Source organism: Streptomyces sp. NPDC088246 (assembly GCF_044741025.1).
Classification (GTDB): Bacteria; Actinomycetota; Actinomycetes; order Streptomycetales; family Streptomycetaceae; genus Streptomyces.
The window spans coordinates 1-57,510 of the sequence record NZ_JBIURV010000024.1 but is presented as its reverse complement, the minus strand read 5'-3'; the positions used below and the strand labels follow the sequence as shown (position 1 = coordinate 57,510).

General features: G+C 70.6%; 47 protein-coding genes and 7 pseudogenes (1 of these 54 only partly in view). 35 read left to right on the top strand and 19 right to left on the bottom strand.

Annotation, left to right across the window (positions count from 1 at the left end; all coding sequences use genetic code 11):
- Together ACIPEK_RS29350 and asnB are read left to right on the top strand one after the other, a co-directional pair.
- Positions 1-866: the 3' end of a helix-turn-helix domain-containing protein gene (locus ACIPEK_RS29350; RefSeq protein WP_402002173.1), read on the top strand. 970 nt of this gene lie to the left of the window's left edge; 866 of the gene's 1,836 nt are visible here — the last part of the coding sequence; the start codon falls outside the window, past its left edge; it ends in the stop codon at positions 864-866.
- A gap of 333 nt (positions 867-1,199) precedes the next feature.
- Positions 1,200-3,047, top strand: a complete 1,848-nt coding sequence (gene asnB, locus ACIPEK_RS29345) for an asparagine synthase (glutamine-hydrolyzing) (protein WP_402001971.1) — start codon at positions 1,200-1,202, stop codon at positions 3,045-3,047.
- A 49-nt stretch (positions 3,048-3,096) separates the two neighbouring features.
- Here the strand turns inward: asnB and ACIPEK_RS29340 are convergent, their stop codons facing one another.
- The 3 genes from ACIPEK_RS29340 to ACIPEK_RS29330 are packed head-to-tail and all read right to left on the bottom strand — an operon-like array spanning position 3,097 to position 5,632.
- Positions 3,097-3,837: a polysaccharide deacetylase family protein gene (locus ACIPEK_RS29340; protein WP_402001968.1), complete on the bottom strand. Its 741-nt coding sequence runs from the start codon at positions 3,835-3,837 to the stop codon at positions 3,097-3,099.
- 11 nt (positions 3,838-3,848) lie between these two features.
- Positions 3,849-4,808: a DMT family transporter gene (locus ACIPEK_RS29335; protein WP_402001965.1), complete on the bottom strand. Its 960-nt coding sequence runs from the start codon at positions 4,806-4,808 to the stop codon at positions 3,849-3,851.
- Between the two features lie 8 nt (positions 4,809-4,816).
- Positions 4,817-5,632, bottom strand: coding sequence for an SDR family NAD(P)-dependent oxidoreductase (locus ACIPEK_RS29330; protein WP_402001962.1), 816 nt, complete (start codon positions 5,630-5,632; stop codon positions 4,817-4,819).
- A gap of 410 nt (positions 5,633-6,042) precedes the next feature.
- Here ACIPEK_RS29330 and ACIPEK_RS29325 point away from each other — a divergent pair, with 410 nt between their 5' ends.
- A complete protein-coding gene (locus tag ACIPEK_RS29325; RefSeq protein WP_402001960.1) occupies positions 6,043-7,137 on the top strand; it encodes a galactosyldiacylglycerol synthase in 1,095 nt (364 codons plus the stop codon).
- A 106-nt stretch (positions 7,138-7,243) separates the two neighbouring features.
- Here the strand turns inward: ACIPEK_RS29325 and ACIPEK_RS29320 are convergent, their stop codons facing one another.
- Positions 7,244-7,597, bottom strand: a complete 354-nt coding sequence (locus tag ACIPEK_RS29320; protein ID WP_383071442.1) for a DUF6204 family protein — start codon at positions 7,595-7,597, stop codon at positions 7,244-7,246.
- A 254-nt stretch (positions 7,598-7,851) separates the two neighbouring features.
- On the opposite strand from ACIPEK_RS29320, the gene ACIPEK_RS29315 reads away from it, so the two are divergent.
- Positions 7,852-9,822 (top strand): DUF5107 domain-containing protein, encoded by a 1,971-nt coding sequence (locus tag ACIPEK_RS29315; RefSeq protein WP_402001957.1) that lies wholly within the window; start codon positions 7,852-7,854, stop codon positions 9,820-9,822.
- A 58-nt stretch (positions 9,823-9,880) separates the two neighbouring features.
- Here ACIPEK_RS29315 and ACIPEK_RS29310 read toward each other — a convergent pair whose 3' ends face one another.
- Both ACIPEK_RS29310 and ACIPEK_RS29305 read right to left on the bottom strand, forming a co-directional pair.
- Positions 9,881-10,234, bottom strand: a complete 354-nt coding sequence (locus ACIPEK_RS29310) for a VOC family protein (RefSeq protein WP_402001955.1) — start codon at positions 10,232-10,234, stop codon at positions 9,881-9,883.
- Between the two features lie 24 nt (positions 10,235-10,258).
- Entirely contained in the window at positions 10,259-11,068 is an 810-nt protein-coding gene (locus ACIPEK_RS29305; protein WP_402001953.1) for a class I SAM-dependent methyltransferase, read from the bottom strand.
- Positions 11,069-11,921: 853 nt separating this feature from the next.
- On the opposite strand from ACIPEK_RS29305, the gene ACIPEK_RS29300 reads away from it, so the two are divergent.
- Positions 11,922-13,214 carry a cytochrome P450 gene (locus ACIPEK_RS29300; RefSeq protein WP_402001951.1) on the top strand — a complete coding sequence of 431 codons (1,293 nt, stop codon included), beginning with the start codon at positions 11,922-11,924 and terminating at the stop codon, positions 13,212-13,214.
- Between the two features lie 14 nt (positions 13,215-13,228).
- Here the strand turns inward: ACIPEK_RS29300 and ACIPEK_RS29295 are convergent, their stop codons facing one another.
- On the bottom strand, positions 13,229-13,474 hold the full coding sequence (locus ACIPEK_RS29295) for a DUF4158 domain-containing protein (RefSeq protein ID WP_402001948.1): 246 nt from the start codon (positions 13,472-13,474) through the stop codon (positions 13,229-13,231).
- On the opposite strand from ACIPEK_RS29295, the pseudogene ACIPEK_RS29290 reads away from it, so the two are divergent.
- The 5 genes and pseudogenes from ACIPEK_RS29290 to ACIPEK_RS29270 all read left to right on the top strand — a co-directional run.
- Positions 13,461-13,642, top strand: a pseudogene (locus tag ACIPEK_RS29290) (TIGR03086 family protein); the annotation flags it as partial. The gene ACIPEK_RS29295 and the pseudogene ACIPEK_RS29290 overlap by 14 nt on opposite strands.
- 109 nt (positions 13,643-13,751) lie before the next feature.
- Positions 13,752-14,015, top strand: a pseudogene (locus ACIPEK_RS29285) (helix-turn-helix domain-containing protein); the annotation flags it as partial.
- A 23-nt stretch (positions 14,016-14,038) separates the two neighbouring features.
- A complete protein-coding gene (locus tag ACIPEK_RS29280) occupies positions 14,039-14,890 on the top strand; it encodes an SMP-30/gluconolactonase/LRE family protein (protein WP_402001945.1) in 852 nt (283 codons plus the stop codon).
- A 145-nt stretch (positions 14,891-15,035) separates the two neighbouring features.
- Positions 15,036-16,313, top strand: coding sequence for an aminotransferase class I/II-fold pyridoxal phosphate-dependent enzyme (locus tag ACIPEK_RS29275; RefSeq protein WP_402001942.1), 1,278 nt, complete (start codon positions 15,036-15,038; stop codon positions 16,311-16,313).
- Positions 16,314-16,397: 84 nt separating this feature from the next.
- Complete coding sequence (locus tag ACIPEK_RS29270) at positions 16,398-17,453, top strand: MBL fold metallo-hydrolase (protein ID WP_402001939.1); 1,056 nt, start codon at positions 16,398-16,400, stop codon at positions 17,451-17,453.
- Here ACIPEK_RS29270 and ACIPEK_RS29265 read toward each other — a convergent pair.
- The 3 genes from ACIPEK_RS29265 to ACIPEK_RS29255 all read right to left on the bottom strand — a co-directional run bounded on the left by ACIPEK_RS29265 (position 17,443) and on the right by ACIPEK_RS29255 (position 20,406).
- The gene (locus ACIPEK_RS29265) at positions 17,443-18,063 is read right to left on the bottom strand and encodes a DedA family protein (RefSeq protein ID WP_402001936.1); all 621 of its coding nucleotides are present in this window, start codon (positions 18,061-18,063) and stop codon (positions 17,443-17,445) included. The two genes, ACIPEK_RS29270 and ACIPEK_RS29265, sit on opposite strands and share 11 nt — an antisense overlap.
- Positions 18,060-18,842: an MBL fold metallo-hydrolase gene (locus tag ACIPEK_RS29260; protein WP_402001933.1), complete on the bottom strand. Its 783-nt coding sequence runs from the start codon at positions 18,840-18,842 to the stop codon at positions 18,060-18,062. Before ACIPEK_RS29260 ends, ACIPEK_RS29265 begins: the two co-directional genes overlap by 4 nt.
- A gap of 112 nt (positions 18,843-18,954) precedes the next feature.
- Positions 18,955-20,406, bottom strand: a complete 1,452-nt coding sequence (locus tag ACIPEK_RS29255) for a PucR family transcriptional regulator (protein WP_402001930.1) — start codon at positions 20,404-20,406, stop codon at positions 18,955-18,957.
- Between the two features lie 98 nt (positions 20,407-20,504).
- On the opposite strand from ACIPEK_RS29255, the gene ACIPEK_RS29250 reads away from it, so the two are divergent.
- The 10 genes from ACIPEK_RS29250 to ACIPEK_RS29205 all read left to right on the top strand — a co-directional run bounded on the left by ACIPEK_RS29250 (position 20,505) and on the right by ACIPEK_RS29205 (position 33,730).
- Complete coding sequence (locus tag ACIPEK_RS29250) at positions 20,505-22,043, top strand: purine-cytosine permease family protein (protein WP_402001927.1); 1,539 nt, start codon at positions 20,505-20,507, stop codon at positions 22,041-22,043.
- Between the two features lie 27 nt (positions 22,044-22,070).
- Complete coding sequence (locus tag ACIPEK_RS29245; RefSeq protein WP_402001924.1) at positions 22,071-22,481, top strand: YybH family protein; 411 nt, start codon at positions 22,071-22,073, stop codon at positions 22,479-22,481.
- 95 nt (positions 22,482-22,576) lie between these two features.
- The gene (locus tag ACIPEK_RS29240; RefSeq protein WP_402001921.1) at positions 22,577-24,016 is read left to right on the top strand and encodes a gamma-aminobutyraldehyde dehydrogenase; all 1,440 of its coding nucleotides are present in this window, start codon (positions 22,577-22,579) and stop codon (positions 24,014-24,016) included.
- 155 nt (positions 24,017-24,171) lie between these two features.
- A complete protein-coding gene (locus ACIPEK_RS29235; protein WP_402001918.1) occupies positions 24,172-24,585 on the top strand; it encodes a hypothetical protein in 414 nt (137 codons plus the stop codon).
- Positions 24,586-24,685: 100 nt separating this feature from the next.
- Positions 24,686-26,785, top strand: coding sequence for a phage holin family protein (locus ACIPEK_RS29230; RefSeq protein WP_402001915.1), 2,100 nt, complete (start codon positions 24,686-24,688; stop codon positions 26,783-26,785).
- Positions 26,786-26,820: 35 nt separating this feature from the next.
- Positions 26,821-28,923, top strand: a complete 2,103-nt coding sequence (gene ligA, locus ACIPEK_RS29225; RefSeq protein WP_402001912.1) for an NAD-dependent DNA ligase LigA — start codon at positions 26,821-26,823, stop codon at positions 28,921-28,923.
- Between the two features lie 157 nt (positions 28,924-29,080).
- Complete coding sequence (locus ACIPEK_RS29220) at positions 29,081-29,905, top strand: rod shape-determining protein MreC (RefSeq protein ID WP_402001909.1); 825 nt, start codon at positions 29,081-29,083, stop codon at positions 29,903-29,905.
- Positions 29,906-29,934: 29 nt separating this feature from the next.
- Positions 29,935-30,498, top strand: coding sequence for a hypothetical protein (locus ACIPEK_RS29215; RefSeq protein ID WP_402001906.1), 564 nt, complete (start codon positions 29,935-29,937; stop codon positions 30,496-30,498).
- A 30-nt stretch (positions 30,499-30,528) separates the two neighbouring features.
- Positions 30,529-32,844, top strand: coding sequence for a protein translocase subunit SecD (secD, locus tag ACIPEK_RS29210; RefSeq protein ID WP_402001903.1), 2,316 nt, complete (start codon positions 30,529-30,531; stop codon positions 32,842-32,844).
- 142 nt (positions 32,845-32,986) lie between these two features.
- On the top strand, positions 32,987-33,730 hold the full coding sequence (locus tag ACIPEK_RS29205; RefSeq protein WP_402002170.1) for a YoaK family protein: 744 nt from the start codon (positions 32,987-32,989) through the stop codon (positions 33,728-33,730).
- Here the strand turns inward: ACIPEK_RS29205 and ACIPEK_RS29200 are convergent.
- The gene (locus ACIPEK_RS29200; RefSeq protein ID WP_402001900.1) at positions 33,720-34,583 is read right to left on the bottom strand and encodes a helix-turn-helix domain-containing protein; all 864 of its coding nucleotides are present in this window, start codon (positions 34,581-34,583) and stop codon (positions 33,720-33,722) included. The genes ACIPEK_RS29205 and ACIPEK_RS29200 overlap by 11 nt on opposite strands.
- A 63-nt stretch (positions 34,584-34,646) precedes the next feature.
- Here ACIPEK_RS29200 and ACIPEK_RS29195 point away from each other — a divergent pair, with 63 nt between their 5' ends.
- Positions 34,647-34,952, top strand: coding sequence for a 4a-hydroxytetrahydrobiopterin dehydratase (locus tag ACIPEK_RS29195; RefSeq protein ID WP_114247647.1), 306 nt, complete (start codon positions 34,647-34,649; stop codon positions 34,950-34,952).
- Between the two features lie 212 nt (positions 34,953-35,164).
- Positions 35,165-35,908: a class I SAM-dependent methyltransferase gene (locus ACIPEK_RS29190; protein ID WP_402001896.1), complete on the top strand. Its 744-nt coding sequence runs from the start codon at positions 35,165-35,167 to the stop codon at positions 35,906-35,908.
- 8 nt (positions 35,909-35,916) lie between these two features.
- On the opposite strand, the gene ACIPEK_RS29185 is transcribed toward ACIPEK_RS29190, so the two are convergent.
- Complete coding sequence (locus ACIPEK_RS29185) at positions 35,917-36,768, bottom strand: NmrA family transcriptional regulator (RefSeq protein ID WP_383071489.1); 852 nt, start codon at positions 36,766-36,768, stop codon at positions 35,917-35,919.
- A gap of 81 nt (positions 36,769-36,849) precedes the next feature.
- On the opposite strand from ACIPEK_RS29185, the gene ACIPEK_RS29180 reads away from it, so the two are divergent.
- The 6 genes and pseudogenes from ACIPEK_RS29180 (at position 36,850) to ACIPEK_RS29155 (ending at position 41,979) form a co-directional block, all read left to right on the top strand.
- Positions 36,850-37,818 (top strand): AraC family transcriptional regulator, encoded by a 969-nt coding sequence (locus ACIPEK_RS29180; protein ID WP_402001893.1) that lies wholly within the window; start codon positions 36,850-36,852, stop codon positions 37,816-37,818.
- 20 nt (positions 37,819-37,838) lie between these two features.
- Positions 37,839-38,792 (top strand): class I SAM-dependent methyltransferase, encoded by a 954-nt coding sequence (locus ACIPEK_RS29175; protein ID WP_402001890.1) that lies wholly within the window; start codon positions 37,839-37,841, stop codon positions 38,790-38,792.
- A gap of 37 nt (positions 38,793-38,829) precedes the next feature.
- Positions 38,830-39,987 carry a CaiB/BaiF CoA transferase family protein gene (locus ACIPEK_RS29170; protein ID WP_402001887.1) on the top strand — a complete coding sequence of 386 codons (1,158 nt, stop codon included), beginning with the start codon at positions 38,830-38,832 and terminating at the stop codon, positions 39,985-39,987.
- Between the two features lie 25 nt (positions 39,988-40,012).
- Positions 40,013-40,234, top strand: a pseudogene (locus ACIPEK_RS29165) (acyl-CoA dehydrogenase family protein); the annotation flags it as partial.
- Positions 40,235-40,540: 306 nt separating this feature from the next.
- Positions 40,541-40,784: pseudogene (locus ACIPEK_RS29160) on the top strand (hypothetical protein); the annotation flags it as partial.
- A 583-nt stretch (positions 40,785-41,367) separates the two neighbouring features.
- A complete protein-coding gene (locus tag ACIPEK_RS29155; protein ID WP_402001884.1) occupies positions 41,368-41,979 on the top strand; it encodes a hypothetical protein in 612 nt (203 codons plus the stop codon).
- Positions 41,980-42,556: 577 nt separating this feature from the next.
- On the opposite strand, the gene ACIPEK_RS29150 is transcribed toward ACIPEK_RS29155, so the two are convergent.
- Positions 42,557-43,039 (bottom strand): RICIN domain-containing protein, encoded by a 483-nt coding sequence (locus tag ACIPEK_RS29150; protein ID WP_402001881.1) that lies wholly within the window; start codon positions 43,037-43,039, stop codon positions 42,557-42,559.
- An 87-nt stretch (positions 43,040-43,126) separates the two neighbouring features.
- A complete protein-coding gene (locus tag ACIPEK_RS29145; protein WP_402001878.1) occupies positions 43,127-43,963 on the bottom strand; it encodes an aldo/keto reductase in 837 nt (278 codons plus the stop codon).
- 626 nt (positions 43,964-44,589) lie between these two features.
- Between ACIPEK_RS29145 and ACIPEK_RS29140 the strand changes: the two are divergent.
- The 4 genes and pseudogenes from ACIPEK_RS29140 to ACIPEK_RS29125 form a co-directional block, all read left to right on the top strand.
- Positions 44,590-44,757 (top strand): annotated as a pseudogene (locus tag ACIPEK_RS29140) (glycoside hydrolase family 88 protein); the annotation flags it as partial.
- Complete coding sequence (locus ACIPEK_RS29135; RefSeq protein ID WP_402001876.1) at positions 44,757-45,539, top strand: Tat pathway signal sequence domain protein; 783 nt, start codon at positions 44,757-44,759, stop codon at positions 45,537-45,539. The pseudogene ACIPEK_RS29140 and the gene ACIPEK_RS29135, both read left to right, overlap by 1 nt.
- A gap of 278 nt (positions 45,540-45,817) precedes the next feature.
- Positions 45,818-47,464: a glycosyl hydrolase family 8 gene (locus ACIPEK_RS29130; protein WP_402001873.1), complete on the top strand. Its 1,647-nt coding sequence runs from the start codon at positions 45,818-45,820 to the stop codon at positions 47,462-47,464.
- Positions 47,465-47,475: 11 nt separating this feature from the next.
- Positions 47,476-49,539 (top strand): PQQ-dependent sugar dehydrogenase, encoded by a 2,064-nt coding sequence (locus ACIPEK_RS29125; RefSeq protein WP_402001870.1) that lies wholly within the window; start codon positions 47,476-47,478, stop codon positions 49,537-49,539.
- Between the two features lie 32 nt (positions 49,540-49,571).
- Here the strand turns inward: ACIPEK_RS29125 and ACIPEK_RS29120 are convergent, their stop codons facing one another.
- Both ACIPEK_RS29120 and ACIPEK_RS29115 read right to left on the bottom strand, forming a co-directional pair.
- Entirely contained in the window at positions 49,572-51,371 is a 1,800-nt protein-coding gene (locus tag ACIPEK_RS29120) for an AMP-dependent synthetase/ligase (protein ID WP_402001867.1), read from the bottom strand.
- Positions 51,372-51,742: 371 nt separating this feature from the next.
- A complete protein-coding gene (locus ACIPEK_RS29115; RefSeq protein ID WP_402002167.1) occupies positions 51,743-52,654 on the bottom strand; it encodes a LysR substrate-binding domain-containing protein in 912 nt (303 codons plus the stop codon).
- 110 nt (positions 52,655-52,764) lie between these two features.
- On the opposite strand from ACIPEK_RS29115, the gene ACIPEK_RS29110 reads away from it, so the two are divergent.
- Positions 52,765-53,793, top strand: coding sequence for a bile acid:sodium symporter family protein (locus ACIPEK_RS29110; protein WP_402001864.1), 1,029 nt, complete (start codon positions 52,765-52,767; stop codon positions 53,791-53,793).
- A gap of 97 nt (positions 53,794-53,890) precedes the next feature.
- Here the strand turns inward: ACIPEK_RS29110 and fdhD are convergent, their stop codons facing one another.
- The 3 genes and pseudogenes from fdhD to ACIPEK_RS29095 all read right to left on the bottom strand — a co-directional run.
- Positions 53,891-54,739 (bottom strand): formate dehydrogenase accessory sulfurtransferase FdhD, encoded by an 849-nt coding sequence (gene fdhD, locus ACIPEK_RS29105; protein WP_383071515.1) that lies wholly within the window; start codon positions 54,737-54,739, stop codon positions 53,891-53,893.
- A 5-nt stretch (positions 54,740-54,744) separates the two neighbouring features.
- A pseudogene (locus ACIPEK_RS29100) lies at positions 54,745-55,205 on the bottom strand (hypothetical protein); the annotation flags it as partial.
- Positions 55,206-55,237: 32 nt separating this feature from the next.
- Positions 55,238-55,488: pseudogene (locus tag ACIPEK_RS29095) on the bottom strand (ketopantoate reductase family protein); the annotation flags it as partial.
- A 238-nt stretch (positions 55,489-55,726) separates the two neighbouring features.
- Here ACIPEK_RS29095 and ACIPEK_RS29090 point away from each other — a divergent pair.
- Positions 55,727-56,677, top strand: coding sequence for a beta-ketoacyl-ACP synthase III (locus ACIPEK_RS29090; protein WP_402001861.1), 951 nt, complete (start codon positions 55,727-55,729; stop codon positions 56,675-56,677).
- A 64-nt stretch (positions 56,678-56,741) separates the two neighbouring features.
- Entirely contained in the window at positions 56,742-57,419 is a 678-nt protein-coding gene (locus ACIPEK_RS29085) for a GntR family transcriptional regulator (protein WP_402001858.1), read from the top strand.
- Positions 57,420-57,510: the final 91 nt, after the last annotated feature.

Here is a 57,510-nt window from a genome sequence, read left to right as displayed (position 1 = left end):
GCCCAGTCGGACGGCCCGCAGCCGCCACCGGCCGGCAGGACGCCGTGTTCACCGGACCGTCCTGCGAGGGCTGCGGCCGCCTGATGGCATTCAGCCCGGACAGCCGCACCTTCGCCCATCAGTCCGGTCCCACGACCGTCTCCGTTCACCCTCATGGATCCCTGCTGCAGGTGAGCGACCTGGTCGGCATCTCACTCGACGACCGGTCGGTGACCGTATCCCGTTCCTCCGCCGCGGGCGAGACCATCGAGGTCGGGAAACTGAAGGGTGACCCCGCCTGGTCCACCGTGTACCGCAAGCGTGACGGTTCCGTGGTGGCGACGGCCCCGGACGGCAGGTTCCTCACGGAGCTGGGTCAGTCGGTGGAGCCGGAGTCGGGCCGGGCGAGGCGGGTCCTGCGGGGCGAGAGCGTTGTCGCAACCGCCGACTACAGCCCGGACGGCCAATACCTGGCCATGGCCGACTTCTTCGGACGCGTCACCTTGTGGGACGGGGCGGGGCGCCGCCGCCTCGCCGTGCTGGCTCCCGGCGCCGACGGCGGGCTCCCGCAACCGGCCCTGGCGTTCTCCGCCGACAGCCGGTCCGTCGCCGTCGGCTCACCCGACGGTTCCGTGCGTATGTGGAGCACCGAGGACCCCGGCTCCCAGGGGGCCCCGCTGCCGGCCGCGGACGGGCCCGTGCTGGCGCTGGCCTTCGCCGCACAGGACAGCCGGCTCCGCGTCACCACCCCGTACACCGCCGTGCGCACCTACCCGCTCGCTCCGTCCCTGGCGGCCGCCGCCGTCTGCTCACGCTCCCGGGGCGGTCTCTCGAAGAACGAATGGCAGGCGCATCTGCCCGATGTGGGGTACCGGACCGTCTGCTGACCCGCGGGGTGCACCCCACTGGCCCACCCCGGATTGGCCAAGTCTTTGCCCGTGGCCGATTCGGGCCGCCCGCCGCGCCCGCGGCCTTTCCCGTACGGGCTGCGGAGCGCAGTACCCCGTATAGGAAGGGAAAAATGGCGGCCGAAAGTATGAGGGGCCGGCCTCTGTCGATGTAACGACCGTGTTGACCGTACGCAATCGCAGGCAGAGGCTCGTTACATAGCTGCTAAATACAACTGGTTCTGCCGGGCCTTCGCTTTCGGCACGCCGCCCGGGGGACGGCACCGTGCGTACGAACGCTTTCCCGGCCGGGACCGAATCGGGAGGACGCGTATGTGTGGCATCACCGGCTGGGTCTCCTTCGACCGTGACCTGCGGACAGCCGAGGACGTCGCGACGCTGGACGCGATGACGGAGACCATGTCCTGCCGGGGCCCCGACGACCGGGGGACCTGGATCGCCGATCACGTGGGGCTCGGACACCGGCGGCTCGCGATCATCGACCTGCCCGGCGGACGCCAGCCCATGACCGTCGGCACCCCCGAGGGGGAAGTCGCCCTCGTCTATTCCGGTGAGGCGTACAACTTCACCGAACTCCGTACCGAACTGACCGCCCGCGGGCACCGGTTCATCACCGACTCGGACACCGAGGTCGTGCTGCACGGCTATCTGGAGTGGGGCGAGTCCGTCGCCGAACGGCTCAACGGCATGTACGCCTTCGCCCTCTGGGACAGCCGCCACGACAAGCTCGTCATGATCCGCGACCGGATGGGCGTCAAGCCCTTCTACTACTGGCCGACGCCCGACGGAGTGCTCTTCGGCTCGGAACCCAAGGCCATCCTCGCCAATCCCGTGGCCCGGCCCCGGGTGACTCTCGACGGACTACGGGAGCTCTTCACCCTCGTCAAGAACCCCGGCCACGCCGTATGGGACGGCATGTACGAGGTGGAGCCCGGCACGGTCGTCACCGTGGACCGCGGCGGCCTGCGCAAGCACGTCTACTGGCAGCTCACGACCCGCCCGCACCCGGACGACCGGGACACCTCGATCGCCGGCGTACGGTCACTGCTCGACGACATCGTGCGCCGCCAACTGGTCTCCGACGTACCCCGCTGCGTCCTGCTCTCCGGCGGCCTCGACTCGTCCGCGGTCACCCTGCTCGCCGCCCGGCAGCTCGCAAAGAGCGGCGAGAAGGTCCGCACCTTTGCCGTCGACTTCGTCGGACGCACCGAGAACTTCGTCGCCGACGAACTGCGCACCACCCCCGACACCCCGTTCGTGCACGACGTGGCCGAGCAGGCGGGTACCCTCCACCGCGACATCGTGCTCGACCCGAACACCCTCGCCGACCCCGACGTACGCGCCCGGATGATCCGGGCCCGGGACATCCCGATGGGCCTCGGCGACATGGACGCCTCGCTCTATCTGCTCTTCCGGGCCATCCGCGAACACTCGACCGTCGCACTGTCCGGCGAGTCGGCCGACGAGGTCTTCGGCGGCTACCTCCAGTTCTTCGACGAGGAGGCCCGCAACGCCGACACCTTCCCCTGGCTGGTGCGGTTCGCCGAGCACTTCGGCGAGGACGCGGGCATGCTCCGCGACGACGTGAACCAGGCCCTCGGCCTGGAGACGTACATCCGCGACAGCTACGACCGCGCCGTCGCCGGCATCGAGCGGCTCACCGGTGAGAGCGACTTCGAGTACCGCATGCGCAGGATCTGTCATCTTCACCTGACGCGGTTCGTACGCATCCTGCTCGACCGCAAGGACCGCGCCAGCATGGCCGTCGGCCTGGAGGTCCGGGTGCCGTTCTGCGACCACCGGCTCGTCGAGTACGTCTACAACACTCCCTGGGCCCTGAAGTCCTTCGACGGCAGGGAGAAGAGCCTGCTGCGTGAGGCGACAGCGGATCTGCTTCCCCGGTCCGTGTACGAGCGGACCAAGAGCCCCTATCCGTCGACCCAGGACCCCAAGTACGCCGTCGCCCTCCAGGAGCACGCCCACGACCTCCTCGCACGCCCGGACCACCGGGTCTTCGACCTCATCGACCGCGCCCGGCTGCAGCGGGTCGCCGACCACGATGCGCCCCGGATCACCTCGGCGTCCCGCCGCGGCCTGGAACGTACCCTGGACCTCGCGATGTGGCTGGACATGTACGAGCCGGAGGTGGACCTCGGCTGAGCGGTCCGCCGCCTCCGGCCCGGCGCGCGGCCCATCGGGGTCGACGTACTCAACCGACCCGGCGCAGGGGCGTGAGGCCGTGGTCGACGAGCGGGCCGACGGTCAGCCCCTCGGCCCGAAGGCCGCTGATCATTTCCGGCAGCATCGCGAGTGCGGGCCGCCACCGGCCGGACGCCGACAGGTCGGCATCGTGGAGGAGGACCGTGCCGCCGCCCCGCAGTCCGCTGCGCACGGTCGCCAGAACCCTCTCGGGGGTCGCGCCCTCGGTCCAGTCCCGGCCCCAGGCCGACCACAGCACCGGCCTCAGCCCGGACTGCAGGGCCGCGGTCCAGCGGCCACCGGTCAGGATTCCGTAGGGAGGCCGGTACCACAACGGCCGGGCGCCCGAGATCCTTCGTACCGCCTCGGCTGCGCGCGAGACCTCGCGTGTGTCCCGGACAACGGTGGGAAGCCATGGGCGGCTGTGTGTCCATCCGTGAACGGCGAGTTCGTGTCCGCGGCCGACGATGTCGCGGCCGAGCTCCGGATGGCGCAGAAGACTCTCCCCGAGCACGAAGAACGTGGCGCGTGTGGACAACTGGTCCAATACGCGGAGGAAGTGCGGGGTGGAGCGGGGATCCGGGCCGTCGTCGAAGGTCAGGGCGATGTGGCGGGGGTGTCCGAGGCCGGCCAGGGAGGGGAAACACCTGCGCCGCAAACCGGGCAGCCAGGTGCCGGCGGGGGCGACATGAGCGGTCAGCGCCAGCGCCGACGCGGCCAGTGGGGCACGGAACGCAGGGGGGAGCCTCATGGGCCGGGGATTCATCGGGATTCCGCGCCTTCGTCGTTGTCGGCCATCGGTTGCGGTCGGGCCTGCTCCGTCGCGTCGTCGTTCCCTCTCGTCGAGTCCCAGTGACCCGCGACCGCCGACGAGAGCGACAGGCCCACCGTTCCGGCAGCGATCAGGCAGGCACCGAGCGTGGCCGGCAGCAGATGAACGCCCAGCGCGATCCGTTCATCGAACAGTGCCTTCCCCAGTACCACGCCCAGCAGCGCGTCCCCGAGGGTGAGCGCCGGCTGGGAGGCGGCGAGTGTCCCGGCACGCAGGGTGCTCTGGAGCAGCAACAGACTCAACAGACCGGCGCAGCACATCGCGTACAGGTACCCCGTGGTGAAGACCGCGGCCGCACCTTCCGGGATCCGGCCCGTGACCTCCTTGATCAGTGCGGCCGTGCATGCGAAGGAGACGGCGGTGGCACAGCCCAGCACCGTGGCGCAGGCAGCGCCTTCGAGGGGCCGGGCGAGCAGGGTCAGCGCGGCCGTCGCCGTCGCGGCGCAGACGCCCACAGCGAGCCATGTGCCGGCCTGTCCCGTTGCCTCACCCACCGACGGGCCGGCGGCGGCCAGGAAGAGCGCCAGCCCCGCGGCGAGCATCAGGAACGACATCCACGTCCTGCCACCCGGACGGTGATGGAAGACCGCCGTGCCGAGCAACAGCGTGAAGAGGAGTTCGCTCGCCATCAGCGGCTGGACCACCGACAGGCTGCCGACCGCCAGCGCACCCGTCTGGAAGGCCGCCGACAGCCCGAGCGCCGACGCACCGGCCAGCCAGAAGGGACGGCGTACCAGCTGCGCCAATCGGCGCACCGCCTGCCGCACATCCGGTCTGCCGCCCGCTGCCTCGAACTCCACCTGCTCCATGGCGGCCCGCCGTTGCAGCACGGATGCGGCGCCGTTGGCGAGAGCCGCCGACAGCGCCAGCATCACGGCGAGAACGTTCATGTCGGTGTTCAGCCGAAGCGGGTGGCGAGACGGTGATAGAGCCCGGGGGCTACGGAGCGCACACATCCCGGCAGACGCAGCCAGCCGGGGATGAACACCTCGTCACGGCCCGTCACAACGGCGTCCCAGACCGCGTCTGCGACGCGTTCCGGCGGCATGGGCCGGGGCCACGAACGGGTGTACGGCAGTCCCCGGCGTTCGAAGAACGGTGTGTCCACCACCGCGGGGACCAGATGGGTGATGCGTACTCCGGTTCCCCTCAGTTCGTAGTGCAGCGCATCGGCGAAGGCGGCAATGGCTGCCTTCGCAGCCGAGTACACCGCCTCACCGCGGACAGCTGCGGATCCCGCCACCGATCCGATCAGCACGATGTGCCCGCGCCCCGCGGCGAGCATGTGCGGCAGCAGGAGCCGTACCAAATGGACGACGGACACCAGATCCACGGTGAGGACCCGGTCGGCGGCGGCAGCCGGCATGGAACGGAAGGAGCCGGCCCAGCCGACCCCCGCTGCCGCCACGAGCAGGTCGACTCCGCCGGCGGTGTCGAGGGCCTCCTTGACCAGTTGCTCCGTACTGTCGGCCGACATCAGGTCCGCGTAGAGAGCCGTCGAGTACGTCGTCGCCGCCACGTCGTCCAGCCGCTCGCGGTCGCGACCGGCGACCAGGAGCCGCCAGCCACCTTCGGCCGCGATCCGGTGTGAGACGGCGGCGCCGATACCCGAGGAGGCCCCGGTCACCAGGGCCACACCGGCCCGGAGGTCCCTGCCGTCCGACGCGTCACCACTGGGCACGCCGCGGTGAGTGATGCCCGGAGCACGTGACATGGCTTCTCCCCTGTCTCAGCACGGTACGGCGCGGTGCCCGCCCCTCACACATTCAGGATGTGGGACTTCGCGTCGCCGTGTCGGGTTAGGAGTAGCCCGGACGGGCGTCGGCAAAACCGTCGGGGCCCACGCCTCACTGCACCGCACCGCTCGCGCCCACAGAATGGAACCGCGTTCCGTGCCTCTTCCGACGGATCCTCCGGATGCTCGCCGAACGAGGGTGGTCATGTGCCTGTTGGTCATGCGGCTGAGCCTCCGGCCGCGCATCGAAGCCTCGGCCGGACGGGGGTGTTCCCGCTGCGACGAGTGAAGGCGCCATCGGTGCTGCCGGCTCCGGATGGCGGAACGGAACTCCGGGGGCCGGTAACGGGCCCCTCCTGTACCGGCGCCCGGGCGGGGGTATACGACAGATGAACGCGGTACCCGGACGCTTCCTCATCCTGAGCGCAGGCATGGGCTCCGGTCACCACGCTGTGGCCGCCGAACTGGCCCGTCGGCTGGAGGCCCGCGGAGGGCGGACGACGACGGTCGATGTCCTTGATCTGCTGCCCCCCGGTATCGGCAGCGGACTGCGCTCCTTCTACCGCTCGGTCATCTGCCGCATGCCTGTGGTCTATGCCGGGCTGTACGCGGCGTTCTTCCGCGCCGGCGGCGGCCCCCGCCCCGGGAGCGCCCCGCTGGCCGCCCTCGCGGAGCGAAGGCTGCTTATGCTCGTCGCGCAACAACGACCGGACGTGCTCGTACCCGTCTTCCACCTCGCCGCCCAGCTCACCGGCGGGCTCCGCTCGCGCGGCGCACTCCCGGTCCCGAGCGCTGTCGTCATCACCGATTTCGACGTTCACCGCCAATGGCTGCATCCGGGCAACGACCTCCATCTGTGTCTCACACCCGATCTTGCGCATCAGGTACGGCGAGCGGTACGGCGCCCGGCTGTCGCCTCCGGCGCTCTGGTGGCACCCCGGTTCCACTCCCCGGCGCCCGCGGTGGCGGACCGGCAGCGGCGGCTCGACTCGCCGGACCGTCCGCCGGTGCTGATCTCGACGGGGGCGTGGGGCGCCGGCGCCCACCTGGGGCAGACCACGCGGCTGGTGGCTTCGGCGGGCTACAGACCGGTCGTGCTCTGCGGCACGAACACACGCCTGCGCCGGGACCTGTCACGCATCGCCCATGCCGATGCCAGGGGCTGGGTCGACGACATGCCAGGACTCATGACGGCCTCCCGCGCGCTCATCGACAACGCGGCAGGGCAAACAGCGCTCGAAGCGATGGCCGTCGGATTGCCGGTGGTCAGCTATCGGCCCATTCCGGGTCATGGCAGAGAGGGCGCCCGACGGATGGCCGAGCACGGTCTCACCGACTACGCACCGGACCCGTGGGCGCTGATCCGGGCCCTGGACAACCTGACCGCTTCGGGCCCGGTGCGCGAGCGGCGCATCACCACAGCGCACAGCCTGTTCTCCGGCGCGGGCGTGCTTCCTCTCGAAGCTCTGGTCCGACCGGGTTGAACGGCCCATCCGGAAGCAACGGCCCGCTCAGCAGTGCCGGGCGGCTGATCCGATACGCGGCAAGAATTCCCTGGTCAGTGCACCTGCGGCAGCTTTCGGTGCGGTGTCACGCCGCTCCTGGCGTCCGCCGCCCCTTGTAGTTGATCTTCATGGTGTCCATGTCCGTTGCCGTGGAACGCAGTTCGCCATGGCCGTACCCCTGCTCCTTCAGCAGCGTCTCGGCCCGGTCCTCGGCGATCGCGGATGCCATCTCCTCGCCGTCCCCGGCGTCCGACACGACCACGAACCGGAAGCTGAAATGTTTGAGCACACGGTCGTACGTCAGCGAGCCCTCCTCGGTGAACTGCATCGCGCTCAGGCCGTGCAGGTCCACCTCGGACAGGAGCCGGGCGCGCGCCTCGTCCGTCAGGCCGTCCCAGGTACCGCGCACGATCACTCGGTAGGTGTGCTGCGTGCTCATCGTGTTTCCCGCTCCGCATTCCGCTCGTGAACCGTCGAGGGCCAAGGTTACGGCGGTGAGGACGGGGCGCACGCGAATTATCGCGGGGCGGCGGCCCCGGGGCGTGGCGGGGAGGGCGACCCCGGCCGTCGCCATCCGCGGTCTTTTGCCGAAGTCTGACGGCGACGCCCCTGGCCGGGCCGCTGTCCAGCGTGTTCCATGGTCATCGGGGGCGCCCGGACCTGTGGCGGCCCGTGTGAGGGAGCGAGGTTGCCTTGGCCACGACCGTACGACGTGCCGTACTGACTCTGCCCGCCGCACCACTGGGCCCGGAGAACCCGCTGCCCGCACTGCGGCCGCTCGACGAGATGCATGTCGTCGACGACCGTGACAGGGCCGGACTGCCACGTGACATGGCACGCCAGATCGGCTACGAACCACTGGCCACCGTGCTCCCGGTCCGCATCCTCGACGGGTACGGGCGCGATCGCGTCCCCACCGGACTGGACGCGATCATCATCGAGAACGACCGGCTGCGGGCCACCGTCCTGCCCGGGCTCGGCGGCCGCATCCACTCGCTCCACCACAAGCCGACCGGCCGCGAACTCCTCTACACAAACCCCGTTCTGCAGCCTGCCGACTTCGCGCTCAACGGCGCCTGGTTCTCCGGCGGCATCGAATGGAACATCGGTGCCACGGGCCACACCACACTGTCCTGCGCCCCGGTCCACGCCGCCCGGGTGCCCGCACCCGACGGCGGAGAAATGGTCCGCCTCTGGGAGTGGGAGCGGCTGCGCGACCTGCCCTTCCAGGTGGACCTCTGGCTGCCCGAGGATTCCGACTTCCTGCACGTAGGCGTACGGATACGCAACCCGCACGAACACACCGCACCCGTCTACTGGTGGTCCAACATCGCCGTACCCGAGGGCGAACGCACCCGCGTCCTGGCCCCGGCCGACGAGGCATGGCACTTCGGTTACGAGCGGACCCTGACGAGGGTCCCGGTCCCCGAGACCGGCTCCGTCGACCGCACGTACCCGCTGCGCGGCGACTTCCCCGCCGACTACTTCTACGAGGTGCCCGACGGCGCCCGGCGCTGGATCGCCTCCCTCGACGAGGACGGCCACGGACTCGTCCAGACGTCGACCGATCTGCTGCGCGGCCGAAAGCTGTTCCTGTGGGGCAGCGGCCCGGGCGGGCGCCGCTGGCAGGAGTGGCTCACCGAGCCCGGCACCGTCGGATACGCCGAGATCCAGGCCGGACTCGCCCGTACCCAGCTGGAACACATCCCCCTCGAACCGGGCGCCGAGTTCAGCTGGCTGGAGTCGTACGGGCCGCTGTCCGCGGACCCCCGGGCCGTGCACGGCGACGACTGGGCGGCGGCCCGCGCCGAGACCGAGCGACGGCTCGCCGAGGCGCTGCCGCGCGCGGATGTCGACGCCGCGTACGCCGCCTGGCGCCCCTGCGCCGACAACGAACCCGGTGAGCCGCTCGCCACCGGTTCCGGCTGGGGCGCCCTCGAAGTTCGGCGCGGCAGCTACAAGCTCCCCGGCACACCGTTCGGCGAGTCGACCCTGGGTGAACAACAGGCACCCTGGCTGGACTTGCTTGACCAGGGCGTTTTCCCCGAACCGTGCAGGGTGGTCCCGCCCGGCCCCTCCCTGGTCTCCCGGCACTGGCGCGACATGCTGGAGACGGCCTCCGCCGAACCCCTCACCGAGTACCACCTCGGAGTCGCCCAGTGGCACGCCGGCGACCGCGCCCAGGCGGTCCGCAGCTGGGAACGCGGACTGGCCCTCGCCCCGTCCCGCTGGCCGCTGCTGCGCTGCCTCGCCGTCGCCGCCGAGGAAGGCGGCCAGCGGGACCGGGCGGCCGACCTCTACACCGAGGCGTTCGACGACCTGTGCGCGGAACGTCGTGACGACGGCGACGCCTGGACGTCCGCCACGGCGGCGCTCGGCCGCGAGGCGATGGAGGCACTGCTGACGGCAGGGCGCCCCGAAGCGGCCCGGACGGTGTGGGCCGGCCTGCGCCCGGCGGTCCGACAGCGCGGCCGCTTCCGCCTGCTGGAGGCCCGGCTGCTGATCGCCGAGGGCGACCGCGCTGCCGCCCGGGCCGTTTTCGACGAGGGCTTCGAGGTCGCGGATCTGCGCGAGGGCGCGGAAATCCTGGACGAGGTGTGGGCCGAGCTCACCGACGAGCCGCTGCCGGACAGATACAACTACCGGATGCGCCCCAGGGCTTGATGGCGAAGGCCGTCCGACCCGCGCCCACCTCCACCGGCGCGGGGCGGACGGCCGCGGGTCAGACGGTCAGGTTCCGGTCGACGTACTCGAAGACCGAGCCGTCAGGATGCACCGCGATCAGATTGCGGCCCACCGGCGTCGGTACCGGGCCTGCGAGGATCCGGGCGCCGACGCGTGTGAGCGAGGCATGGGCTTCGTCGACATCCTTGACCGCGATTGTCGCCGTCACCTTGCGCAGGATCTCCAGCTCCGACTCCGGGCCGCTCATCAGCAGAAAGCAGCTGATCGCGGCGACCGAGACGCCGCCACGCTCGAAGCAGAGCGCAGAACTGGCCGTGAGGTCCTCGTAGAAGGCCACCGCGGCCTCCAGGTCGTCGACGCAGATACGCAGCGTGGTTCCCAGAATGTTCATGCGGGCAAGGGTAGTTGGAGGTGCTCAGGCCCGGCAGAGCACCTCGCCGTGCGGGACCATGAACCAGGCGTCGTCGTGTGCGCCCCACTCGCGCCAGGCCGCCGCGATCGCGGCCAGTTCCTCGGTGCTCGCGTGGCCGCCGTCCACGGCCAGCTTCGCGTACACCGAGCCGACCGTACGGTCCGCCCACAGGCCGCTCCACCAGGCGCGGCTCTCCGGGGTGGCGAAGCACCAGTTGCCGGCGGATGGGGCGATGTCGGTGAAGCCGGCCCGGCGGGCCCAGGAGAGCAGCCGGCGTCCGGCGTCCGGCTCGCCGCCGTTGGCGCGGGCCACCCGTCCGTACAGTTCCTGCCAGTCGTCCATGCCCGCTGCCTCGGGGTACCAGGTCATCGCCGCGTAGTCGCTGTCGCGGGCCGCGACGATGCCGCCAGGGCGGCAGACGCGCCGCATCTCGCGCAGCGCCTGCACGGGGTCGCCCACGTGCTGGAGCACCTGATGGGCATGGACGACGTCGAAGGAGTCGTCGGGGAAGTTCAGGGCATGGACATCGGCGATGGTGAACTCGACGTTTTCCAGGCCGCGTTCGGCCGCGACCTCGGCCGCCCGGTCCAGGATCTCCCGAGTGGTGTCGACGGCGGTCACCCGGCCGGGGGCGACCAGCGCGGCCAGATCCGCGGTGATGGTGCCGGGTCCGCAGCCGACGTCCAACACGGCCATGCCCGGGCGGAGTTCGTCGATCAGATACGCCGCGGAATTGGCGGCGGTGCGCCAGCGGTGCGAGCGCAGCACCGACTCGTGGTGACCGTGGGTGTAGACGGCGGTCTCCTTCGGCATGGCCGTGAATCCTTTCTCGAAACGCAGAGCGCGACATGCGAACCGCGAAGCGCTGATCGGTACGGTCACCGTACGCGCGAATGTCGAATTATGAGATGTGTGTCTTGATATATGGACGAGCGAAAGGCTGGCCGGCATGCGGAAGGGGCGGCCGACACACAGTCGGCCGCCCCTTGTTCGCTCGCGGGCGGGCCTGGGCTTTCTCGTGTTCGGCGAGGGCACGGTAGATGCCGGCGACGCCGGGACTCTGCCCCTTGCGCTTGCCAGTGGGGATGATCAGGTCGGGCTGGATCTGCTCGACGGACTCGCCGCCGGAGCGGCGGCGGAGCGCGGTGTGCAGCATGTCGTCCGTGATGGGCAGGGGGCCGGCCGCCGTGCGGGGCGTTGGTGCCCCGGTCTTGAGGTGACCGGCGCCGCCACACCTCGCGGCCGGGGGTGGCACTGACCTCCAGTACCGGGGCGACGATGGCCGGCTGCGGGCCCAGCCCGCAGGCACGCGCCTCATATCCACGCGTGCGACTGATGCTCTGAATGTGACATATATGGCATGCGTGGAAATATGGGATGCGTGGTAGTTGGTGCTGGCGAGAACTTCTTTGCTGAACCCTCGGCTGGGAGGGCTCAGACAGGCGAGAGGAGTGCATCATGATCGCCAAGCTGCTCGGCAAGCTGTCCTTCACCCGCCACTACGGTGCGTACGGGGAACACGACTGGGGTGCGTAAGGCGGCGACGACCGGGTCTGACCGCACTGCCGGCGGGAGCCCCCGGGCGCTCGCCGGCCTCTGGCCACGCCGCCGACGATTTCGGCCTGGACAGGCAGGTACGAGAGTCAGGGGCGATCCCATGGGCCGAATGAATGAGCCGCCGCGGTTGCCCGAAGGCAGCTTCGCGGCCTGGAGCCGCGACCGGCTGGGACTGGCGCGCCGTGGCGCTGCCGAGTGCGGGGACGTGTGGCAACTGGAGCCGGGTGTCTACGTAGCCGCTACGGCCGGGCCGTGTGAAGAAGTCCTGCACCGCGCGCAGGACTTCCCCAAGCCACCCTCGCCTCTCTTCCCGCCGTTGAAGCGGTCGAGCGGAGCACCGACGCCCCAGGAGCGTGCGCACGCTCACGCCGCCCGCATGCGCGGACTACGCCCGCAGGCGGTTGCAGCCCGGATCGGTGAGATAGCGCCCAGGACCGCTCAATTTGCTGACCAGTGGCCCACGGGCCAGGACGTCGAGATTCTGCCCCCGGTCCGGCACGCCCTGGCAGAGATCGGCGTGCGCTACCTCTTCTCCGAAGACGCTCCCACCCTGCTGCCCTTTGCCTCACAGCTCTTCCTGGCCCGGGAGGTGCTCGTACGCCCCTCGCGCTGGGTATGGCCGCGCTGGGTCCCCACACCGGCACGGCGGTTCCGCACACGGCAGCAAGTCGCCTTCGTTGACGCTTTGCGGCCCATCGTCCGCCGACGCCGTTCATCGGGCCGGCTCGGTGACGACGTGCTGGGACAGATGCTCCGGCCCTCCTCCCGCTATGGCCTACTGCCGGAAGAGGCCATCCTCGACCCTCTCCCCGGAATCACCGTCGCCACCTTCGAGACACCTTCCCGGGCAGCCGGATGGATTCTGCTCCACCTGGCCCGGTACCCCCAGGCAGCGGGCCGCGTCGCGGCCGAAGCCGCCTTGCTGCCCGCGGACCCGGCCACCACGACCAGCACCCACCTCGACAGCCTGCAATGCACCCAGGCACTGGTACGCGAGGTGCTCCGACTGCACCCCCCGAGCTGGCTACTGACCCGGCGCGCCACGCGGCAGACTCAGCTCGCCGGCTACACCATCGACGCCGGGTCCACCGTTCTCGTCTGCCCCTACACCGCCCACTGCGACGCACGGGAACACCCCGAGCCGGACCGGTTCCGGCCCGAGCGCTGGCTCGATGATTCGGGCTCGCCGGCGAAACCCGGGGTCTTCCTCTCCTTCGGTACCGGGCCGCATGGCTGCGAGGGAGCCGCTCTGGCCATGGCGATGCTGACGCTCCTGACCGCGCAGACCGCCCGCCGCTACCACTTGAGCGAGCCGCCCGGACCGGAACCCGGCTACCAGGTCGCCACCTTCGAAGGTCTCGCAACTGTCGGCTTGCGCCTGCGTGCCACCTTGCGCAGCTGAGGGCAGTCCTGCTTTCAGTGACAGGCCGCCTCCACGGCGAACTCGCCCGCCTCGACAGTAAGCTGCTCGGCGGCGAGCTGGACCACCACATACGGGACCGCGGACAAGTCCTCGGTGGGGAAGACGCCCAGCATCCGCACGCAGCCCCACTGCACCGCCCTCCCCAGCCGGTTCGCCGACGCACGCTTCGCCCGCGCAGCCGTCGGCGCCCGCGTATCCAGACGGAAGAACTGCTCCAGCTCCCCGGTGTCCCGGGCCATCGGCGCCGACGAGCGGCTGCCCGCACCACTCGTCGCGTTCACGCGCCGCGAGGTCGGACCGTATGCGAAGGATCTCTCGCAGAGCGGCCTGTTCGCTCCGCCCGTCGAGCCCCCGCGGACGCCGACCCGCAGACCGACCTGCTCGCGCTCCTCGGCCGACGGGCCTGACCTCACCCGCGGTCAGCGGCATTGTCGCGGCAAGTGTCGCCCGATTACCCTGTGTTCGTGATTCCGGTCATCGGCCGGAGTGTCGAACGCGAGAGACGGGTGCACGACCATGGGGCGACTCGTCCCCGCGGTGACCAGGGCTCTGGACGTACTCGAGCTCTTCCTTCACGGCGACGGAACGCTCTCCGCCCCCGAGGCCACCCGCAAGCTGCAGCTGCCGCATACCACCGTCCATGAACTGCTCACCACCCTCGCGGCCCGCTCCTGCCTGGTGCCGGTCGCGGACCAGCCGGGCCGCTACCGCCTCGGGGTGCGTACGTACCAGCTCGGCAGTCGGTACGCCGAGCAGCCCGACCTCGCCGCCGAGGGCCGGCTCGGACACCACGAGGGGCAGAAGTGACCACCACACGCCTGGATGTTGCCGTACACGAGCACGCCGAGCTCGGCGAGGGACCGACCTGGGATCCCGTCACCGGCCGGCTGATCTGGGTCGACATCGTCTCCGCCCGCGTGCACACCTACGACCCGGTGAGCCGGCGCCGTACGGTGATGGCCACCGAACAGCACGTCGGAGCCGCCAAGCCGCGCGCCGGTGGCGGACTTGTGGTCAATCTGCGCGACGGCATCGGCCTGTACGACCCCGACGGCGCCTTCCACTGGCTGGTCCACGATCCGGAGCCAGGACGCCGCGGCAATGACGCGGCGGTCGCTCTGGACGGGGCGCTGTGGGCGGGCACCATGCGCTACGACGGCGCGGAGACCGGCGGCAGCCTCGCCCGCGTCGCGCCCGGCGGCGCGGTCACCCCGGTGCTGCCCGTCGTGGCCTGCGGCAACGGCATCGGGTGGAGTCCGGACGGGCGGCTGATGTACTTCATCGACACGCCCACGCGCCGTATCGACGTCTTCGACTTCGACGGTCAACACGCCGTGAACCGACGCCCGTTCGCCACCGTCGAGCAGGGTGCGGGATTCCCCGACGGGCTGACGGTCGACGCCCGGGGAGCCGTATGGGTCGCTCTGTGGGACGGCGCTGCGGTGCGCCGCTACACGGCCGACGGCGCCCTGGACCGGATCGTCGAACTCCCCGTACAGCGCCCGACGGCCTGTGCCTTCGGCGGCAGGGACCTGCGCGACCTCTACATCACCTCGGCCCGCACGGGGCTCGCCGCTCCGCATCCGCTGTCCGGTTCGCTGCTGGTGCTGCCGGACGCGGGGCAGGGGATGCCCGGGACGGCCTTCGCGGGCTGAGCCCGCCTCCCTCGGCCGTTACCGATGGCCGGCTGCCGGGCGGGGGCCTCGACGGCTCCGCTGGGCGGGCGCGGTCGGCCGAACCCTCGTATAAAGGGCCCTGAGTGCGAGACGACGGGACGGGGCGGCGGCGAAGGAGGCCCGGATGGCGCGGAAGCGGACCGAGCGGACCGGACGGGCGGGGCGCAAGGAGAAGGACGGGAGTGGTGTGGGTTTTGTACGGGAGGACCGCGGCCCTGTCCGGTACGGGCCGCCCGCACCCGATCCCGGTCTGCCCGTCCTGCCCGAGCTGGCCGGGGTGCTCGCCGCCGCGGCCGGCCGCAGTGAACCCGAACCGACCGGCGGCGGCGACGCCCTGCGCGAGGCCGCGATCGCCTACTGGGAGCGGCGCGGACTGCACGGCAGCCCGGAGAACATCGCCGCCGCCCCGGGCGCCTCGCCGCTGCTGCTCGCGCTGATCGCCGCGCACGGCGGCGACGTGCTCATGCCGCGTCCCTGCACAGCCACCTGGATTCCGCAGGCCAGGCTGCTGGGCAGGCCCGCCTATCATGTGCCGACCCCGGCCGAGTGCGGCGGCGTGCCCGATCCGTACGCGCTGCTGGAGACCGTGCGCAGGGTGCGCGCCGAGGGAGGCAGGCCCCGGCTGCTGCTGATCTCCGTCGTCGACGATCCGACCGCCACCGTCGTCCCGCCGGAACTCGTGAGCGAGGCGTGCGAGGCAGCGGTCGCCGAAGGGCTGCACATCGTCAGCGACGAGACCTGGCGCGACACCCTGCACCGGCCGCACGACACGGTCCTGCTCAGTCCGGCCGAAATGTGCCCCGACGATGTCACGGTCGTCTGTGATCTCGCCGGTGCGCTGACCCCGTCCGCCTGGCCGGTCGCGGTCGCCCGGTTCCCGGACACCGAGCGGGCGGCGGTGCGCCATGCCCGTACCCTCGACATCCTCACCGCACTCGGCGCGCACGTCGCCGGGCCCGTCGCCATGGCCGCCGCCCACGCGCTGCGCGAACCGGACTCCGTCACGGACCGGGTCCGCCGGGCCGCCGCACTCCAGGCGCAGGTCGCGGCAGCGGCCCACCGCGCGGTCCTCGCATCGGGCGCGCTGGCCAGACCCCCGCAGGCCGGCCGCCATCTCTACGCCGACCTCGGGCCGCTCAGATCCCGGCTCGCGAACCGAGGTGTCACCGACTCGCTCGAACTGGAGGAGTACCTGACGGAACGCCTCGGCGCACCGGCGCCGGGCGGCCACCGGTTCGGCGACGAACTGGGGGCGCTGCGCGTACGGCTGGGCACCGGGACGCTCCTCGGGTCGACCCCGGAACAGCAGATGGAGTCCCTCACCGCTGTGGCGCCCCTGGAATTGCCGCATGTGGCTCAAGCCCTGAGCATTTTCGCAGAGGCCCTCGCCGAACTCCGATGACGAACCGAGACGCCGAACCGGCTCCGAATCACCCCGATGACCCCGGACAATTCCGGTGCCCAGCTCCGAGACGGGAGTCTCTCGATGACGGAACAGACCGAGCGCTCCCTCACCGGGACCGCACACCCGCACCAGGTCTCTCGCGGCGAGGTCGTCGAACCGCGCCCGCTCGGCGAGCTCCGGGTCTGGCCGAAGACCTTCGCCGACCGGCTCACCGCACCCGTCCAGAATGTCATGAGCATGTCCCGGCTGGCCCGTGGCCGTGCCCTGCGGCCCGGTGCGGAGGGACTGCGCGGCATCCACCGGCTCCCGTACGCCCCCGAACCCCTGCCCGCCACGCCCGCAGGCACCACATCCGTGACCTGGGCCGGGCACGCCAGCTGGATCGTGCGCACCGGCGGGCTGACCGTCCTCACCGACCCCGTCTGGTCCCGTCGCATCCTCGGCACCCCGGCCAGGATCACACCGGTCGGCGTCCGCTGGGAGGACCTGCCGCCCGTCGACGCCGTCGTCATCAGCCACAACCACTACGACCACCTCGACGCCCCCACCCTGCACAGACTGCCCAAGGACACCCCGCTGTTCGTGCCCGCCGGGCTCGGCCGCTGGTGCCGCCGTCGCCGCTTCACCTGCGTCACCGAACTGGACTGGTGGGAATCGGCCCAGCTGAACGGCGTCCGCTTCGATTTCGTGCCCGCCCACCACTGGTCCAAGCGGACCCTCACCGACACCTGCCGCTCCCTGTGGGGCGGCTGGATCATCGGCACCGGCCGCGACGGGCAGCGGATTCACTTCGCCGGGGACACCGGGTACGGGCACTGGTTCGGCGAGATCGGCCGCCGGTACCCGGGCATCGATCTGACCCTGCTGCCGATCGGGGCGTACGAACCGCGCTGGTGGCTCGGTGACGTGCACACCGATCCGGAGGAGGCCGTGCAGGCGTACGAGGACCTCGGCGCCCGGGCGATGGCGCCGATGCACTGGGCCACCTTCCTGCTCTCCGCGGAGCCCGTACTCGAACCGCTGGCCCGACTGCGTACCGCCTGGCAGCGGGCCGGACACCCCCGCGAACAGCTCTGGGACCTGCCGATCGGCGGCTCCCGCGTGCTCGAACCGGAACCCCGCACGATCAGTGGCTGAACCGCGCCCGCATCCGGCGCCACACCGCGGGCGCCCCGCTGATCAGCAGCGTCAGACCCACCGCCGCGACCACACCCTGCCACGGCTCGGGGAAGAGCGAACCGCCCAGAATGCCGATCAGCTGGTACGTCGCCGCCCACGCCAGGCAGGCAGGCACATCCCCACGGGCGAACCGGTGCAGCGGTATCCGCCCCAGCAGGCAGGCCAGCATCACCGGAATCCGCCCCGCCGGTACCAGCCTCGACAGCACGAGCACCACCGCACCGTGCTCGTCCAGCTTCTGCTGTGCCTGTGCCAGCCGCTCCGGGGCGGCCCGGTCACTGATCGCCTGCAGCCACTTCGACCCGTTCTTCGACCGCACCCCGCGCCGACCGAGCCAGTACAGACAGATGTCGCCGAGGAACGCCGCGGCCGACGCCACCCCGAAGACGATCAGCAGCGAGAACGGCGACGACTGATGCAGCGCCACCACCGCGGCCGAACTCACCAGCGCACCCGTAGGCACCACAGGGACCAGCGCGCCCAGCGCCACCAGCAGGAACAGGGACGGATAGCCCACCGCCTGCTGAGTCGACTCCGGGGGCAGCTGCCTCACGACCTCCTGGATCACCTGGCGGCCTCCGGCCGCACATGTTCGCCGTGGGACAGCCGGTGCACCGCCACCTCCGGCGCCAGCAGCGCCGCCTTGCGGACGAACTCGTCACCGGGTGCGTGGAACTCGTGCGGCCTGACTCCGTCCATTCCGATCGGCCAGTACGTGCCGTAGTGCACCGGCACGGCCGACCGCGGCGCCAGCCGGGCCAGCGCCTGCGCGGCCCGGCCCGCGTCCAGATGGCTGTGGCCCAGATACGGACCCCAGCCGCCCACCGGCAGCAGTGCCACATCCACCGGACCGACCGCCCGGGCCATGTCGTCGAAGAGCCCGGTGTCACCGGCGAAATACGTCCGTGCCTCGCCCTCGACCACATAACCGAGCGCGGGGGAGCGGTGCGGGCCCATGGGAAGGCGCCTGCCGTCGTGCAGCGCGGGAACCGCCCGTACCAGCACCTCGCCGACCCGGACCTCGTCGCCCGGTGCCACCTCGGTGATCCGCAGCCCGCGCACCGAGCGCAGCACCCGCAGCCCCGGGACGGAGCGCACCGCACCCACCGGCACGATCAGCCGGCTGCCGGGGGCGAGCCGGGCCAGTGACGGCAGATGCAGATGGTCGGAGTGGAGATGCGAGACGAGCACCACATCGGCGACCGTGGCCTCGGGTCCGGGCAGCTCGCCGCGGCGGCGGCGCAGATGCGCGAAGCGCCGTACGAAGAGCGGATCGGTCAGCACACGGACCCCGGAGTCCTCGATCGTGCAGGTGGCATGACCCCACCAGGTGACTTCCACCGGCACGCGGTGCCTCCTCGTTCCCGGGTTCCTTGTTCCGGCCCTGGCATCGAGCCTAGTGCCGTGACCGACCGGGTGACCCGGCTCCGTCCGGTCGTTGCCGTCCGGCTGGTCACTCTCAGTCGGTCAGGCCCAGTGCCCCCGCCGCCTGGATGGCCAGCCAGACCTCCGCCAGGGCCCCGGTGGATGCCATGTCACGGTCGGTCAGAGCGCCGAAGCGGCGCAGCCGGTAGGCGAGCGTGTTGGGATGGATGTGGAGCGCGGCCGCCGCCGTCTCCGTGCGGCGATCCCGCTCCATCCACGTGCGGACCGAGACCAGCAGCTGCGAGTCATGGGCCTCGTCGTAGCGCAGGACCTCGCCGAGTACATGCTCGACCAGCGCGGTCAGGACCGCAGGGTCGTCGGGCAGCCAGCGGCCCAGGGAGTCGTCGCCGTAGCGGACCACGGAACGGCCCGACTCGGCGGCCTTCGAGACCGCCCAGAGCGCCTCGCGCTGAGCCACCCGCAGCGCGGCACCCGGCAGGAACGGGCGGCTCATCCCGGCCGCCACATCCGGCAGTTCACCGATCTCCACGGCCAGCTGCGGTGCCCCCAGGACATAGCGGTCCGTGCCCCAGGTGAGCAGCAGATGCGGATGGTCCTGGAGGCAGCGCAGCAGAGCCTCGTCCGTGGTCTGCCGCACCACGATCAGCACGGTGTCGCCCTCGATCGCATGCCGGGCGAGCCTGCGCCGGGCCGCCTCCGGGTCCAGCACCTCCTGCAGGAGTTCGGCCAGCGTCTCCGCGCCCTCGCGGCGCAGCGTCTCGCGCTCGTTGCGCACCATCGCGACCCGCAGTGCCGCCACCGTGGCGATGTGCTGGACGACGGCGAGCCCGGCGGGCTGGGCGCCCTCCCGCTCGTACGCGACGAGGAATCCCGCCGGGCCTCCGGGCGCCGGCACGGGCAGCACGAACCCGCCCGGGACGGTCGGCGGAGCGTCCACGGAAGCGGGCAGCACGCCCGGCTCCGGTGCAGGTACGCCGGGCAGCAAGGGGCGCCCCTGGGGCGTGCACAGATACACGTCGTAACCGGAGAGGCGCTCCAGCCGGCGCAGCAGCGTCGGCGTGTCGAGATCCTCGGCGACCAGCCAGCGCAGCGAGCCGAAGACCTGGAGCTGGGCGCCGAGCCGGTGCCTGGCGTCCTCCTGGACCGAGGCGGCGACCTCCTGGGAGACCGCGATGAACGGGACGGCGAGCGGGACCTCCAGGACCGGGAAGCCGCGCTCCTCGGCCGCCCGGAAGAACGCGTCGTGCAGCGGTGGCATGTGCAATTGCGCAGACAGGGCGAGCGCGGAGACACCGGCGTCGTCGAGCCGCTCCAGATAGGCGCGCTGCCCGGCCGCGGTACGCGGGACCGCAAGGCCCGTCGTCATGATCACCTCGGCGCCCAGCAGCCAGGGCGTCGGATCGGCGAGTTCGCTGGCGTGCGCCCAGGACACGGAGCGGCCCAGGCCACTGCTGCCCGCCTTCACGGAGAGCTGCAGAGCGGGGAAGGAGAGCAGATCCTCCACGGTGAGTTTGTCGCTGGCCACAGACAACAGCGTAGTGCTCTGTGATGTGCACAATTGTCGACCGTCGTCCGGGGCCACAAACTGTGGGACCGTCCCCATGAACAAAAGGTGGAGCGCCCGTGACTGCTTCGATCACCGAAGTCGAGACCAATGGTGTCGAGCGGATTCCCGACGCCGACCGCACCGCCCGTCCGATCGACCTCTTCCGGCTCGCCTTCGGCGGTGCCAACACCTTCGCGACGTGCGTGCTGGGCGCCTTCCCGATCCTGTTCGGCCTCTCCTTCTGGCAGGGACTCGCGGCGACGCTGCTCGGCCTCGTCGCCGGTGCGCTGCTGCTCGCCCCGATGGCACTGTTCGGCCCGACCAACGGCACCAACAACGCCGTCTCCTCCTCCGCCCACCTGGGCGTGCACGGCCGGATCGTCGGCTCGTTCCTCTCGCTGCTCACCGCGGTCGCGTTCTTCTCGATCTCGGTGTGGTCCTCGGGTGACGCACTCGTCGGCGGCGCCCACCGACTCGCCGGCGTGCCCGAGTCCGATGTGACATATGGCATTGCATATGCGATCTTCGCCGGGCTCGTCCTGGTGGTCTGCATCTATGGCTTCCGCTTCATGCTGATGGTCAACAAGATCGCGGTGATCGCCGCATCGGCACTCTTCGTCCTCGGCGCCTTCGCCTTCGCGGGAGACTTCGACGCCGGCTACGCGGGCACCTTCACCTCGACCGCCGACCCGCTGTTCTGGCCGTCGTTCATCGGCGCCGCGCTGATCGTGCTGTCCAACCCGGTCTCCTTCGGCGCTTTCCTCGGCGACTGGTCCCGCTACATCCCGGCCACGACGCCCCGCCGCCGGGTGATGGGCGCCGCGTTCCTCGCCCAGATCGCCACGCTGCTGCCCTTCGTCTTCGGCCTGGCCACCGCCTCGATCATCGCGTCCAAGGCCGCCAAGTACATCGACCCGGCCGCGCCCAACTACGTCGGCGGACTGCTCGCCATCTCGCCCGGCTGGTACTTCCTGCCGCTCTGCCTGATCGCCCTGATCGGAGGCCTGTCGACCGGCACGACCGCGCTGTACGGCACCGGCCTCGACGTCTCGAGCGTCTTCACCCGCTTCAGCCGCGTGCAGTCGACGTTCTTCATCGGTGCCCTGTCGATCGCCTTCATCTTCATCGGCCGCTTCGCGCTCAACCTCGCGCAGTCCATCTCCACCTTCGCGACCCTGATCATCACCTGTACCGCCCCGTGGATGATCGTGATGGCACTCGGTTACGTCACCCGGCGCGGCTGGTACGACGCGGACGCGCTCCAGGTCTTCAACCGCCGCCAGACCGGTGGCCGCTACTGGTTCAACCACGGCTGGAACTGGCGCGGGATGTCCACCTGGTTCATCTCCGCCGGTGTGGCGCTCCTGTTCACCAACCTGCCCGGCCAGTTCGTCGGCCCGCTCGGCAACCTCGCGAACGGCGCGGACATCTCCCTCCCGGTCGGCCTCGCCCTCGCGGCCGTGGTCTACCTCGGCCTGCTCACCCTCTTCCCCGAGCCGCGCGGAGTGTACGGGCCGGACGGCCCCCGATTCGTCCGGGCGTCGGACACCGAGGTCCCGCCGATCACCGGCGGTACGGAGGAGCCCCTCACCGCCGAACCCGCCGCCGCTCACTGAGCGCCCGCCCTTGACCAGGAGCCACCCATGAGCACGCCCGAGAGCACCCCCGTCCAGGAGATCCAGGCCGCCGCCGACGCGCTCGTCGCCGCCTTCGCCGAGGGCCGCCTCGACGACTACTTCGGCGCATTCGCCCCGGACGCCACCTTCGTCTTCCACTCCACGCCGCAGCGGCTCGGCTCCACCGCCGAGTACCGCGCGCTGTGGCAGCAGTGGGTGGCCGAGGACGACTTCCGCATCGTGCGCTGCACCTCGACCGGACAGCTGATCCAGCACTACGGCACCACGGCCGTCCTCAGCCACGACGTGGAGACCACGATCGCCACCCGGGCCGGCGAGGAGACCGTCCACGAGCGGGAGACGATTGTGTTCGCCCGCGCCGTCGACGGCAGCTGGCCCGCGGTCCACGAGCACCTGTCCGCCCGTACAGCCGACTGACCGAGCACAGCTCCCGACCGGGCGTCCCGCCCGAATCACCGCCTGACCGCGTGTTCCGCCCGTACTGCCGCCCGACCATGAGAGAGACCGGTTCCATGAGCACCACGTTCCGCAATTACATCGACGGCGTCTTCGCGGACGCCTCGGACGGCCGCACCCTCGACGTCGTGGACCCCAGCACCGGCGAGGTCTACGCGACGTCCCCGCTCTCCGGCGATGCGGACGTCGACGCGGCCATGGCCGCCGCCGCTGCCGCGTTCCCCGTCTGGCGCGACACCACCCCCTCCGTACGCCAGCTGGCCCTGCTGAAGATCGCCGACGCGATGGAGGCGCGGGCCGACGAACTGGTGACCGCCGAGAGCCGTGACACCGGGAAGCCGCTCCACCTCACCCGCAGCGAGGAACTGGCCCCGGCCATCGACCAGGTCCGCTTCTTCGCCGGTGCGGCGCGGATGCTCGAGGGCCGCTCGGCCGGCGAGTACATGGAGGGCCTCACCTCGATCATCCGCCGCGAGCCGGTCGGCGTCTGCGCGCAGGTCGCGCCGTGGAACTACCCCCTGCTGATGGCCGTGTGGAAGTTCGCGCCCGCGCTCGCCGCAGGCAACGCCGTCGTCCTCAAGCCCTCCGACACCACTCCCGCCTCCACGGTGCTGATCGCTGAGATCATCGGCGGCGTTCTGGAGGAGCTGGAGCTGCCCCGCGGCATTTTCAACGTCATCTGCGGCGACCGGGAGACCGGCCGTGCGATGGTCGAGCACCCGACCCCGGCGATGGCCTCCATCACCGGCTCGGTGCGGGCCGGCATCCAGGTCGCGCAGAGCGCGGCCAAGGACGTCAAGCGCGTCCATCTGGAGCTCGGCGGCAAGGCCCCGGCGGTGATCTTCGAGGACGCGGACCTGGAGAAGGCGGTCGAGGACCTGATCGTCGGCGGCTTCTTCAACGCCGGCCAGGACTGCACGGCAGCGACCCGCGTCCTTGTCCAGGAGTCCGTCCACGACGAGTTCGTCGCCGCCCTCGCCAAGGCCGCCGCCGACACCAGGACGGGGCAGCCGGACGACGAGGACGTACTGTACGGCCCGCTCAACAACGCCGGCCAGCTCGCCCAGGTCAGCGGCTTCATCGACCGGCTCCCGGAGCACGCCAGGGTCGAGGCGGGCGGCCATCGGGTCGGCGACAAGGGCTACTTCTACGCCCCGACCGTCGTCTCCGGCCTCCAGCAGGACGACGAGATCATCCAGAACGAGGTCTTCGGCCCGGTCATGACCGTCCAGTCGTTCACGGACGAGGCCCAGGCCGTCGCGTACGCCAACGGCGTCGACTACGCACTCGCCTCCTCGGTGTGGACCAAGGACCACGCACGGGCGATGCGGATGTCCAAGAACCTCGACTTCGGCTGCGTGTGGATCAACACCCACATGGCACTCGTCGCCGAGATGCCGCACGGCGGCTACAAGCAGTCCGGCTACGGCAAGGACCTCTCCGCGTACGGCTTCGAGGACTACACCCGCATCAAGCACGTCATGACGTCGCTCTGACGCACCCGTCCCCTGCGCCCCCGCCCCGGCTCCGTCCCGGGGCGGGGGCGCACCGGCTTTCCGTACTCCGCGCTCCTCCCGTCCCGACATGCGCCTTTTTGTACGGGAGCCGGAGCGGTAGGGTCGCCCGTACGCCTAGCACGGGGGGAACGGCCATGGGGGACGCAACGGACGTACGGGTGGCGGCCATCGCCAGTCTCACGCCGCTCGAAGAGCTCGACAGCGATCCGTTCCTCGTGGACACCCGCAGCCAGCACGACATGTGCGCCCGCTGGGCCGCCGACAAGGGATACGTCGTCACCCGCCAGCTGCGCTTCTACGGGCTGCGCCCCGACCACCATGCCCTGTGGACGGATATCGAGAGCGGCGCTGTCGAACTCTTCGTCGCCGCCAGCGACCGGGTGCTGGCGCGGGCCCTCACCTCGGTGCCGGAGTTCGCCGCGGAGTGCGAGCGGCGCGGCGTACGGCTGGAGATCGCGGGACTGGACGAGCCGCCGTACAGCGCCCGTACGAAGGCGAGTGTGCACCGCAGGCTCTCCATGCCCACCGCCGGATACGACGGCTGCTGACCGGCCGCCTGCCCGCTGCCGCCAGTGGCCCGCGGCCGCGCTGTGAAAAGCTGGGGGACAGGGCCCGGAACGGCGGGGTCCGGACGTGAGGTGGAACGGCGTGGGTGACGGGCGATGGCGAACAGCCGGCAGCGCCCTGATGCGAGTGGTTGTGGTGTGGGCGGTCTCGACGCTCACGATGCTGGCGCTCGCCGGGATTCTGCCGGACTTCCAGCTCCAGTCGGACGACGGCGACAGCATCACCAAGATCGCGTTCACCGCGGCCTGGGGTGCCGGAGCGTTCGGTCTGCTCTCCGCGCTGGTCTGGCCGGTCCTGGTGCGGGCACTGCTCATCGTGCCCGCACTCGTCCTGGGGATGCTGGTCTTCTTCCTGAACGGCTCGCTGCTGCTGGTTGCCCTGCGACTCATCCCGGACGGGCGCGGCGCCGCCAACCCGGAGACCGCGGTCGTCGTCGCGGCGGTGATGTCCGCCGTCGCCTCCGCGACCTCCACGGCGCTGGCCGTCCGCGACGACAACGCCTACCGGCGCCGGCTCTCACGGCTGGCCGACCGCCGCCGTAGACGCAGCGGTGCGGGCAGCGGGCGCAGCGGACCGTCGGGCACCGTCTTCATCCAGCTCGACGGCGTCGGCCACGACGTGCTCGCCCGGGCCGCCGACTCCCGCCTGATGCCGACCGTCGCGAACTGGCTCGCCGACGAGGAGGGCCACCGGCTCACCCCCTGGCGCACCGACTGGTCCAGCCAGACCGGCGCCAGCCAGCTCGGCATCCTGCACGGCAGCAACCACGACGTCCCCGCCTTCCGCTGGTACGAGAAGGAGACCGGCGACGTCATGGTCTCCAGCCGCCCCGCGAGCGCCATAGAGCTCCAGCGCCGGGCCATCGCACGCACCCGTGACGGTGGACTGCTCACGCTCGACGGTGCCAGCCGCGGCAACCTCTTCAGCGGCGGCGCGGACCAACTGGCGCTCGTCCTGTCCATGGCGGCCCGGCTCGGCAAGGGCCGCCGCTCCAGGGCGGGGTACTTCGCCTACTTCTCCGATCCGGCCAACGCCGTGCGTACGGCGCTGTCGTTCGTCGCCGAGGTCTGCCGCGAGATCGGGCAGTCGACCCGGGCGCGGATACGGAAGGACGTGCCCCGGGTCGGGCGCGGTGGGCTCTACCCCTTCATCCGGGCCTTCGCGACCGTCGTCGAACGCGATGTGGTGGTCGCCGCCGTCATCGGGGACATGTTCGCCGGACGGACCGCCGTCTATGCCGATCTGGTCGCGTACGACGAGGTGGCGCACCACTCCGGACCGCACAGCCGTGACGCGGAGAAGGTGCTCGCGCGCTTGGACCGCTCGCTCGCCCTGATCGTCAAGGTCGCCGAACACACCCCGCGCAGGTACCGGATCGTGCTGCTCTCCGACCACGGGCAGAGCCCCGGAGAGACCTTCGCGGGGGCGTACGGGCTGACGCTCAAGGATCTGGTGCGGGCGGGCTGCGGGCTGCCCGTACCCCGTCGGGCGCAGCGCACCCGCAGCGGTTCGGAGGCGCGTGACGCGGTACGGATCGCCCTGCACCGGCCGGTCGAGGAGGGCGAGGTGGAACACCAAGCGAAGCCGTCCGACCCGGTCGTCCTCGCCTCCGGCAACCTCGGCCTGATCTCCTTCCCCGACATCGAGGGACGCGCCTCGCGCGAACAGCTCGACCGGAGCCGTCCCGCACTGCTCGGCACCCTCGCCAACCACCCCGGCATCGGCTTTCTGCTGGTCCGCAGCGAGCGGCACGGATCGGTGGTGCTGGGCCGTGGCGGCATCGAGGTCCCGGTGTCGGAACTGAAGGACGGGGAAGGGCCGCTGGCCCCCTTCGGCCCGGGCGCGGCGGCCGCGGTGCGCCGCACCGACACCTTCCCGCACGTCGCCGACATCATGGTCAACTCGATGCATGACGGGGCCACGGGCTGCGTGCATGCCTTCGAGGAACAGATCGGCTCGCACGGCGGTCTGGGCGGTGAGCAGTCCCGGCCGTTCCTGCTGTGGCCGGCGGATCTGTCCGCGCCGGTGGCGCAGGGCGCGGAGCTGGTGGGGGCCGAGCAGGTGCACGAGGTGCTGCGGCGCTGGCTGCGGGAGTGCTCGGGACCGCAGATCCCGCTGGCACCGCCGGGCGCGGTGGGCGGCGCCGACGAGGCGGGCGGGACGGTTCGGGCGGCGGGCTGAGGGGCGTTGTCAGTGGTGGGCGGCAGGATGGGGGCATGACGAACTCAGCTGTTGTGCTCGCCGATACAGCCGCCTACGCCGCCGCGGTCGAAGAGGCGTCGCAGGCCGCCGCCGCGTACTACGCCACGGGCGAGAGCACGCTCGACGACGATGCGTACGACCGGCTGGTACGGGGGATCGCCGCATACGAACAGGAGCACCCGCAGGAGGTGCTGGAAGCGTCCCCGACCGGCAAGGTGGCGGGCGGCGCCGCAAGCGGGGACGTGCCGCACACGGTGCCGATGCTGTCCCTGGACAACGTCTTCTCGGCCGAGCAGTTCGCCACATGGACGGCGTCGCTGGAGCGCCGGATCGGCAGACCCGTCGCCGCGTGGAGCGTGGAGCCGAAGCTCGACGGCCTGGCTGTCGCCGCCCGCTACCGGGCGGGCCGCCTGGAACAGCTGATCACCCGGGGCGACGGCACCGCGGGCGAGGACGTCTCGCACGCGATCGGCACCGTGGTCGGCCTCCCCGAGCAGCTCGCCGAGCCGGTGACGATCGAGATGCGCGGCGAGATCCTCATGACGACCGAGCAGTTCGAACAGGCCAACACCGTGCGCACCGAGCACGGCGGCGCACCCTTCGCCAACCCGAGGAACGGCGCGGCGGGCACACTCCGCGCCAAGGACCGCGCGTACACGGTGGAGATGACCTTCTTCGCCTACGGTGCACTGCCGCTGCCCGAGTCCGGAGAGCTGACCGACGCCCTCGCCGAACTCCCGCACAGCGAGGTCCTGGAGTACGCCGCAGGGCTCGGCGTGCACACCGCGGCGGACACGGATGTGGCACCGCGCACCGTCACCACCGTCGAGGGGGTGCAGGCCCGTGTCGAGGAAGTCGCGGCCCTGCGCGCCTCGCTGCCGTTCGGCATCGACGGCATCGTGATCAAGGCCGATCTGGCGGCCGACCAGCGCGAGGCCGGTTCAGGGACCAGGGCGCCGCGCTGGGCCATCGCATACAAGCTCCCGGCCGTCGAGAAGGTCACCCGGCTCCTCGGCGTCGAGTGGAACGTCGGCAGGACCGGCATCATCGCGCCGCGCGCCGTGCTGGAACCGGTAGAGATCGACGGCTCGACCGTCAGCTACGCCACACTGCACAACCCGGCCGACATCACCCGCCGCGATCTCCGCCTGGGCGACCGAGTGATGGTCTACAAGGCGGGCGACATCATCCCCCGCATCGAGGCGCCCGTCGCCCATCTGCGGACCGGTGACGAGCAGCCCATAGTCTTCCCCGAGGCATGCCCGCAGTGCGGCTCCGAGATCGACACCAGCGAGCAGCGCTGGCGCTGTGTCCGGGGCCGCGACTGCCGCCTCGTCGCCTCCATCTCGTACGCGGCGGGCCGCGACCAGCTCGACATCGAGGGCCTCGGCGCCACCCGGGTCGTCCAGCTCGTCGACGCCGGGCTGGTGGCCGACTTCGCAGACCTGTTCACCCTCGGCCGCGAGCAGCTGCTCGGCCTGGAACGGATGGGCGAGACCAGCACCGACAACCTCCTGGCCGCCATCGAAACGGCACGGACCCAGCCGCTCTCCCGGGTCTTCTGCGCGCTGGGGGTACGCGGCACCGGGCGCTCCATGTCACGGCGGATCGCCCGGTACTTCGCGGACATGGACCGGATCAGGGCCGCTGGCGCCGAGGAGCTCCAGCGCGTCGACGGCATCGGCAAGGAGAAGGCCGCGGGCGTCGTCGCGGAGCTGGTGGAGCTGGCCCCGCTGATCGAGAAGCTGGTGGCCGCCGGGGTCAACATGACGGAGCCCGGTGCGACGCCGCCGCCGGAGCCGGGCGAGGAGGGCACGGACGAGGCTGCCGCCGCCGACGGGGAGGGGACCGCCGGCCTGCCGCTGGACGGGATGACCGTGGTGGTCACCGGCGCCATGACCGGCGTGCTGGAGAAGCTCTCCCGGAATCAGATGAACGAGCTGATCGAGCGAGCCGGCGGGAAGTCCTCGTCCAGCGTCTCCAAGCGCACCACGCTCCTGGTCGCCGGGGAGAAGGCCGGATCCAAGCGCACCAAGGCCGAGGACCTGGGTGTCCGGATTGCCGCGCCGGACGAGTTCGCCGAACTGATCGCCGGGTTCCTGCCGTCGGAGGTGTGACGCACGACGGAGACCTCGCCGCGCCCGAGCCCTTGGATTCTGCCTGGGAGTGGCTTTCTTTGCCTCCCTATTGCATAGTGAGGGCTCGGCCATGCCTCGCTATCAGCGGGTCAATGGGTGTGTGAACGGCCGCGTCGGCAGGCCGGTGGGAGGGGCGATGCGTTCGCTGCACAACGGACCGCGACTCGGCCGGTCCGTCCGCCAGGAGTACCGGGGCGTCACCCGCGGCCTCGCCCTCGACCTCGGCAGCTCACGGACCCGCGCCTGGATGCCCGGACACGGCGTCATCGCCGACACCGACGCCTGCAGCGACTTCGGCGCCGGGCCGGGGTACGGCCGCCCGGTCCGACGAGGACGCATCGTCGACCCCGTGTCCTGCGGCCGCATGCTCGGCCGTATCGCCCACAGCGCCCTGGGCGCGGACCGCACCGACACCGTGATCGTCCTCAGCCATCCCGTCCTCGCCGGGTCCGAACACCGCGCCGCGGCGAGGGAACTGATCGCCGCACTCGGGCCGACGAGCGTCATCGCCCTGGACAGCGCGAGGGCCGCCGCCGCATACGCCGGACCGCAGGACGGCGGCCCGCTGCTCGTCGTCGACATCGGCGCCGAGCTGACCGAGGCGACCCTCCTCGTCGACGGACTGGTCCGCGACGCCCGCCAGGCCGAGACGGGACTGAGCGACCTCGACCCCTGCGAGCCGCCCACTGCCGTCGTCCGCACCGTCCTGGACATGGTGGACGAGATGTGGAAGCAGGACCGGCACGGCGCCGTCCTCGGGGCCCTGCGCAAGGGCCCGTTGCTCGCCGGGGGAGGCGCCGCACGCCCCGACGTCACCGACCGGGTCGCGCTCCGCCTCGGCGTTCCGGTACGTCTCGCCGACGACCCGGCGACCACGGTCGTACGCGGCGCCGGGCTGATACTCAGCTCCGTGCTCCGCCGGGCCGGCGCGACACCGGCCCTGCCCGGCCGAACGAGGTGACCCCCCTCCCGGGGCCGCCCCCGGGGAATGTGCCCCCGAGGGCACGGCCGGGCGCCCCGGCGCACCACAGAACCGCACAGGCGGCCCGGCAGGTCTTCGTCGCCCTCCTTCTCGCCGTACTCACTGTCGTCGGCGGCGCCCCCGCAGCCACGGGATCCGTACTCCCCGCCCGGCCGTTCGCCGGTGTGCCGCCCTCCGCCGCGTACTCACCCGGCGCCCATCAGCCCACCCCGCACACGGACCGGACCGCCCGCACGGGCACCGTCCACGACACCCGGCGCACCCGCACGGCCACGGCGACCGACCACCACCGGCCGGCGCCCGCACCCCGGCCCAGGGCCGGCACCGACCACGCCCGCACCCAGCACCATCTCCCGCCGCCCGGCCTCCACTTCCTGCTGCCCGGCGCACCGGGCATCCGCGTACCGCACCACGCCTTCCGGCGGGCTCCCGCCGCACCCGCTCGTGCCACCGACCGCTTCCGCGTCGCGCTCCCCGCCGTACGCGGGCCTCCGAGGACGGCCGTTCGCCGGCCACCGGTCCTGCCACCGGCCCCGACCCACAGACCCGCCGGAACGTCCTCGCCGAGGTGAGGGCGCCCGGCGCCCCCTCGGAGGAAACCCATGACTCGCGCCACCACGGTGCGAGCGGTTCTGGCTGCGGCCGTCCTGCTCGTCTCCGTGCTCATCACGCTGACCATGTCACCCAGACTCGGCCTCGACCTTCAGGGCGGCACCAGACTGGTGCTCCAGGCCAAGGACTCCGACACCGCGAAAGCGGACCGGGAGAGCACCGACCGCACCCTTGAGGTGCTCCGCCAGCGCATCGACTCCCTCGGCGTCACCGAACCCACCCTGACCCGTTCCGGCGAGGACCGGATCATCGTCGAACTCCCGGACGTCCAGGACCCGCGCAAGGCCGCCGAAGTCATCGGCAGAACCGCCCAGCTCAGCTTCCACGCGGTCCAGGGCCCCGCCGCGCAGAACGACGACAGGGCGGACGCCGAGGGCGGCAACGGACCGACGCTCCCCGACGAGCAGGGCCGCTCCCTCGACCTCGGCCCGGCCCGGCTCTCCGGCGCAGGCGTCAAGGACGCCACCGCCGCGTTCGACGCCCAGCAGGGCGCCGGCTGGACCGTCTCCCTCGACTTCCACAAGAAGGCCGGCCGGGACTGGACCCGGCTGACCGGTGAGGCCGCCTGCCACCCGGTCGAGGACGACCGGCGCCGCGTCGCCATCGTCCTCGACCGGCAGATCATCTCCTCTCCGCAAGTTTCGCCCTCGGTCGGCTGCAACGTCGGCCTGCCGTCCGGGTCCACCCAGATCACAGGCTCCTTCAGCGCCGACGAGGCCCGGGAACTGGCCCTGCTCATCAAGGGCGGCGCCCTGCCGCTCCCCGTCGAGATCGTCGAACAGCGGACCGTCGGCCCGACGCTCGGCGCCGCCGCCATCGACGCCAGCGCCCGGGCCGCCCTCATCGGCGCCGCGGCCACCGCACTCTTCATCACCATCGTCTACCGGCTCTTCGGCGCGCTCGCCGCCGGCGCACTCGCTGCCTACGGGGTGATCTCCTACGCGGCCCTGGTCGCCCTCGGAGTCACCCTCACCCTGCCCGGCCTCGCCGGGTTCGTGCTGGCCATCGGGATGGCGGTCGACGCCAACGTGCTGGTCTTCGAACGGGCCAGAGAGGAGCACGCACAGCACCCGGGCCGCTCCCTGCTCTCCTCGCTGACCGCCGGATTCCGAAACGCCTGGAGCGCCGTCGCCGACTCCAACGTCACGACACTGATCGCGGCCGGGCTGCTCTTCTTCCTCGGCTCCGGGCCGGTGAAGGGCTTCGGCGTCACACTCGCCATCGGTGTGCTCGCCTCGATGTTCTCCGCACTCGTCATCGCCCGCGCCCTCACCGAGATCGCCGCACGCTCACGATTCGTCAGCGACTACCGGGGCATCAACGGCATCGCCGCCCCCGGCCGGGTACGCACCTGGCTGACCCGCCGCGATCCCCAGCTGATGCGTTCCCCGCGCCGCTGGCTGCTGATCTCCACGGCACTGATCGCCGTCGCCGTCCTCGGCATCGTCGTACGCGGCGTCAACCTGGGCGTCGAATTCACCGGCGGCCGGCTGGTCGAGTACTCCACCAGCCGGCCCGTCGACGTCGAGCGGGCCCGCACCGCCCTCGCCGACGCGGGCTTCGGTGACGCCGAGGTCACCACGGCGGGCGCGGGCGACCTCTCCGTACGCACCGGAAAACTCGACAACGACGGCGAACACTCCCTGCGCGCCGTCCTCGCGAAGGAGGGCGGCAAGACCACCAAGGTCCGCGACGAACTCATCGGCCCCAGCCTCGGCGACGAACTCCGGCGCAACGCCCTGATCGCACTCGGCATTGCCGTCCTCGTACAGCTGGCATATCTGGCGATCCGGTTCCGCTGGACCTTCGCCGTGGCCTCGGTCGCGGCGCTGGTCCACGACGTCATCATCCTGGTCGGCGCCTTCGCCTGGCTCGGACGCACCGTCGACGGCATCTTCCTGGCCGCACTCCTCACCGTCATCGGATACTCAGTCAACGACTCGGTGGTCGTCTTCGACCGGGTGCGGGAACTGTGGGCGAAGGCCCGTCGCGTACCTCTCGCCACGGTCGCCAACCGGGCCGTCCTCCAGACCGTCCCGAGAACGCTCAACACCGGAATGGGCGCCCTGTTCATCCTGACCGCACTCGCCGTGCTGGGCGGCGACTCCCTCGCGGACTTCGCGCTCGCCCTGCTGATCGGCATCTGCGTCGGCACATACTCCTCGGTGCTTACCGCCGTACCGGCCGCGCTCCTCCTGGAGCGGAGCAGCAAGGCCCCGCCGCCCGCCCGGAAACGGGCTCCCGGACGCCGGTCCGGTACGAAGGCGGCACGCCGGGATCCGCTCGACAACGGGGCACGCGTATAGCGGCTCCGGAACACACGTCGCCCCCGCCCCGGGAACCGGCCTTCTTCGGGACGGGGGCGATGTGGGTCGGTCGTGGTGTTCCGTGTGCCAGGGGCGGCACAATTCCGAGCACCCACCCCGTGATCGGAGCGTGCCCGTGTCCGTGCCCGTCGTGCTGCGTGAGGCATGGTCCACCGTCGTACCGGACATGAACGACCGCCATGGACCGCTGCCGCCCATGATGCTCGCCCTGACCGTCGTCACCGGGCTGGTCGACGCCGTCAGTTACCTGGAACTCGGCCGGGTCTTCGTCGCGAACATGACCGGCAACGTGGTCTTCTCCGGCTTCGCGATCGCCGGAGCCCCCGGATTCTCTTTCGCCGCCTCGCTCGTCGCGCTCGCCGCGTTCGTGGTGGGGGCACTGCTCGGCGGCCTGATCGTCCACAGTGCCCTGACGCATCGCGGCCGGATGCTGTTGTACGCGCTCCTCGTCGAGACCGCCTGTGTCCTGGCCGCGCTGATCGCCACTCCGGCCTCCGGCCATCCGTTCGTGGGCGGGGTCCGCTTCGCGCTCATCGCACTGCTCGGACTCGGCCTCGGTGCGCAGAACGCCGTCTCCCGGGCGCTGGCGGTCCCCGACCTCACCACCACCGTGCTGACCCTGACCATCACCGGCATCCTCTCCGACAGCCGCTTCGCCGGCGGAGGCGGCAGCAAGGCCGGGCGGCGGGTGCTCTCGGCCGCCGCCATGATGACCGGAGCGTCCGTCGGGGCCGTGGCCGTACTGCACGGGCACCCGAGACTTCCCCTGCTGCTCGCCGTGGCGGTCCTGGCGGCCGTGACCACGGCCGCGATCGTCCTGGCGCGGGCCGACGCCCCCTGGGTCCGGCCGATCGTCAGGAGGTGAGGGACCGCAGATGGTCGGCGGTCGCCCGGTCGGCGGGCAGGAACGTCTCGATGGCCAGCTCGGCCACCGTCACATCCATCGGGGTATTGAACGTCGCGATGGAGGAGACGAACGAGAGCACCTGCCCGCCGTGCTCGATGTGCAAGGGCAGCGCGAACGGCAGGGGCGACGCGGGGCCGGCTCCCGCGTTCTCCCCGACAGGGCTCCCGGCGCCCCCGCCGCTTCCCGCGGTTCTGGCCCCCTCGGCCCGGTCACTGCCTTCCGGTGCGGGATAGCCCGCGACCTCCTCGTACAGCTCACGCAGCTCCGCAGACCGGGCCAGGGCGATCTGACGCTCCATCTGCGCCAGCAGATCGGCACGCCACTCCCGAAGATTGCGGATGCGTGGGGCCAGGCCCTCCGGGTGGAGAGTGAGCCGCATGGCGTTCAGCGGCGGGGCCAGCAGATGCCCGGCCACTCCCTCCAGCAGCATTGCGATACCCCGATTGGCCGCCACCACGTTGTACATACCGTCGACGACGAGCGCCGGGTAGGGGTCGTACCCCTGGAGCAGTCGCTCCATCCCCTCGCGCAGCGCGCCCAGCGCCGGGTCGTCAAGCGCGGTCTGTGCGTAGCGGGGCGCGTAACCGGCCACGACCAGCAGGGCGTTGCGTTCCCTGACCGGGATGTCGAGATGTTCGGCCAGCCGCAGGACCATGTCCTCGCTGGGGCGGGAACGGCCCGTCTCGATGAAGGAAATGTGCCGGGCCGAGGAATCCGCGCGGAGCGCCAGCTCCAACTGGCTGATGCGACGCTGCTCCCGCCAGCTGCGCAGCAGCGGCCCTACCCCCGTGTCAAGCGCGACAGTTGTCATACCAAGACCGTAACGTCACCGGCACCGCCGACCGGCACCGATCGCTCGTGAGGGAGTCGCAGCATGCCCGCCGCACCATTGTCGCAGAAGGAGATCGAGGACCGTCTGGGCGACCTGCCCGGCTGGTCGCTGGAGGGAGACCGGATCACCTGCACCTACCGGCTCCGCACGCACTTCGCCGCCGTCGGGCTGACCGTGCATGTCGCCCAGATCCAGGACGAACTGAACCACCACTCCGATCTGACCCTCGGTTACAACACCGTCACCCTGTCCGTGAACACCCACGACGCGGGTGGTGTGGTCACCGAGAACGATCTGAACCTGGCCGCGCGGGTGGTGGCGATCGCCGCCGGGCACGGCGTGAGGTAGCCGTATGGGCGGGCACGCCACTGAACACCGGGCCGGGGGCCGGCGCGGGCGGGCGACGTGCGGCCGCGCTGCGGCGCACGCCGTCCATGTCCTGGCGAGAAGCCCCGTCAATTCATGGCGGGGAGAAGTCACAAACGCAAGTTATGGGCCCGGACGGCCCACCGGCAATATGCCGGTGTCCATGCGGTCGGGTGTGCCCTAGAGTCGGCCAGGTGCTGAACTATGACACTGCGGCAGCCCACTACGACGCCACTCGCGGCGGCGTGCCCAGGGCCGAGGCCGCAGCCACCGCAGTGCTCGGACTGATCCCGTCATCCGCCCGCACCCTCGTGGACATCGGCTGCGGTACGGGACTGGTCACCGAGCGAATAGCCCTTGCCCGCCCCGGACTCGGCGTGTTCGGCACCGATGCCTCGTACGGCATGGCGCAGGTCGCCCGGCAGCGGATCGGCGCGATGGTGCTCGCCGACGCACGCCGGCTGCCGCTGTCGGACGCGGCGGTGGACGCGGTCGGCGCCATCTGGCTGTTGCACCTGCTGCGTGGGGAGGGGGATGTGCGGGTGGTGGTGTCCGAGGCGGCGCGGGTGCTGCGGCCGGGCGGTGTGTTCGTCACCACCGTCGACAAGGACGCGGCCCACGACGTGGGCAGCGACATCGACGAGGCATTCGCCCCCTACCTCGACGCCGATCCGTCCGATTCCGCGGATCTGATCGTCGGGTACGGCTCGGAGGCCGGCCTCGATGTGGTGGGGGAGGCCCACTTCCCGGGCCATGGCCAGGGCCAGAGCCCGCTGAGCGCGGCACAGAAGGTGCGCGAGGGCTATTTCGCCTCACGCCTGAACCTGCCGGGGACGGCGGCCGAGCGGCTTGCGACCGCACTGACTTCCCTGCCCGAGCCCGACAGGCCGCGAGCGGATCCGAGGTACCGGCTGCTGGCGCTGCGCCTGAGAGATTGAGAGAGGCCCTAGCCCTTCCACGCACCCGCCTGTGCCGCCGCGCGGGCGAATGCCCCGAAGTCTTTCGGATCGCGCCCCAGGACCTGCTTCACGCCCTCGGTCACCGTCGCGTTGTGCCCGTCGAGCAGCATCGTGAACAGGCCGGCCAGGAAACCGGCTTCGGGCCCCGGCACTCCGTACCGCTCCAGCATCTGCGCGTACTTTGCACCGGACACCGGCAGATACCGCACCGCACGCCCCGTGGCAGACGCGATCTCCGACACCACCTCGTCGAACGTCAGCAGCCGCGGCCCGGTCAGCTCATGCACCGCACCCGCATGACCGTCCTCGGTGAGCGCGGCCACCACCACATCCGCGAGATCGTCGACGTCCACGAACGGCTCTGCGGTCCCGCCCGCCGGGAACACCACCTCGCCGCCGAGTACCCCGTCCAGCATGGCGCCCTCGCTGAAGTTCTGCGCGAAGAACGCCGACCGTACGACGGTGAGCTCCGCCCCCGCAGCCGAGCTGCGCAGGCTCTCCTCCGCCGCGACCGCCTGCGGCTCACCCCGCCCGGACAGCAGCACCAGCCGCCGCACCCCGTTCTCCGCCGCGATCCGCCCGAAGGCTGCCATCGCCTCCGGCGCACCGGGCGCCGCCAGATCCGGGTAGTACGTCACATACGCCGCGTCCGCACCCCGCAGCGCCGGTGCCCAGCCCGACTCGTCCGCCCAGTCGAATCGGACCTCACCACTGCGCGATCCGGCCCGCACCGGCACCCCGCGAGCGGCCAGCCGCTCCACGACCCGGCGGCCCGTCTTCCCCGTGCCGCTCGTCACCAGTACCGTTTCCCGCTGCACGTTCTCCGTGTTCTGTGTCATGGCTCAAGGCTCGCCCGGTGGCGCCGTCCACGACATCCTCGAACCGCTCAGCTCCATACGCGTACGTCTACGCTACCGGTCATGGATGCACTCGCCGGACTCCTGGACGGACCGAGGGCCAGGGGCGCCTTCCTGCTGCGGATGGTGATGGAGCCGCCGTGGTCCGTACGGATCGAGGACCGGGCGCCGCTCTGCCTGATGTCGATGACCGACGGAGAAGCCCGGATCGTCCCGGCCGCGGGCGCCGACCCCGTGCTGCTGCGGCCCGGTGACATCGCCATCGCGCGCGGCCCGGATCCGTACACCGTCGCCGACACCACCGGCACCGCGCCGCACGCCGTGATCGGACCCGGCGGCATCTGCACCACCCTGCACGGTGAGCCGCTCTCCGAGTCCATGCAGTTGGGGGTGCGCACCTGGGGCAACGCCCCCGATGGCTCGGCGGCCATGCTCATCGGCACCTATCTGCTGGACGGCGAGATCAGCAGACGGTTGCTCGACGCCCTGCCCCCGCTGCTTCGCCTGCCCTCCGGCGGGCGGGTCAGCCCCCTGCTGGCGCTGCTCGACGAGGAGATCTCCAAGGACGAGCCCGGCCAGAGCGTGGTCCTGGACCGGCTTCTCGATCTGCTGCTGATCGCCGCGCTGCGGACCTGGTTCGCCCGGCCCGGAGCCGAGGCCCCGGCCTGGTACCGGGCCATGGGCGACCCTGTCGTCGGGCAGGCCCTTCGGCTGCTGCAAACAGACCCCGCCCACCCCTGGACGGTCGCGGCTCTGGCCGCCCGGACCGGGGTCTCCCGGGCCGGACTCGCCCGACGTTTCACGGAGTTGGTGGGGGAGCCCCCGATGGCCTATCTGACAGGCCGGCGCCTCGCCGTCGCCGCGGATCTGCTGCGGGAGACGGACGCCACGGTCGAGGCGGTGGCACGGAAGGTCGGGTACAGCCAGTCCTTCGCATTCAGTACCGCCTTCAAGCGCGTCCGAGGCGTCAGCCCTCAGGAATACCGGAGCAGTGACTTGCTGAAGCGGCAAAGAAACTTGCCGGGGAGCTGATGTGTGATGAGGCTGTCTCCATGAGCCAGCACACCGACCACGGTCATCAGAACGGCATCACCAGCAGTCATCGCCACGACAGCACTCACGATCATCAGCGCGACAACACTCATGGGCACCATCACGGCACGACCGCAGTCGACTGGGACGTCATGGGCCCGCGGCTGGAGCAGAACGCCGAGCTCAGCCGCCCGCAGTACGAGGCGGCGGCCCGTTGGATCGCCGGCCTGCCCACGGCCCCGAAGGTGCGCAGGATTCTCGACATCGGCAGCGGACCCGGCGTGATCGCCTGTCTGCTCGCCGAGGTGTTTCCCGAGGCGGAGGTCGTCGCCGTCGACGGCACCCCGGCGCTCCTGGAACGCACCCGGGCCCGCGCGCAGCGGCTCGGTCTCGGTGACCGGGTCCGTACACAGCAGGCCGACATCCCGGACGGCCTCGCCGAGCTGGGGGAGGCGGATCTGATCTGGGTGGGCAACGCCCTGCATCACATGGGTGACCAGCGCGCAGTCCTCGCCGGGTTCGCCGCGCTGCTGCGCCCCGGTGGGACCGTCGCCCTGGTGGAGGGCGGTCTGCCGCCTCGTCAGCTCCCGCGTGACATCGGCATGGGGCGGCCGGGTCTGGAGGCCAGGCTCGACGCGATCACCGCGGACTGGTTCGAGGACATGCGGGCGTCACTGCCCGGCACCAAGCGGGAGACCGAGGACTGGAGCGCCCTGTTCACGGCGGTGGGTCTGGACCCGCAGGGCACCCGCAGCTTCCTGCTGGACCTTCCGGCCCCGCTCTCCGAGCCGGCCCGCGACCAGGTCATCGACGAATTCGCCCGTCGGCGCGAGATGTTCGAAGAGTTCCTGACGGCCGACGACATCGCCGTACTGGACCGGTTGCTCGACCCCGAGGACCCGGCCGGGCTGCGCCGCCGCCCCGATGTCTTCCTGCTCACGGTCCGTACGGTGCACCTGGCCCGACGGGGGTGACCTGTGCTGACCTGCTGGGTTCCCGGACGGTGATCCGATGAACGGCTCCGTTCCCGGCCCCCTGTCGGGTGTCGTGGTCGCCGACTTCGGGCGGGTGCTGGCCGCCCCGTACGCCACGATGCTCCTCGCGGACCTGGGCGCCGACGTCATCAAGGTGGAACGTCCGGGCACCGGCGACGACACCCGGTCCTGGGGCCCGCCGCGAGCCCATGACGAGTCCACCTACTTCCTGTCCGTGAATCGCAACAAGCGGTCCTTCGCCGTCGATCTCGGCACGGAGGAAGGACGCCGCGACGCGCACGAGCTGGTGCGCCGCGCCGATGTGCTCTTCGAGAACTTCCGTCCCGGCACGATGGACAAGTACGGGCTCTCCTACGAGGAGGCCCACGCGCTCAACCCCGGCATCGTCTACTGCTCGGTGAGCGGATTCGGAGCCGGTGAAGGCGCCTCGCTCCCCGGCTACGACCTGCTGCTGCAGGCGGTCGGCGGGCTGATGAGCGTCACCGGGCCCGCACCCGGTCAGCCCGTCAAGACGGGCGTGGCGCTGGTCGACGTACTGACCGGCCTGCACGCGGCCGTGGGGGTCCTGGCGGCGCTGCGCCACCGCGACGCGACCGGCGAAGGCCAGCACGTCGAGGTCAGTCTGCTGTCCTCGCTGCTGTCGAGCATGGTCAACCAGGCGGGCGGGTACACCCTGGCCGGCCAGGTGCCGGGCATCCTCGGCAACCGTCACCCGTCCATCGCCCCGTACGAGGTGTACGGGGCTGCGGACCGGCCGCTGGTCGTCGCCGTCGGCAACGACCGGCAGTTCATCGCCCTGTGCCGGGGCCTGGGCGCAGACGCGCTCGCCGCCGATCCCAGGTTCGCCTCGAACGCGGACCGGGTGGCGCACGTCGATGCGCTGGCCGAGGAGATCTCCGCACGGCTCGCCCTGCGTACCGCCGCCGAGTGGTTCGACCTGCTCACCCCGCTCGGGGTGCCCTGCGGTCCGGTCAACGACCTCGCAGGCGCCTTCGACCTCGCCGAACGCCTGGGCCTGTCCCCGCGGGTCACACCGGCCGACGCGGACCCCGACGACCCCATGCGCCTGGTGGCCAACCCCATCGGGCTGTCCCGTACCCCGCCGCGTTACGAGCGGCGCCCGCCGCGGCTCGGCGAGCACACCGAGGACCTCAGGCGCTGGCTGGACAGCTGACCGCCCGCCTCCGTACCGCGGCACCCGGCCCGAGCAGATCGGCGTCGGCAAGCTCAACAACGTACGCGAGGCCCTGGCCATCGCCCGCGAACGCCGGAGCGTACTCGGGGCCAACGGCATCTCGCTGGAGTACTCGCCCCTGCGGCACGCCAACAACCTCGAATCGGTCCTGACGTACGAGGGCACCAGCGAGATCCACACCTTGGCCGTCGGTCACGCCCGCACCGGGCAGGCGGCCTATCGCTGACACACGGGGCGTCATGACGCCCCCTCTGCCCGGCCGCGCTCCGCCGGCCGGGCTTCCCTTCTCCAGCACCCCAGCCAGAGCCGGCCCAGGAGCGCGACGAGCCACGAAACGGAACAGCCGGTCGGGACCGCGGAGCTGTCGGGACCGTGGAGCTGAGGCAAGGACTGCGGCAAAGGCACCTGACGGTGATCGGCATCGGTGGTGTGGCCGGCGCGGCCTCTTCGTGGGCTCCGGCGTCGTCATCAAGGACATCGGCCCGGCCGCCGTAACGTACTGACAGGGGCCTTCATCGTCTTGGTGATCCGGATGCTCGGAGAAATGGCGTCCGCGCAGCCGACGACCGGCTCGTTCGCCGAGTACGCGCGCACCGCTCCCGGCGGCTGGGCCGGGGCCGGCGTGGGGTGGCTCCCCTGGTACCTCTGGGCGATCGTCGTGGGGTTCGAAGCCGTGGCGGGCGCGAAGGTACTGGGCCGGTGGGCCGCTGTGGGCGATATCGCTGCTGCTGCTCGCGCTGATGACCGCCGTCAACCGCATCTCGATACGCTCCTACGGAGAGTTCGAGTACTGGTTCGCATCGATCAAGGTCATGACGATCGTGGTGTTCCTGGCAGCTGATGAGCCTCCTGGCCTGGGGCGTCGCGCTGCTCGCGTACGCCGCGGGCCGGGCACTGCGCTCCGGACGGAGGGACGTACCGGACACGGCCGATGTCGCCGTGGAATGAGCGCTCGTCCGCGGCCGCCGGGCACCCGGCGACCCGAGCAGCGCTCTTCGGCGCGCTCCGTCGATGCGTCACCGCAGGTCAGAGCGGGCGGGACTGCGGATGACGGGTACTCAGGGCGGCGGCATACGTCTCCTGCCCGGGCCGTGTCAACAAAGACACGCTGCCGCCAGGGGTGAGAGGGCATCAGGAAGTCGCCCGGACAGGCTAATGGCACATCAATTCGCCCATAAATAAGGACGATTGGCAGCTTGTCGGATTATCTGGAAATGGCATTTGGGTGTCTTGTGTACCCCGATTGGCGCTCCGGCCCCGCCCCTTCCAACGTGTCCGATATGACAGCTATGGGGACCGTAAGTACGTTCAATCTCGGGTCGGCTGCTCGGCCGGCCTCTCTGAGACAGGAGAAGTGACATGGTTACGCGTTCCACTGTCGTTACTGCCGCACTTGCGGCTGCCGCGGCCCTGGCCGCCACCGGCATCACGTACGCCTCGGCTGCCTCCATGGAGCCGGCTCAAGCTGCCCCGGTCGTCCAGCAGCAGGCCGCCGCCCCCGTGTCCGCCCTCAACGGCGGCAACGGCGGCAACGGCAACGAGGGCAACGGCAACGAGGGCAAGGGCAACGAGGGCCGGGGTGGTGGCTACGAGAACAAGGGTGGTGGCAACGAGAACAGGGGTCACCGGGAACACTTCAGGGGCCGGATCCAGATCAACGAGCGCACCTACACCGCCGAAGGCGGCGGCTGCATCACGGTGGTCAGCGGTCTCGGTTCCAAGACCCTCAACATCCGCAACGAAAGCCGCCGGACCGTCGAGGTCTTCCGTGGCGCGACCTGCGACAACGGCGCCCCGCTGGCGACCGTCGGTCCCTGGAGCTCCAGCGACGGCGTCCACCCGGGTCGCGTCAAGGGCGGCGTGAAGGTCCACAACGGAGTCGTGGGCAGCTTCCGAGTGATCGAGCGCCACCACGGCGGCGGCAAGGGCGGCGACTTCGGCGAGGGCGGCGACTTCGGCGACGACTACTGAGAGCGGTGATCGAGCACCCTCACGGTGGCCGGTAACCGAGCACCACTAACAAGGCCGGTGGTCGATTCACCTGCCTGACATAGAACCCCGGCCCGCCGGAATCGGGCCGGGGTTCCAGTCTGGATACTTCTGCCACGCCATACTAGAGCCGGACGGCGAGGCGCTGCCAGCCCGGCTGGACAGCCGTGCCGTACGTGGCCTTCGAGCCTTTGGCAGGACCCGGCGACCGGGGCGGCAGAACGTGGCGCCGGCGCGGCAGACGCCGCCCACGTCCCGGCCGCCGGGAGCCTGGCCAGGCATGGGGCCGGATTCCTGATGGCTTTACCGGGCCTGCGATCGAATCCGAACGAAACGGCTTGGACCGACCGGCAAATGGGGGGGAGAAGGATCGGGGCTGGGTGTGTGCAGCTGCAAGGCGGAGGAGGGAAGCAACGCGAAGGGGGTCCCCCCATGCCTTTCGGGCTATGGGGGAGTTATTGACCGACGACAACGCCGGAGGGGGTCCCCCTGGCCCTTAAGGCCTTGGGGGAGTGCGTGTCCAGCCCCGCGACGCCGCCCCCCATGTGCCGGTCGGTCTTTAGACCATGGGGGTGTCCGACACCGGCTCCAACTGCCACCACTGGCCGGGGGAGTCGGTGTCCTCCCATTGCTGGACGCGGGCACCGTCCACCGTGCTGCCATCGGCCACTTCGAGGACGAGCCCGCTGATGAAACTGACCAGGGTCACCACCCCCGGCGCCTCCAGGTGCTGCTCGATCAGCCATTCCTGGGCGCCGTAGTTGTTGGCCCGCCACTGCTGGACCACGGCGCCGTTCTCGGTGGAGGCATTGGCGACGTCCAGCCGCTTGCCGCTGTGGACATTGACCAGGTGGTACAGCGCGGCACCCTCGTGCACGGGCGACAGCTCCCAGTGCTGGGCCGCCGAACCGCTCTCCTCGCCCTGCTGCACCGGGGCGCCTGCGCCCTTGGCGGAGCCGTACACCTCCAGCAGCAGCCCGCTGCCCACATTGCGCAGCCGGTAGCGGCCCGCCGCGACGACGGGCGCGGTGTCCCCGTTCATGTTCCGGTTCCTTCCTGGGCAGCAGACCGCCGCCCGGCTCGGCAGCCGGGCGGCGGTCTGTGTACTTCAACGGTGCAGCGGCACGGCTCAGGCGCCGAGGTTGAACTCGCCCGGGTTCGGGCCGAGACGCTTGCCCTCGTCCAGTGCGGCGAATGCGGCCAGGTCGTCGGAGTCCAGCTCGAAGCCGAACACATCGAGATTCTCCACGATCCGGGACGGCGTCACGGACTTCGGGATCACCACATTGCCGGTCTGGATGTGCCAGCGGAGCACCACCTGGGCCGGTGTGCGGCCATGCTTCTGGGCGATCGCGACGACTGTCGGGACGTCCAGGAGGCCCTTGCCCTGGCCCAGCGGCGACCAGGCCTCGGTCGCGATGCCGTGCTTGGCGTGCAAGGCGCGCGACTCGGCCTGCTGGAGCTGCGGGTGGAGCTCGATCTGGTTGATCACCGGAACCACGGAGGTCTCGCCGAGCAGGCGCTCCAGGTGCTCGGGCAGGAAGTTCGAGACACCGATGGCCTTCGCGCGGCCCTCGGAGTAGATCTTCTCGAAGGCCTTGTACGTGTCGATGTACGCGTCCTTGGCCGGCACCGGCCAGTGGATCAGATACAGATCGACGTAGTCCAGACCCAGCTTGTCGAGCGAGGTGTCGAAGGCGCGCAGGGTGGAGTCGTAGCCCTGTTCGGCGTTCCACAGCTTCGTCGTGACGAAGAGCTCCTCGCGGGCGACACCGGAGGCTGCGACGGCCCTGCCCGTGCCCTCTTCGTTCTCGTAGATCGCGGCGGTGTCGATGCTCCGGTACCCGGACTCGATGGCTGTCGCGACCGCCTTCGCGGCCTCGTCGTCCGGCACCTGCCAGACACCGAAACCGAGCTGCGGCATCTCGACGCCGTTGTTGAGGGTGATGGAGGGGACCTTGCTCACGAGCGGTCGATCCTTACGTCGGCGGTTGGGATTCTCATGCTCAACGATCACGGGGCGCGATGCATTCCCTGCCGACCGGACGTTCGGCAACGCCTTACTGCCCCGCCCGGGATCGACGCGACACCGGCTCGATATTGCTCCGACCTCATCCGGTCCGGGTCATTGACCGAGCCTCGTCAAGGCGTAACCCTGGAGCACATCACTGAACAAGGGACGCTCTTGTGAACGCAGCGGTTGGTGGCTGCGGTGAAAACGGCCACACCCCACTCAATCCTGAACCCCCACCTCAGGAAGGTCGGTACGGCTTATGTCTGATCGCAAGAAGACATCGGAGCACCACCCGTTCAGGAGACTGATCACCGCAGCCTGCGCCGTACTCGTTGTCGGCGCCGGGCTCACCGCGCCGGTGGCCACCGCTGCCCCGCCGGACGGCGCCCCGGACGCCGCCTCGACGGCCTTGGGGACGCCGGCGCCGACGCGCCCCGGACCACCGACTGGTCGACCGCGCTGACGAGTCGACGGCGGCGCGCTACTCACCGACGACGATCGGCGGTTGGTCGTACCCCGTCGGTCCGTATCTGTACGGCGAGTACCTCACCTGTCGGCGTACGCACAACGCGCGGGACAGGATATCCATCGGCGCGGACGGCCTGAGCGATCTCACCGACATCACTGTCGGCACCAACGTCGGTGACTACAGCTACTGCATCAACCGCACCAGGGCCACGAACGACTTCCATGGCCTGGGCGCCTTTCTCATCATGAACGAACAACTCCGAGCGAGGTCGAAGTGATGAATCCCTCCAGGCGGGCGTTACTCGGTGCGGCAATCGGCGGCGCCGTGGCGGCCACCGCCGGGCCCTTGGCCACCGCGCACGCGGCGAGCTGGCGACTGCGCTGGTCGCCCTCGGCGAGCAGCGGCGGGCTCGGCGCCTTCGAGACCGTCGAGGACGACCGGGCCGACTCCCACCCGGCGGGGCAGCCGCACATCCTCACCGAGGGCGACAACTTCCGGTTCAACATGCACACCGTCGACCGGGACACCTCGACGGACCGTCAGCGCCAGGAGGTGACCGGACTGCGCACCAGCGGCAGTTCCTACCTCGAGTGGCTGCCCGGAGAGACCTGGCGGGTCACGTACCGGATGTACATCCCCGGCTCGCTGAAGGCGACCACCACTTTCACGCACATCATGCAGATGAAGCAGCCGGGCAACGGCACCTCGCCGATCGTCGTGCAGTCGCTGCGCCGGGTGAACGGCGTACAGACCATCGAGCTCAAGCTTGCCGCCGCCGACATTCTCGTCGGCCGCACCGACCTCGTACCGCTGCAGAACAAGTGGATCGACGTCGACTTCCGGATCACGGTCGGCGACGGTACGGCGGGCTCGGTCCGCTGGATTCTGAAGGACGGTTCGACCACCGTCATCGACAAGTCGAAGTCCGGTGCCGACACCTTCCTCGCCGACCGCGTACGGCCCAAGTGGGGCATCTACCGGTCGCTCGGCGACACCTCGGGATCGCTGCAGGACACCCATCTTCTGCTCACCGGCATGCGCGGCTACCAACTGGCCTGAGGAGCTGATCCATCGACAACCGCAACGCGACATCGGCGTCCGGCACCGGAAGGGTCACCGTGCCCGGCCCCGACCACCTCGACACGAGGTGGAACGCCCTCTCGGACACGGGGCGGCGGGGTGATCCCGTCGCCCCCTCCGGGCTGCCCGCGTCCGCCCAACCAGCCAGAAACCTATGGGATTTGGGCCCGCGCGGGGCATTGACAGAACGAGCCCCAGGGAATCCCATGCAGTGTTGGTTAGGAACCTTTCCTAACGCCGAACCGGAAGGGATCACCGTGCACCCTGCCGCGCCCCCACGCCGCATCGTGGCCGTCTTCGCCGGACTCAGCTGTCTGCTTCTGCCCCTGCTCGCCCAGCTGCCGAAGGCCTCAGCCGCCACGACCGCGTACGAGGCCGAGAACGCGAGCCTGTACCGGGCGGCCGTGGCGACGAACCACACCGGATTCACCGGCACCGGCTTCGTCGACTACACCAATGTCGCCGGCGGCTACATCGAGTGGACCGTTGACGCCGACACCGCCGGCTCCACCACGCTCGGCCTGCGCTACGCCAACGGCACCACCACCAACCGCCCGCTGGACATCTCCGTGAACGGCGTCACCGTTGCCGCGGGCAAGGCGTTCAACAGCACCGGGTCCTGGGACAGCTGGGCCACCGCCCCGGTCGCCGTCACGCTGAAGGCGGGTGCCAACACCGTCCGGGCCACGGCCACCACGGCGAACGGCGGCCCCAACATCGACTCCCTGGACAGCCAAGACCCCGCCGCCGGTGGTCCCGCAGTGCCCTTCGGCAGCCACCGGTTCCCGTACGCCGCAGGAACGCTGAAGCCGACCGGCTCACAGTCCGTGCTCGACCAGGCCGTGATCAAGACATACAACGCCTGGAAGTCCGCGTTCGTCAGGAAGAACTGCGGCAACGGCTGGTACGAGGTCATCTCGCCGGACGCCGACCACCCCTACGTCGCCGAGGCCCAGGGCTACGGCATGGTAGTCACCGCGACGATGGCAGGAGCCGACCCGGAGGCGAGGACTGTCTTCGACGGCATGGTGAAGTACATGCTTGCGCACCCCTCGGCCAACAACGCCAACCTTCTCGCCGCCGAGCAGGACACCTCCTGCAAGAGCGTCGACGGCTCCGACTCGGCGACGGACGGGGACCTCGACGTCGCCTACGGGCTGCTCCTCGCCGACAAGCAGTGGGGATCCACGGGCACGTACAACTACAAGGATCTCGCGGTCAAGCACATCAACGCCATCAAGAAGAGCGAGGTCAACCCGACCACCCACCTCATGCTGCTCGGTGACTGGTCGGACTCCGGTGAGTCCCATTACTGGATGACCCGTTCCTCGGACTGGCTGATCGACCACTTCCGCGCCTTCAAGACGGCCACGGGCGACAGCACCTGGGACACCGTGCGCACTGCCCATCAGAATCTGATCACCACTCAGCAGTCCAAGTACGCTTCTGATACCGGCCTGTTGGCGGACTTCGTGGTCAACACGAACACCACGCCCAAGCCCGCCGCGGGTGAGGTGCTCGAAGGCCCCAACGACGGCGACTACTCCTGGAACGCCTGCCGCGACCCGTGGCGCATCGGCGCGGACGCCGTCACCAGCGGGGACGCGGCCTCGCTCGCCTCGGCGCGCAAGCTCAACTCCTGGATCAAGTCCAGGACCGGTGGCGACCCGGACCGGATCGTCACCGGCTACCACCTGAACGGCACGGCGTTCGACAGCGGCGACGACATGGCATTCACCGCCCCGTACGTCGTGACCGCGTTGACCGACCCCGGCTCCCAGGCCTGGCTCGACGCGCTCTGGAGCAAGCTCGCCGCCACGCCGGTCGACCCACAGCTCTACTACGGCGGGAGCGTCCAGCTGCAGTCGATGATCGTCGCGTCCGGCAACTACTGGGTTCCCTGAAGGAGGTTCAGATGAAGGCCAGCACACTCACCACGTTACGAGGAAGAGTGGCCGCGCTCGCGGTCATGCTGCTCTGTACCGGTCTGGTGCAGGCGGTGCCGCAGTCCGCCTCCGCGGCGGCCACCCGGTACGAGGCGGAGTCCGCGACGATCGTCCAGGGCGCCGCCGAGTCCAACCACTCCGGCTACTCCGGGACAGGCTTCGTCAACGGCGACAATGTCGTCGGCAGCTATGTGGAGTTCACGGTCACCGCGGCCTCTGCCGGGACCGGACAGATCGCCATCCGGTACTCCAACGGCACGACGGCCGGCCGGCCCGCGGATGTCGCCGTGGGCGGCACGGTCGTCTCGGCCGCCCGCGCCTTCGACGCCACCACCGACTGGAACACCTGGGCCACCTCCACCCTGACCACCCCGGTCAAGGCAGGCAGCAACAAGATCCGGCTGACGTCCACGACGGCCAACGGGCTGCCCAACCTCGACTACATCGACTTCACGGTCACCTCATCGGACACACAAGCACCCACCCCACCCGGCCGGCCCAGCTGCTCGGCGATTACCGAGGACAGCCTCACGCTGAACTGGGACGCCGCCACCGACGACGTGGGCGTCGCCGCGTACGACATCTACGAACACGGCAACAAGTTCGCGGAGGCGGCGGGCACCGCCACGACGAAGAACCTGACCGGGCTCACCCCCAATACCACGTACAACATCACATTGTTCGCGCGTGACGCGGCCGGCAATGTGTCGTCGGTCAGCCCGATCGTGGACTGCACCACCCTGCCCAGCTCCGACACCACCGCGCCCTCGGCACCCGGCACCCTGTCCACCTCGGGCCTCACCGCGAACAGCGTTGTCCTGAACTGGGGAGCGTCGACGGACGACAAGGCCGTCACCGCCTACGAGGTGCGCAGCGGCAGCACCGTCTACAAGGCCGTGACCGGCGCGCCGCCGGCCACCACGACCACCCTCACCGGGCTCGCCTGCGCCAGCCCGTACACCCTGGACGTCGTTGCCAAGGACGCGGCGGGCAATGTCTCGCCTGCGAGCAACACGGTCACCTTCAACACCCCGGCCTGCGCCACCGACGGCGGCGTACCGTCGGACATCGCCACCGTCTCCACCGGCTGGTCCATCCCCTGGGGCACCTACTGGATGCCCGACGGCAAGACCGCGCTGGTGACCGAGCGGGACAGCTTCAAGGTCTTCAAGGTCACCCCTGGCGGCGCCAGGACCCAGGTCGGTGCCGTGCCGGGCGCCGTCACGACCAACGGTGAGGGCGGCCTGCTCGGTGTCGCCGTCGATCCCAAGTGGTCCACCAACCACTACGTGTACTTCATGCACACCGCGTCCGAGGGCAACCGCGTCGCCCGCATGACATACGACGGGAGCTCGCTCGGCGGATACACGGTCCTGCTCCAGGGGATCAAGAAGAGCAGGTACCACAACGGCGGACGGCTCGCCTTCGGCCCCGACGGCTACCTGTACGCGTCGACCGGCGAGGCCCAGACACCCGACCTCGCGCAGGACAAGAACTCGCTCAACGGCAAGATCCTCCGGATGACCACGGACGGCAAGGCCGCCCCCGGCAACCCGTTCGGCAACTACGTCTACAGCTACGGCCACCGCAACCCGCAGGGCCTCGCCTTCGACGACAGAGGACGCCTGTGGGAGGCGGAGTTCGGCGACAGCAAGAAGGATGAGCTCAATCTCATCAAGCCGGGCAACAACTACGGCTGGCCCGTCTGCGAGGGCAGCTGTTCCACCGCCGGCATGACCAACCCCAAGAAGACCTGGAACGTCTCCGAGGCCTCGCCCAGCGGAATCGCCATCGTGCGCAATGTCATCTACATGGCAGCGCTGAAGGGCGAGAGGCTGTGGCGGGTGCCGATCACCGGTGACACCGAGAACCTCGGCACGCCGACCGCGTACTACGTCGGTACGTACGGGCGGCTGCGCACGGTCACCAAGGTGCCCGGCCAGGACCAGCTCTGGCTCTCCACCACCAACTGTGACAACAACGGAGGCGAACCGGACGGCGCGGACAAGCTGTTCCGCATCTCGATCACCTAGCACGCGCTCGACCGCTGAGGCACGGCCGTGCCTCAGCGGTACAGCGCGTCGACCTCCGCCGCGTACGCCGTCTCGATCGCCTTGCGCTTCAGCTTCAGAGACGGCGTGAGCAGACCGTGCTCCTCGCTGAACGGATGCGCCAGAATCCGGAACGTACGGATCGACTCGGCCTGCGACACTGCTGTGTTGGCGGCCACCACCGCGCGCCGGACCTCCATCTCCAGGTCCGGATCCCGTACCAGATCCCCCGGCTTCATGGGCGGCCGCCCCTGCATGGAGAGCCAGTGGTCCACCGACTCCTGGTCGACCGTGACCAGGGCCGCGATGTACGGCCGGTCGTTGCCGACCACGATGCACTGCGCGACCAGCGGATGCGCCCGCACCCGCTCCTCCAGACCGGCCGGCGAGACACTCTTGCCGCCGGACGTCACCAGGATCTCCTTCTTCCGCCCGGTGATCGTCAGATAGCCGTCCTCGTCGAGCGCCCCCAGATCCCCGGTGGCCAGCCAGCCGTCGCGCAGTACCGCGTCGGTGGCCTTCGGGTCGCCGAGGTAGCCCGCGAACACATTGCCGCCGTGCACCCACACCTCGCCGTCCTCGGCGATGTGCACGGTGGTGCCGGGGATCGGCTGCCCGACCGTGCCGTACCGGGTGCGCTCCGGCGGATTGGCGGTGGCCGCCGCGGTCGACTCGGTCAGCCCGTACCCCTCGTACACCGTGACGCCGGCGCCTTCGAAGAACAGTCCGAGCTGCCGTTCCATCCCCGAACCGCCTGACATGGCGTGCCGGATCCGGCCGCCCATCGCCTCGCGCACCTTCTTGTACACGACCTTGTCGAAGAACTGGTGCTGCATCCGCAGCCCGGCGGACGGCCCGGGGCCGGTCCCGAACGCCCGCGCCTCCGACGCCTCGGCGTACCTCACCGCGATGTCCACGGCCTTGTCGAAGGGCCCGACCCGGCCCTCCGCCTCGGCCTTGCGCCGGGCGGCGTTGAAGACCTTCTCGAAGATGTAGGGCACCGCCAGGATGAACGTCGGCCGGAACGACACCAGGTCCGGCATCAGGGCCTTCGCCGACAGCTCCGGCTGATGGCCCAGCTTCACCCGGCCGCGGACCGCCGCGATCTCGACCATGCGGCCGAAGACATGCGCCAGGGGGAGGAAGAGCAGGGTCGCCGCCTCGTCGCCCGGCTTGGAGCGGAAGACCGACTCCCAGCGGGCGGCCATGGTGTCCGTCTCGAACATGAAGTTGGCATGCGTGATCACGCAGCCCTTGGGGCGTCCCGTCGTGCCCGAGGTGTAGATGAGGGTCGCCACCGACTCGGGCGTCACCGCGCGCCGGTGGCGGTGCACCACCTCGTCCTCGACACGGGCGCCCGCGTCGACGAGCTCGGTCACCGCGTCGGCGTCCAACTGCCAGAGCCGCTTGAGCTGTGGCAGCCGGTCGATCACCGACGCGACCGTCATCGCATGGTCCTCGTGCTCGACCACGATGGCGGACACATCGGCGTCGTGCAGCATCCAGAAGACCTGTTCGGCCGAGGACGTCGGATAGACCGGTACGGACTGGGCGCCGACCGTCCACAGCGCGAAGTCGAGGAGCGTCCACTCGTAACGCGTACGCGACATCAGGGCCACCCGGTCGCCGAATCTGACGCCGTGCGCGATCAGCCCCTTGGCGAGCGCCAGCACCTCGTCGCGGAACGTTGCCGCAGTGACATCCTGCCAGTGTCCGCTCGGGTCTTTTCGGCCGAGCGCGACCCGGTGCGGATCTTCCTCGGCGTAGTCGAACACCACATCGGCCAGCCCGCCTACGAGGGGCGCGGCCGCCATGGGTGGGAGAGTGAACTCGCGCAATGACCTGCTCCTTGTGGCGCTCCGCACAGCGCCGTGACGCTACCCCACCGGGCGGCGCGGCGGGAGGGCCCCGTAACGGCGGACAACGTGGCATATGCACAGGTCAGCCACCGAAATCCGGCCAGATAGGCAAGGCTCGGGCGCGGCTGGGACCGCGGAGTAAGAGGGCGGCGCCGGAATCTCCACCGAATCTGTACGCCGCTGTCACTTCCGTTTCGAGCGGGTGCGAGGGTATTGGTCCGCGGACGAGCCCGCACATGCCCGACCCGGCCGGGTCGGGCGCGGAACTGAGGCTGCCGTCCATTCTCCCCGTCCAGGTGTGCGGTTCTCCCCGTCCAGGCGTGCGGTCATGCGCCGTCCCGGCCACTGACCGAACCGATTGTGCCGACACTGCGGGTCAGCCGGTCGCCGCCCGCCAGGATCGCCGCCGCCAGGGCGTCCGCGGCCTCCTGCGCCCCGTCCTGGCGGCGGCCGTGCAGCAGGACGAAATCCACATCGCCCAGCTCCGGCAGGCCCGCTCTGGCCGGCACCGGCGCCAGACCCGGCGGGATCAGCCCCCGACTGTGAGCCATCACGCCCAGGCCCGCATGGGCCGCGGCGATCAGTCCGCTGAGGCTGGTGCTCGTACAGGCGACCCGCCAGGACCGGCCGTGCTCCTCCAGGACCTCCAGAGCGCGGGCCCGGGTGATGCCCGGCGGCGGGAAGAGGATCAGCGGAACCGGACGGTCGGGGTCTATCCGCAGCTGCGGTGCACCGATCCAGGTCAGCGCGTCCTGCCAGACCAGCTCGCCGTGCGTGTCGCCGGCGCGCCGCTTGGCGAGTACCAGATCCAGCCGGCCCGCGGCCAGCCGCTGGTGCAGTGTCCCGGAGAGCTCCACCGTCAGCTCCAGCTCGACCTCCGGGTGGTCACGGCGGAACGACTCCAGGATCTCCGGCAGCCGCGTCAGCACGAAGTCCTCGGAGGCCCCGAACCGCAGCCGCCCACGCAGCCGGGTGCCGGTGAAGAAGGCCGCGGCCCGCTCATGGGCCTCAAGTATCGTGCGGGCGAAACCGAGCATCGCCTCGCCGTCCACGGTGAGGTCGACCCGGTGCGTGTCCCGGGTGAACAGCTGCCGCCCCGTCGCATCCTCCAGGCGCCGCACATGCTGGCTCACCGTGGACTGCCGCACACCCAGCCGGCGGGCCGCCTGGGTGAAGCTCAGTGTCTGGGCGACGGCGAGAAAGGTACGCAACTGCGCGGGGTCGTACATAGCCCCCAGGCTATCGCGGACCATGATGACAGTGAGAGTGGTATGCCGGATTCCCGATCGCCATGGTCAAGAGCAGGATGGAGAAGGCACGACCAGAACCAAGAGAACATGTGGAGCACATGAGCCGCCGCACCCTGAAACTGCCGTCCTGGCTGCCGATCGACCCGTACATCCTGGCGCTGATCGGCACGGTCGTGCTGGCGGCGCTACTGCCCGCATCGGGGACCGCCGCCGATGTGGCGGGCGGCGCTTCGACCGGAGCCGTCGCCCTTCTCTTCTTCCTGTACGGCGCCCGCCTCTCCACCGCCGAGGCACTCGACGGCCTCAAGCACTGGCGGCTCCACCTCACCGTCCTCGTCTGCACCTTCGTGGCGTTCCCGCTGCTCGGTCTCGCGGGCAAGGGACTGGTGCCGTACGTCCTGACGCCGCAGCTCTACAGCGGCTTCCTCTTCCTGTGCCTCGTCCCCTCGACGATCCAGTCGTCGATCGCCTTCACCTCGATCGCCCGCGGCAATGTGCCCGCGGCGATCTGTGCGGGCTCCTTCTCCTCGATCGCCGGAATCTTCCTCACGCCGCTGCTCGCCGCCGCGCTGCTGGGCAACAGCGGCGGTGGATTCTCGGCCGATGCGCTGCTGAAGATCGCGGTCCAGCTGCTGCTGCCGTTCGTCGCCGGGCAGCTTCTGCGCCGCTGGATCGGTGGCTTCATCACCCGCCACAAGAAGGTCCTCGGCCATGTCGACCGCGGCTCGATCCTGCTCGTCGTCTACACGGCATTCAGCGAGGGCATGGTCGCGGGCATCTGGCACCAGGTCACCCCGGCCAGGCTCGGAGCGCTGCTCGGCGCCGAGGTGGTGCTGCTCGCGCTGCTGCTCGCGCTGAGCTGGTACGGGGCGAAGCGGCTCGGCTTCGACCGTGGGGACCGGATCGCCATCCAGTTCGCCGGCTCGAAGAAGAGCCTGGCCTCCGGGCTGCCGATGGCGAGCGTCCTGTTCGGGGCGCAGGCATCCCTCGCCGTACTGCCGCTGATGCTCTTCCACCAGATGCAGCTGATGGTGTGCGCGGTGATCGCCAAGCGCCGCTCGCGCGATCCGCAGGAGGAGAACCGGGAGAACAGTGCGGTGTCACGGGAGCCCGTCACGGTGAGCTGAGGGTGCGCCCGGAGCCCCGCCCGCGGGTGGGACCGGCCGGCGCAGGGGCGCTCCCCGCCCGGCCGGATCCCTGTCCCGTGCAGACGGGCGGGGCGCCTCAGCCCTGGCCGACCGTCGCCTCCAGGGCAATGCGGTGCTCACCCGCGTACACGTTCATGGAAGGACCCCGCAGAAAGCCGACCAGGGTCAGTCCGGTCTCGGCCGCCAGATCGACGGCGAGGGACGACGGTGCCGAGACCGCCGCGAGCATCGGGATCCCGGCCATCACCGCCTTCTGGGCCAGCTCGAACGAGGCCCGCCCCGACACCAGAAGAATCGCCCGGGACAGCGGCAGCCGGTGGTCGGTCAGAGCCCGGCCGACCAGCTTGTCGACCGCGTTGTGCCGGCCGACGTCCTCCCGGACGTCGAGCAGCTCACCCGTCTCGGAGAACAGCGCCGCCGCGTGCAGACCCCCGGTCCGGTCGAAGACCCGCTGCGCGGCGCGCAGCCGGTCGGGGAGGGCAAAGAGCAGGGCGGGCTCGACCCGGACCGGGGGAGCGTCGGCGACGGGATGCCGGGTGGTGGTGCGCACCGCGTCGAGGCTCGCCTTGCCGCACAGCCCGCAGGACGACGTGGTGTACACATTGCGTTCGAGCGTGATGTCGGGGACCGGGACGCCGGGGGCGAGCTTCACATCCACGACGTTGTACGTGTTGACGCCGTCCGCCGTGGCCCCGGCGCAGTAGACGATTGCCTGCACCTCGGAGCCGTCACCGATCACGCCCTCGCTCACCAGGAAGCCCGCCGCCAGCGCGAAGTCGTCGCCCGGCGTGCGCATCGTGATGGCGAGCGGCTTGCCGTTCAGCCGGATCTCCAGGGGCTCCTCGGCGACGAGCGTGTCGGGGCGCGTGGAGACGGCCCCGTCCCGGATACGGATGGTGCGGCGGCGCTCGGTGACCCGTCCCATAGCGGTTAAACCCGATTCTGTACGTGTTGGAAGCCGGACCGGCCCTTGATGCAGAGGGTGCCGCGGGTCACCGGATTGGCTTGCGGAGAGGTGACCTTGGCGATCTCATTGTCCTGCACATGGAGTGTGACATTGCAGCGGACACCGCAGTACGCGCAGATGGTGGTGGCCGCCGTCTGGGCCCGTTCGTTCCAGGTCCCGGCCGCGCGCATATCGAATTCGGTCCTGAAGAAGAGCGCCCCGGTGGGGCACACCTCGATGCAGTTGCCGCAGCAGACACAGGCCGAATCGGTGAGCGGTGCGTCGTGCTCGGTGGAGATACGGGCGGCGAGCAGCTCCAGCACGACCTTGTGGCTGTGCCCGGCACGCTCACTGTCCGTCCGGACCGTCATGCCCGGCGCGAGCACGCCGGGGCAAGGGTGCGGGCCCCCTCCACCTCGACGACGCACACCCGGGCCGCACGCCGGACGGCGCATCAACAACGTCGACCCGGGCCCGGCCCGATGCCGCATAGGAGTTGGTCTTGAGCCCGAGGAACACATGGTCGACGGGCCCCACTTCCGACGGGTCGTCGGTGGTCGAGGGGCGCGCGGTGAAGTCTCCGCGGGGGCTGAGGACGCGGACGCCGTCACGGCGCATCGCGGCCAGATGCGGGCCGCGGGTGATGAGGTGGACCTCGGCGCCGGCGCAGTGGAGCGCGGCCCCGGCACAGGCGCCAAGGCGCCGGCGCCGGCAACTGCGACTTTCACGGGGCTCTCCGTTCGGTGAGTGGACCGAGGAGTGGACCGAGGAGTTGAGCGAGCGAGGGAACAGGAGACGATGCCAAGTCGACAGAATATTGTCTACAATATGCTTTCTAGGTGGGCGAGGCTGTTGCCAAGCCTCCAATGACCGGGTGCTAATCCTGTGGGATCACGTGCCCCTGTACCGGGCAGTAGCGACCAAGACTGGATGGTTCCTGCCCTATGTAGCGAGGGGATCTTGTACATGACCGGCTCACGTGTCGTGGCGCTCGGCCACTATCAGCCCGCCAAGGTACTCACCAACGATGATCTGGCGGCCATGGTCGACACCAGTGACGAGTGGATCACCAGTCGCGTCGGCATCAAGACCCGCCATGTCGGAGGCCCTGACGAGCCGGTGGACGAGATGGCCGCGCACGCGGGGGCCAAGGCGCTCGCCGCGGCGGGGCTGCAGCCCGCCGAAGTCGATCTGGTTCTTGTCGCGACCTCCACCGCGATCGACCGTTCACCGAGCATGTCGGCCCGGGTCGCCGCCCGGCTCGGCATGGGCTCGCCCGCGGTGATGGACATCAACGTCGTCTGCTCCGGCTTCACGCACGCCCTCGCCACCGCCGACCATGCGATCAGGGCGGGCGCGGCCGAGCGCGTCCTCGTCATCGGCGCCGACAAGATGGCGGACATCGCGGACTGGACCGACCGCAGCACCTGTGTCCTGCTCGGCGACGGAGCCGGTGCGGCGGTCGTCGTCGCGGACCCGGACGGCGGTGACCGGCCCGGGATCGGCCCCGTGCTGTGGGGCTCGGTGCCGGAGATGGGGAACGCGGTACGGATCGAGGGGACGCCCCCGCGGTTCGCGCAGGAGGGGCAGTCCGTATACCGCTGGGCCACCACGCAACTGCCGCCCATCGCCCGCAGGGTGTGCGAAAAGGCCGGTGTCGCCCCCGAGGATCTGGCCGCGGTGGTACTGCATCAGGCCAATCTGAGGATCATCGAACCGGTCGCCAGGAAGATCGGTGCGGTCAACGCGGTCATCGCCCGGGATGTCGTGGATTCCGGCAATACGTCCGCGGCATCCATCCCGATGGCCCTGTCCAAGCTGGTGGAGCGCGGCGAGGTGCACAGCGGCGGGCCGGTGCTGCTCTTCGGCTTCGGCGGGAATCTCTCATACGCGGGTCAGGTGATCCGCTGTCCCTGAGGGGCGTTGCGCTCGGTAGACTGTAGACGATAAGCAATTGCTCGTCGCCCGGAGGGGGGCCGCGATGTCGTCCACAGGACTGCCGCAAGGGGCTGTGCCGAAGCTGGAGCGGCCCGGTCCGCTACGCGAGCGCGTGTACGAGGCGCTGCTCGAGCTCATAACGACGCGTGCGCTCCGTCCCGGCCGGCATCTGGTCGAGAGTGAGCTGGCCGGCCATCTCGGAGTGTCCAGGCAGCCGGTGCGGGAGGCGCTGCAGCGGCTGAACACCGAGGGCTGGGTCGATCTGCGGCCCGCCCAGGGCGCGTTCGTCCATGAGCCCACCGAGGACGAGGCGGACCAGCTGCTCTCGGTCCGCACCCTCCTGGAGGCCGAGGCCGCCCGTCTTGCCGCGGCCAACTCCGGCACTGCCGGGATCGCCGCCCTGGAGGAGCTCTGTGCCAAGGGCGAGCAGGCCGTCGCCGACGACGACATGGACCTGGCGGTCGCCACCAGCGCGGCTTTCCATGCCAAGGTCATGGAGCTGGCGGGCAATGTCGTCCTCTCCGAGCTCGCCGGGCAGGTGGACCGCCGGGTGCGCTGGTACTACACCCCGGTGGCCCGCCGGCGCGGCACCCAGTCCTGGATCGAGCACCGCTCGCTCATCGCGGCGATCTCCTCGCGCGATGAGCAGCGGGCCACGGAGATCATGCGGGCGCACACGGAACACACGCGTAAGGCGTTCCACCAGCGCGAAGAGAGCTAGTGCCGTAGCAGGGAACGTTTGCCCTGTTGTGATGTGACGCGCCGTTCGGGTGCTGTGCCGGGCGGCGTGTGGCCGTCACTCTGTTGGGGTG

Excerpts from the sequence above, each read along its gene's own strand:
- asnB (WP_402001971.1), top strand. The coding sequence starts at position 1,200 with ATGTGTGGCATCACCGGCTGGGTCTCCTTCGACCGTGACCTGCGGACA.
- ACIPEK_RS29340 (WP_402001968.1), bottom strand. The coding sequence starts at position 3,837 with ATGAGGCTCCCCCCTGCGTTCCGTGCCCCACTGGCCGCGTCGGCGCTG.
- ACIPEK_RS29335 (WP_402001965.1), bottom strand. The coding sequence starts at position 4,808 with ATGAACGTTCTCGCCGTGATGCTGGCGCTGTCGGCGGCTCTCGCCAAC.
- ACIPEK_RS29330 (WP_402001962.1), bottom strand. The coding sequence starts at position 5,632 with ATGTCACGTGCTCCGGGCATCACTCACCGCGGCGTGCCCAGTGGTGAC.
- ACIPEK_RS29325 (WP_402001960.1), top strand. The coding sequence starts at position 6,043 with ATGAACGCGGTACCCGGACGCTTCCTCATCCTGAGCGCAGGCATGGGC.
- ACIPEK_RS29320 (WP_383071442.1), bottom strand. The coding sequence starts at position 7,597 with ATGAGCACGCAGCACACCTACCGAGTGATCGTGCGCGGTACCTGGGAC.
- ACIPEK_RS29310 (WP_402001955.1), bottom strand. The coding sequence starts at position 10,234 with ATGAACATTCTGGGAACCACGCTGCGTATCTGCGTCGACGACCTGGAG.
- ACIPEK_RS29305 (WP_402001953.1), bottom strand. The coding sequence starts at position 11,068 with ATGCCGAAGGAGACCGCCGTCTACACCCACGGTCACCACGAGTCGGTG.
- ACIPEK_RS29300 (WP_402001951.1), top strand. The coding sequence starts at position 11,922 with ATGAATGAGCCGCCGCGGTTGCCCGAAGGCAGCTTCGCGGCCTGGAGC.
- ACIPEK_RS29295 (WP_402001948.1), bottom strand. The coding sequence starts at position 13,474 with ATGGCCCGGGACACCGGGGAGCTGGAGCAGTTCTTCCGTCTGGATACG.
- ACIPEK_RS29275 (WP_402001942.1), top strand. The coding sequence starts at position 15,036 with ATGGCGCGGAAGCGGACCGAGCGGACCGGACGGGCGGGGCGCAAGGAG.
- ACIPEK_RS29270 (WP_402001939.1), top strand. The coding sequence starts at position 16,398 with ATGACGGAACAGACCGAGCGCTCCCTCACCGGGACCGCACACCCGCAC.
- ACIPEK_RS29245 (WP_402001924.1), top strand. The coding sequence starts at position 22,071 with ATGAGCACGCCCGAGAGCACCCCCGTCCAGGAGATCCAGGCCGCCGCC.
- ACIPEK_RS29240 (WP_402001921.1), top strand. The coding sequence starts at position 22,577 with ATGAGCACCACGTTCCGCAATTACATCGACGGCGTCTTCGCGGACGCC.
- ACIPEK_RS29235 (WP_402001918.1), top strand. The coding sequence starts at position 24,172 with ATGGGGGACGCAACGGACGTACGGGTGGCGGCCATCGCCAGTCTCACG.
- ligA (WP_402001912.1), top strand. The coding sequence starts at position 26,821 with ATGACGAACTCAGCTGTTGTGCTCGCCGATACAGCCGCCTACGCCGCC.
- ACIPEK_RS29220 (WP_402001909.1), top strand. The coding sequence starts at position 29,081 with ATGCGTTCGCTGCACAACGGACCGCGACTCGGCCGGTCCGTCCGCCAG.
- secD (WP_402001903.1), top strand. The coding sequence starts at position 30,529 with ATGACTCGCGCCACCACGGTGCGAGCGGTTCTGGCTGCGGCCGTCCTG.
- ACIPEK_RS29200 (WP_402001900.1), bottom strand. The coding sequence starts at position 34,583 with ATGACAACTGTCGCGCTTGACACGGGGGTAGGGCCGCTGCTGCGCAGC.
- ACIPEK_RS29195 (WP_114247647.1), top strand. The coding sequence starts at position 34,647 with ATGCCCGCCGCACCATTGTCGCAGAAGGAGATCGAGGACCGTCTGGGC.
- ACIPEK_RS29185 (WP_383071489.1), bottom strand. The coding sequence starts at position 36,768 with ATGACACAGAACACGGAGAACGTGCAGCGGGAAACGGTACTGGTGACG.
- ACIPEK_RS29180 (WP_402001893.1), top strand. The coding sequence starts at position 36,850 with ATGGATGCACTCGCCGGACTCCTGGACGGACCGAGGGCCAGGGGCGCC.
- ACIPEK_RS29175 (WP_402001890.1), top strand. The coding sequence starts at position 37,839 with ATGAGCCAGCACACCGACCACGGTCATCAGAACGGCATCACCAGCAGT.
- ACIPEK_RS29170 (WP_402001887.1), top strand. The coding sequence starts at position 38,830 with ATGAACGGCTCCGTTCCCGGCCCCCTGTCGGGTGTCGTGGTCGCCGAC.
- ACIPEK_RS29155 (WP_402001884.1), top strand. The coding sequence starts at position 41,368 with ATGGTTACGCGTTCCACTGTCGTTACTGCCGCACTTGCGGCTGCCGCG.
- ACIPEK_RS29150 (WP_402001881.1), bottom strand. The coding sequence starts at position 43,039 with ATGAACGGGGACACCGCGCCCGTCGTCGCGGCGGGCCGCTACCGGCTG.
- ACIPEK_RS29135 (WP_402001876.1), top strand. The coding sequence starts at position 44,757 with ATGAATCCCTCCAGGCGGGCGTTACTCGGTGCGGCAATCGGCGGCGCC.
- ACIPEK_RS29125 (WP_402001870.1), top strand. The coding sequence starts at position 47,476 with ATGAAGGCCAGCACACTCACCACGTTACGAGGAAGAGTGGCCGCGCTC.
- ACIPEK_RS29120 (WP_402001867.1), bottom strand. The coding sequence starts at position 51,371 with ATGGCGGCCGCGCCCCTCGTAGGCGGGCTGGCCGATGTGGTGTTCGAC.
- ACIPEK_RS29110 (WP_402001864.1), top strand. The coding sequence starts at position 52,765 with ATGAGCCGCCGCACCCTGAAACTGCCGTCCTGGCTGCCGATCGACCCG.
- fdhD (WP_383071515.1), bottom strand. The coding sequence starts at position 54,739 with ATGGGACGGGTCACCGAGCGCCGCCGCACCATCCGTATCCGGGACGGG.
- ACIPEK_RS29090 (WP_402001861.1), top strand. The coding sequence starts at position 55,727 with ATGACCGGCTCACGTGTCGTGGCGCTCGGCCACTATCAGCCCGCCAAG.
- ACIPEK_RS29085 (WP_402001858.1), top strand. The coding sequence starts at position 56,742 with ATGTCGTCCACAGGACTGCCGCAAGGGGCTGTGCCGAAGCTGGAGCGG.